Raw genomic sequence first — 57,671 nt, 5'->3', positions numbered from 1 at the left:
CGGGGAGTGAAGAGCGATCGTCCAGCCAGCGTGAGATGTCCTGCCACGGGCCTGACAGGTTGCTTCGTGCACTGTCAGTCAGCAGCCAGTGTGCCGAAGCGTCGTCAAGGATCAGTTGCAACTTGGCCGGTGGAAGATCCGGCGCCAGCGGCACGTAAGTTAGGCCGCTGGCAAGGCAGGCCCATATCGCGCACAGCGTTTGCTGATTGCGATCACCCAGGATGGCCACCCGGTCACCCTGTCTTGCGCCCAGGCTGCTGAGGCTTGCAGCAACAGCGCCAGCCCCCTGAAGCATCTGTGTGAAGGTGAAGGTCGAGCCGTCTTCTGTGTCCAATGCAATGTCTGTGGGCCTTAGCATCGCGTGCTTGAGTAGTGTCTGCCACAGCGAGGACCGGTCATCAGGTCGCAGGGAGGGGCCTTCCAGTCGGGCCAGGAATACGTTGTCTGGCGCAAGCTGGCCGCTGAGCGCTGCCGGATGTTCAAGCGCCCCGCACAGTTGCACCAGCAGGCTGCGAAAGCCCTCGGCGAAAGAGGTTATGACCTCCTCGCGATACAGGGCCGTGTCATGCTCGATCCACACCTGCAGATCATCATGACCTTCGGCCAGGTAAACGCTGAGATCGAACTTGGTGACACCGGTTTCCAGGTCCAGCATCGCCATTTCCACTTCGCCAAGTTGAAGCGGTGGGATCGGGTTGTTCTGTAGCGCGAACAGGATGGACGGTGGTTCGCTGAAGAGGTGCGCCACTTCATGCGCGATGCTGTAAAGCGAAACGTCGCCATGGCGCATCAGGTCGCGCAGGGTGGTTGACAGGCCTGAAACAAAGGTCGGTATTGAATCGTCTGGCGCGCAGTGATGACGCACGATCACGGTATTGGCCAGGTAACCGATCAGGTGTTGGCGCTGGCGTTCATGCCGGTTGGCCGACAAGGTGGCGATGGCCACGTCGTTGTTGCCGGTGCGGTAGGCCAGAAAACGCAGAAATGCACCCAGCAGCAGTTGGTAGCGCGTTACGCGTAGCGCCCGTGCCGAGCCATCGAGCATCGCCATGAGGCCATCGAAGCGATACTTGAGTGTGCGCCCGCGTCGCTGTTGTGGCTTAAGGTGCGCTGTCTGAACGCTGGGCGACAGTCGTGTCCAGCGCGCGCCCTCCAGATGCTGCTTCCAGTAGGATAACGAAGCGAGGTAGGCCGGCTTGCCGGATGCCGCGAGTACATCGGTGACATAATCGTCGATACGGTAGCGGATCTGCGTCGTTTCAGAGCGGGGCGCTGCGGGTTTGCCTGAGTGATAGGCCCTGTAATGGGTCGCGACTTCCTCGACCAGAAGGCCCAGCGACCAGCCATCCATCACCATGTGATGAATGCTGAGTAGCAGAACGGCCTGCCCTGGTTCCAGGATGAGCAGGCAGGCTCGCATGAGTGGGCCGTGCTCTAGATCGAAAGAGCGTCGCGCCTCCAGGCGTGCCCTCTTTGCAACGGCGTACTCTCGCGAGCGTGGGGTGAGGGTGCTCAGGTCGTAGCGTTGCCATGGCAGTTCGGCGCTGGGCTCGATGCGAGCGACTGGTTGGCCATCCACACAGGGAAAACGCATGCGCAGACTGTCGTGCCGAGCCATGGCCAGTCGCAGGCACAGCGCGAGTGCTGTCTCATCGAGTGTTCCCGAAAGCTGCAGCGCGCTCAGGTGATGGTAGGCAGGGTCACCTGCGTGCCGTTGCGCCAACCCCCAGAGGCGCCGCTGCCCCAGAGTCAGGGGCAGTGTCCTCGCAGTGAGCGCTTGCGACGCCTCGACCTCCATGTCCGGTGTCGCCATACCTAGTGAAAGCGGTCGTGGCCGGCGCGGGACGCGCTGCGTGTCAGTGGGGCATGTCCGAGCATGTCAGTCGAACTGCATCACTTGGAAGACATTGCCCTCAGGATCGACGCCGTCGTACATCGTGTAGGCGAAGCCATCGTAGCGCTTGAGCGCGTGCACGGTGACGCCGGCGCCGGCGAGCGTATCGTGATGGGTTTGCAGATCCGAGGAAACCGTAAAGACGATTTTCGTGTTGTGGCCACCGCCTTCTCGCGAGGCTGTTGCTGTCGTGCCTCGAAAAGCCGGGCCGACCAGGTGCAATGCCAACTCAACGGTACCCACATCGAAGACAACCCACTCGTTTTCGATTTCCTCGGTAACGGGCAGGCCAAAGTGCTGTTGGTAGAACGCCTTGAGCAACGCGACGTCCCGTACGTAGATGATCAGCCGAGCCATTTGGGTTGTCATGAGATTTTCCATAATCGTAGAGAAGACCGTGTGCACCTTCAGGCAACGAAAAGGGTGCCTGACCGAATGCGGGTCCTCTGAATGAATCGTTCCATTTGCTCCAGGCACTCAACGTCGTAAGTTACTTGGAGCCGACTCCCATGGGGAGACATGCAGTAAAGCATGGAGCATCATGCCAACTGACACAAGAGGTGTGATCAGAATATCTTTGATGGTGCAAGTTCATACAATTATCATTATTATTTCATGAGATTGCGGTCATGCTCGGCTAAAAAGTGTGGCACCTGCTGTTCTATATGAGCAGGAAAAAAGGATTTTAGAAAGGATAGGGAATGCCGAACGTCCAGGAGGACAACTCGCTCGACAACGAGGGAGCCGTAGCGATCGTAGGTATGGCCTGCCGCTTTGCCGGTGCGACCGACCTTCAGGCTTTCTGGAACTTGTTGCTTGAGCAATCTTGCGGTGTGCGTCAGCTGTCCGATGAGGCATTGCTGTCGGCCGGAGTGCCTCCTGAGGTTTTGCGTGATCCGGCGTATGTGAAGGCCAACGGCAGTCTTGAGGACGCATTGTGCTTTGATGCCGGCTTCTTCGGTTACAGCCCGCAGGAAGCCGCCCTGATCGATCCGCAGCATCGAGTCTTTCTCGAAGCCTGTTGGCAGGCGCGTGAAAATGCGATCGGTGCTCGCTCTCCTGAAGAGCGCATCGGTGTCTATGCCGGTGTGGGCTTCAATACCTACCTCCTGACTCACGTACACGCGGGCTCCAAATCATGGCAGGGTCCTGATCGTTGGCGTGCCGGCATCGCCAACGATAAAGACACCCTGACCTCCAGAGTCGCTTACAAGCTCGGCTTGACGGGGCCTGCTGTTACGGTGCAAACCGCCTGTTCGACGTCACTGGTGGCAGTACACCTGGCGTGTCAGGCGATTCTGGACGGTGACTGCGAGATGGCGCTGGCCGGCGGGGCCAGTGTGCATTTTCCGTTAGGTCACGGTTATCGTTATTACGATCAAGGTGTTGAAGCGACCGATGGTGTCTGTCGCCCCTTCAGCCCCAATGCAACGGGCACCGTATTCACCGACGGTGTAGGGGTTGTCGTATTACGCCGGTATGAGGAGGCGCTGCGTGCCGGGGACCGTATCTATGCGGTGATTCGCGGTTCGGCGATCAACAACGATGCTGCCGACAAGGTCGGCTTCACTGCTCCCGGCCTGCGCGGTCAGGTTGAAGTGATTCGTATGGCCCATGCTGTCGCCGGGGTCAGCAGTGATGCCATCGATTATGTCGAGGCGCATGGCACCGGCACCACCGTTGGCGACAGCATTGAGCTGCAGGCTCTGGAGCGGGCCTTCGGCGCAGGCAAGACGTCCGGCTCGCCCTGTCTGCTCGGCGCAGTCAAAGGCAATATCGGGCATGCCGACAGTGCAGCCGGGATTGCGGGGCTGATCAAGGTCGCACTCAGTTTGTTCCATCGTCAATGGCCATCGACCTTGCACGTACCGGAGCACGCAGAGAGGAGCGACGGCTCCAGGTTTTCCGTCTGCCGCCAGCTCACGTCATGGCAGGACGATACTCGGTTGCGGATGGCAGGAATTAGCTCGTTCGGTATTGGCGGCACCAACGCCCATGTGATTGTTCAGCAGGCACCCGAGCAAGCGCTGGGTGGGCAGGCTTATAGCGCAGGCTCACCCGATAGCGGGTGGACGGCAGGCTACTGCTTCAAACGCACGCACCTTGAGTATCAACCGTCACCGACGACCAGCCCGGCAAGCGAGCCTGGTGTCCATCTGACCCAGATGCAGTGGGTCGCGGATTTCGAGCGCCGTCCGGTCGGACAAGGCGCTCTGGGGCATGTCCTGCTGGTTGCAGCCGTGCCCCCACCGATGGCGTTGCTGAGTCACTTGCAGGCGCAGGGAACATTTGATCTTTGGTTGCATGCGGGGTGTGATCCTGAGCAGGGCTGGGATTGCCCTGTGGACCGCCGTTTTGATTTCACAGACAGCGCCCAGTGGGATCAGGCCTGGGTGACTCGAACCCAGGTTCAGCCCCCTTCGGTAATCATCTACCTGGGGGGGCTGGAGAGCACTCAGGTTTCTTTCAATAGCACGCTCGCTTGCGCGCTCGGCTTGGGCCGTTGGATTGCCCGTACACGCAACAGCGATTGGCCTTCTATGGGCGTTCATTGGGTTTCGGCGGGTTTGTTCGTGGCTGATGGCGCGGCGCTGCTGCCAGAGCATGTGGCTATCTGGGGGCCGGCACGTGTCCTGACCCAGGAAGTGGCAGGTGTGTATTGCCGCCTTTATGACGTGCGTGCAGGTCGACATCAGCGCGCCACCCAGGTGTGGTCGACGTTAACGGCCTTGATTTGCGCTGAACAGGCCAGTCCCCAGGCTCACGAGCAGAAGGGGGGATTTGTCCCCTACGCACTGCGCGGTCAACGGGTGTTCGTGCCAAGCCCTATTTCCATACCTCCGGTATCGGCGCCCCCCTCGGGCAGCTCGGTGTTGCGTGAAGGCGGTACCTATCTGATCACCGGTGGTGCCGGTGGCATCGGTCGTGAACTTGCGACCTGGTTGAGTGCGCATTACAGGGCACGGGTCATTGCCTGTGGGCGTCGCCCCATCGAGATGGTAGAAGGGTGGGACGCTTTCCAGGCGCAATACCCCACGGTGCTCTACGTACAGGCTGATGTGCAAAGCGACGCCCAGTTGACGGCGATTGTGCAGCAGACCGGTATTGCCCTGCACGAGATTCAGGGGGTCTTTCATTGTGCCGGTCTTGCCGGCGAAGGTGGACTGGGCACGAAGGATATCGGCGCGGCCTGGCAGCGGTGTGTGGCCAAGGTGGCCGGCGCGCAGACGTTGGGCCGTGTCTTTGCCGACGTTCCGCTGGATTTCATGGTGTTTTTCAGCTCGATCAATGGTTGGGTGGGAGGGCCTGGACAGGCCGAATACTGCTCGGCAAACGCCTACCTGGATGCACTTGCCCAGTCTGGCGACACGCCCTGGCGCACGCTGTCGATTGCTTGGGACACCTGGCTGAACACGGGTATGGCGCGCCGTTCGGCGGTGCCCTCCGGGAGGCTGCCAGCACAGGGCCAGCCCAGTTGGGCGTTGACACTGCCCGCTCACTGCTGGTTATTGCATGAGCATCGCGTTGATGAGGTAGCCCTGTTACCCGCAACGGCCCATGTTGCCTTTTTGCTGCAGGCCAGCCAGGGGGGCGAGCTCGTTGATCTCAAGCTGCTGAATCCGGCTTTGGTGCGCGAAGGTGCACCGATGCATTTGGCTGTATCGGGCCAGGCCGGTTCGGGTGTGCCCCTTCAGGTGGCTGACAGCAGCGGTCTGGTGTTAAGCACGGCCAGAACGGGTGAGTGGCATAGCGGTTCGAAAAACGCTGACTCTGCCTTGAGCGTTCCACCATTTTCAATGACAGCGGCCCAGCACTGTGAGATCCATCTGCCTGCGCGACTGCAAGTCGGCGAACGTTGGCATTGTGTCGAGGGGGTGAGTCGCTGCGCCAGTGTCTACCGGGTGGAGCTGAGCACTGAGTCGCTCATGCAGGACTTTGACGAATGGCCTTGGCATCCTGCTGTGATGGATGTGGCGCTGTTGCCGATCCAAATGGAGGCAGGCTCGTTTTCAGTGCCTGTAGCCTTTGAGCGAGTGCAGGCAACTGAATCATTGGCCACGGCACGCTTTAGCTACGTCAGCTTGCGAGAATCGTCCTCCGTGCAGCAGGTTGCAGATATCTGCATCACGGATGCAGGCAATGCCGTGTTGATGTCGATGTCCGGTGTGACGTTCGTTGCGCTTGAGGCTCGGGTGCTGCGCGAAAAAACGGTGACCGATGAGGCCTTCTCGCGTGGGCTGACTGTGCCGACGGCGCTTGAGCAGCTCCAGCATCTGCTCGACCACTGCGCGCTGGATACCATCATGCTCACGGCAGCGAGTGTGCCTGAGCTGCAACGCTTGAGTGAAGAACGCGCCAGCCGCTATCGCCGTATCACGGTGCAGTCGGCCGACATGACTGAGCCGGTGGTGCAGCAGATCCTGTTTCGTGAACGGCTGCTGTGCCAACTGGTTGCCAGCAGCCTTGGGCATGACGCGGTGACACCCGAGGACAACTTCTTCACGCTTGGTGGCGACTCACTCAGCGGCCTGTTACTGATTGAGAACGCCCGCAAGGAGGGTTTCCAGTTTTCCCTGAACGCGCTTTATGAAGCCAAGACCCTGGCAGACCTTGCACGTAAGGGCAACTGGGGGCGCCAGCTGAATGATACTGTTTCGCGCGTAGAGCCTTTCTCCTTGCTGCACGATGACGATCGCGCCCGTCTTGAAGGGCATGTCGTTGATGCGTTCCCGTTGACTGAGCTGCAAAAAGGGGTGGCTTACTACCGCGCTCGCTACGACGGGCCGTCCCTGTATCGCGACCTGCTTTGGGCAGATCTAGAAGGAGTTTTGGACGAAACGCTGTTGAGACAGGCCTGGGCCCATTGTATTCAGCGCCATCCGGTGCTGCGTTCACAGGTTGACCTCAAGGAGTTCCATGAGCCACTGCAGATCGTTCACGCCCACAGCGAGGCACCCCTGCTGGTCGGTGATCTGGCCGGCCGCAGTGTGCGCGAGTGGGCCATGCAGACTGATCTTGAATCGATCTGTCCGGTGGGGCCGGCGGTCTATGTGTTCGCCTTGCCTGACGGTGATCTGTTGCATGTAGTGTTGCTGCTCGATGATGCCTTGCTCGATGGCTGGAGTTCGACCTCACTGTTGTCGCAATTGCTGATCGGCTACGGGCGGTTGCTGGATGGGCAGGTGCTGTCTGCTCAGCCAGCACTGCCATTGTCATTTCATGATCATGTCCGTCACGAGCGCGACATCATCGCCGCGGGTCAGGAACGTGAGTTCTGGCGTGGGCGTTTGGCCGGTTGTGTACCGTCGTCACTGGCACGCAGCCTCGTGCCGGAGCCGGACCAGACACCTCGGATCACAGTGTGCGAGATGCCGTTTGCCGCCGCGCGACACCTGGATGCGCTGGCCAGGAGCTGTGCAACCACACCCAAAGTGGTGCTGCTGGCGAGTTACCTGCGAGCCCTGTCGCTCTGGTGCAGTACCAGTGAGGTCACCACAGGTCTTGAAACCCACACCCGTCTGGATACCGATGGGGGGGGCGAGGTGCTGGGGCTGCATTTGAACATGCTGCCTTTTCGGCATGTTTTCTCGAGCATGCCAGTTAAACAATACCTGGGTGCAGTGGCAGAGGCGGAAGCATTGACCATTGTTCACCGGCATCTACCGCTCAGCGAGATCCAGCGCGACTGGTCCGTTGCGCTATTCGACAACTGCTTTAACTTCACCCAGTTTCGCAAGCTGCATGAGCTTGCGGGAACAGGCAGCCTAGGCCAGAACTTGCATTTCAAGGGCTATGGAGGGGAGGAAAAGACGCACTATCCGTTCAAGCTCTGGGTTGATTGCAGCCGTGCTGGCGTGTACCAGTTGTATATCGCCTTCGACCGTGGGCGACTCACCGAGGAGCAGGCGCAAAAGATCGCCTCACTGTTCGACCAGGTGCTCGAAGCCTTTGCGCGCAGGCCCGAAGCCGATGTGATGTCGATCACCGTTGAGACCGACAAGGCAGGTATGCCACGTAGCACGCAGGCGATCCCGAGCCTGGGCGATTTGTTCCAGCATGCCTGGCAGGTCCACGCAGATCGTATTGCGGTGCGCGAAGGACAGCAGGTATTCACCTATCGCGATCTGTCGATGGCGGTGCAATGCACCGCGACTGAACTACGCCGGCAGGGTTGTCAGCCCGGTATGACAGTGGCGCTGGCGATGCCGCGCACTTTCGGTTGGGTGGTGTCGATGCTTGGGGCGCTGAAGGCGGGTGCCACGATTCTTCTTATCGACCCTTATCTTCCGCAGGCTCGTATTGATCTGATGTTACGCCAAGGCCGACCCGGGCTCATCGTGGCTGATCCAGGTGTACGGCAAGATCGACTGGCCAACTGGCGTGGCCCGGTTATCGCACCGGTGCAGGAGGCTGCCTGGCGCCTTGAACAGCCGATCGAACCTTGGACTTGCTGCCTCGATCTGCCTGCCTACGTGATTTTCACCTCGGGCAGCATGGGCGTTCCCAAGGGGGTGCTGGGGACCTGCGCAGGATTGGCCAACCGTATCGCTTGGCAATTGCACCGGTATCCGCTTGAACCGGGAGACCTCTTGCTGTCACGTACACCGGCCAGTTTCGTCGATGTATTCTGGGAAAATCTTGGGCCCTTGTGTGCAGGCGCCACGCTACTGATAGCCAATGATGAGCAAAGTCGGGACCCGGCCTGCATCGTCCAACTGCTACAACGCTGGCCGGTAACGCATTTGGTGATTGTGCCCACCTTGCTGGACCCTGTCTTGACAGAGATTGCCAAGAGCCCGCCGCGTGCCGAGTTGGACTTGCGTCAGGTGTCGGTCAGTGGCGAGCCGCTAAAGGCCGCACTAATGGCGCGCGCGCACGCGCTTTTGCCTCGCGTTCGCTGGCTGAACCTATATGGCTCCTCAGAGGTATCGGCAGACGTCAGTGCCTTTGAGCTGGATCAGTGGCAGACCCGATCGAACGCATCCTTGAACGTTCCCGTCGGCTCTGCGCTAAGCAATGTGGGCTTGCACCTGCTCGATGACAACCTGCAGCCGGTACCACCGGGTTGTACAGGAGCGCTTTATGTCAGTGGTCGGGCGCTGGCTCATGGCTACCTGCACCAGCCTGCGTTGACCGCCGCGCGCTTTATACCCAATCCCTGGTCTGAGGGTGAGGACGACACCCGCCTGTTTCGTACAGGTGACATGGGCCGAGAAGGGCCGGATGGGCTGGAGATCGTCGGGCGCTCCGATCGGCAGGTCAAGGTACGAGGTGTACGGATTGACCTGGATGACCTTGAAGGACGTCTGGAACGTCTGGCGCCGGTACTGCGAGCGGCGGTAGTTGATAGCTCAGGTCGGCTGACGGCCTATGTCCAGTGTCAGCCGCAGGTCGATCCAGAGCAGCTTTGGCCGGCTTTACGCGAGCAACTGCTGCCTGAGGAGCGGCCTGCACAGCTGAGGTTGGTCACAGGTATGCCATTGACGGGCGCAGGAAAAATCGATCGTCTTGCGCTGGTCGGTACGGGGACGCTGCACTCGGACAGGGCGCAGGTTCCATTGCAGGGAGACGCTGAAATTCGCCTGGCCGTCCTGTGGCGTGAGTTGCTGCCGCATGCGAGTGTTCATGCTGACAGCCACTTTGATGAGCTGGGTGGGCATTCACTGCTGGTATTACAACTGGCAGGCGCGATTGAGAGAACGTTTGGCTTGCGACTGGGTATCGCCACGTTGCAGGCGACCACCCAGTTGCGGGCGCAGGCGCTATTGCTGCAGGTACGCGGGAGCACGCCTCTGGCTCAAGAGCGGCACCTTGAGTCCGACCTGGCTACGCAGCTGTTGCCTTTTGCACCAACGTCTTTGCAGCAAGCTTATTGGGTCGCACGTCACCGCGAGGGGCAGGACGGCGGCAGTAGCCACGTGTACCAGGAGTGGCAGATCCCGACGCTTGACGTGCCGCGTCTGGAGGCCGCATGGAACCGGCTGATCGAACGACATGGCATGCTGCGCGCGCATATCGAATCGGATGGCTTGCTGACGGTGCGCGAGACACATACGTACCGTATCGAGCACGACGATCTGTCTGCCTTGTCGCCCCAGGCGTGTGAGGCGCAACTGTTACGTTGGCGTGAGCAGCATGCCCTCGAGCCTTTGACAGACCGTGACGAGCCGTTCCAACTACGGGTATTCCAACTGCCCGGCGGCCAGTGTGTGCTGGTGGTGAAGTTCGATCTCTTGTTTGCCGATGCATGGAGTATGGGCATCATTGCACGTGAGCTGTGGGCGCTCTACGCGGCCCCGGCGATTGAGCTGCCCGTCCTGAAGATCTCTTTCCGTGATGTACTTGAACACGCGCGCATGCACGATCACCACGCAACCCGTGAGGCTGCCCGACGCTATTGGAGCGAGCGTATGGCAGGCTTCTCGGGCGTACCTCACTTGCCGGTTCGTGCACAAACACCTGAAAGGCTCACCGTACGAAGGCTTGATCTGGTACTGGAGTCTCCCCAGAAGCAGGCCTTGGAGTCGCTGGCTGCACGCGCCGGTTTGAGTCTGAGCAGTCTGCTGCTGGCTGCATACGCGGCGGTGCTCCAGCGTTGGTCCGTGAAAAAGGCGTTTGCGCTGACGCTGACCCTGTTTGATCGTCCGTTTGTGCACCCTCAAGTCAACCACGTGGTGGGGGATTTTACCTCGGTGCTCTGGTTGGCCATCCAGGGTGAACGCCCTGACGCCTTTCTGGACTTTGCCCGATCGCTGCACGGTCAGTTGCTCGAAGGGTTGGAGCACCGAGCGTTCAATGGCATTGACCTGGCGCGTGCGGTCCAGTCGCAATGGCGTGAGGTGGATGCGATGCGCTATGTCTTCACCTACATCGCCGAGGTAGACGGCGGTTCGGCGGTATTTCCTGCCGATTGCGTGGAGCGCTATCGCATTACCCGAACCGCGGGTGTGTGGATCGACAATCAGGTCGTCGGCGAAGCAGGAAAGCTACGTCTGCACTGGGATGTGGTCGATGAGCGCTTTGCCGAGGGTGTGGTCGACGACATGTTTGTCGCTTACCGCGCGCTGGTCGAAGCCTTGCTGGCGGCTGCAGACGGTGCGAGTCACGCCGAGGGAATCGAATTGAGGCTGCCACCTGCTCAGCAGGCGCGTCGACAGACTGACCATCAGGCGGATCCGCTTTGGCAAGATTATCTGGCGACTATCGAGGCGCACTGTGTCGAGACCCCTGACGCCATCGCCGTGATTGCGGGCGACACCAGGCTGACCTATGCGCAACTTTGGGCCCAGGCCCAGCATCTGGCTTGCTACTTGAAGGCCGTTGCGCCGGAGGCCGAGAGCGTGGCCATCCATTTGGAGCCTGGCTGGCGCTACGTTGTGGTCGTGCTCGCGACTCAGATGGCGGGTGTGGCCTATGTTCCGCTGTCGGTGCGCTGGCCGCGGGTACGTGTGATCGATGTCATGCAAGCCTATGGCATCGCCCATGTCTTCTCGGATGAAGAGGTCGCCACCTGGAGCCCGGAACTTTCCCGGACGCAGGTGTTGTCGGTATCAGGGCCAGGCAATACACATGAGGTGCTTGCTCCGCTGAAGATGGCTTCGGATCCTTCGTTGCTGGCTTATGTGATCTTCACCTCAGGCAGCAGTGGTGAACCCAAAGGCGTCATGATGCGCCGAGGGGCAGTCGCCAACACGTTGCGCGACATCTGCACTCGTCTGCGCATGAACCGTAGTAGCCGCGTGTTCGGGTTATCCGATCCAGGCTTCGATCTATCGGTCTTCGACATGCTCGGCACGCTGATGGTGGGGGGCGCCTTGGTGTTGCCTGAGGCTGAGGATCGAATGAACCCTCAGGCCTGGTGGTCGCTGTGCCGTCGGCATGCCGTGACGATCTGGAATACGGCGCCAGCGTTGTTCGAGATGCTCGCTGACTACGGTATCGGCAAAACCGATCGGCTCGGTACGCTTGGGCTGCGCTGGGTGATGCTCAGTGGTGACTGGATACCGTTGAGCCTGCCTGAGCAGTTGCGCGAGCTGGCCCCCGGCGCCCGTTTGCTTTCTTTGGGCGGTGCCACTGAAGCGGGCATCTGGTCGGTCTCCTTTCCCGTCACCACCGTCCAGTCCAGTTGGATCAGCATTCCCTACGGGCTGCCACTTCGCGGGCAGCGCTGCGACATCGTGGATGAGTTCGGTGAGTCTTGTCCCGACGGCGTGGTGGGGGAGTTGACCATCGCCGGTGCGAGCCTTAGTGACGGTTACTGGCAACGTCCAGTACTCACCGAGCGAGCTTTTTACATTGATGAGCGCACGGGTGAGCGACGTTATCGCACTGGAGATTTGGCCCGCTATCGCACCGATGGGGTGATCGAGTTGCTGGGCCGTATGGATTCGCAGATCAAGATTGCCGGGCATCGGATCGAATGCATGGAAGTTGAGCATGCCGTGCTGACGCATCCTGGTGTCACGCGTGCCATCGTGGTGCCTATCAAGGGTCACGGTGCGTTGGTCCTGCACGCTGTGCTTGAGCACGAGGACGGTGTTTCGATCGAGTCCATTCGTCAGCACTGTGCGCAGCGTTTGCCCGAACCCATGGTGCCGCGGCATTGGCACCGTTACCCGCGTATACCCCTGAGCGACAACGGCAAGGTCGATCGCCGTGCGTTGCAAGAACAGGTCAAAGCAACATTACAAGAGCAAGAGAAGGTCTAGGATGGCGTGGGCAATGATGAGGATTCATAGGCGTCGGCACCTGGCATGGGCGGCAGGCCTGTTGCTGGGATTGGCCATGCAGGGGGCTGCTGCACAGGAGGGCGTTTATCTGTCGAAGGACTGTGCTGCCTGCCACGATACGGAGCAGGGGCGAAACCAAGGCATTCCCACCCTCATGGGGCAAAAGCGCGAATTTCTACGTAACCGGCTGGAAAGTTTCCGTCACCCAGGGTCGGACGCCAAGATGATGCTGCGACTGATACCTGGCTACTCCCCCGCAGAGGTTGAGCAGATAGCGGACTATCTGTCGACGCGGCCTTCGTCGTTGAGCAAGGCCCCCGATGCCCCTGCACAGGGGGCCTCTGCGGGTCTTGTTCAGTACCTGGAACATTGTGCGAGCTGCCACGAGCAGCTCGACGCCAGCCCGCTGCTGCTGGGCCAGAACCGCACCTATCTGGTCAACGCATTGCGCGACTTTATCTTTGGTGTCCGGCAGATGCCGGACGGCATGCGTCAGAGCATGGCCGCGCTGACTTCCGAGAACCTGGCGGCAGTGCTTGATTTCATGGCGACATCCAAGAAAGGAAAAGAGTAAAGCGTATGACTCCAGGATTTCTCTTAACCGTTGCGAGCAAGAGTCGGTGCCACACTGTCTGGGTGATGGCCATGTTGCTTGGTACTTCGTTTTCGGTCGTGGCGGCCGATGAAGCGCCCAAGCCGCTTGAACCGAGTCCGTTCTTTATCGGCGCCTCGGCCTATTCGAAGATTATGTGCTCAGGCGTGTTTGTTTCGGGGCTGAGCGAGAATCAGATCCGCATGGAAGACCTGGCAACCTTGCCTGCCTTTCAAGTCGAGATCGACCGCGAGCATCGTACCGTTTCGGCGCTGATGCGCTCCGGTAAGCGAGTGGCTCGTTATCGAGACGGGCTTGGCTGTACGCTCGATAATCAGCCATCAGCGTTGCTCGAACGCGCCGACTCGCCCAAGTCCTACCCTCAGGTGAGTGAGTCCAACGTCGCCCACCCGTCGGCATTACCCGTTCAGGCACGAGCAGAGCTGGGTCCGATCCTGGAACGTGCTTTCGAGGAAGATGATTCGGCCTTGCTCAAGAGCACTCGTGCGATTGTGGTGATCCACCGAGGCAAGGTCATTGGCGAGAAGTACGCCGATGGCGTGACGCCTGATACGCCGCTGCCGGGGTATTCGATGGTCAAGGGTGTCGCGAACCTCATGACAGGGCTCTTGATCCAGAAAGGCTGGCTGACGACACAGAGCATGGGGCTACGTCCAGAATGGGGTGTTGTTGCCTCAGATGCACGCAACAGTATCTCGGTCGATCAGTTGCTACGCATGACCTCGGGTCTGGACTGGTCGGAGCGCTATCTGGGGGAGATGTCTGACCTGATGGTCATGCTCACCTCGGCTCCTGACCCGGCGGCCTATGCGGCTGCCAAGCCCCTGGCCAAACCGGTCAGCCAAACGGACACGGCAAAAGCCTTGCCTAATGCCGATGCGTTGGCCTCGGTGCTTGGCACATCCAGTGTGTCGCGTTCACTGGAGGCGCCCAAGACTGTGCTGCCGGGGCAGGCGTGGCGCTATTCAGGCGGCTCGTATGAACTGCTGTCCGACACCCTCGCCAGGACCCTGCGTGCCCATGATCAGGACCCACTGGTCTTTCCGTATCGCCATTTGTTCCAGCCGCTGGGCATGACCAGTGCCACCTTGGAGGCGGCGCCCAACGGCAACTACATGCTGTCCTCGTTCATGTTGGCCAGTCCCAGGGACTGGGGGCGCCTTGGCCTGTTCCTGTTGGATGAGCATCAAGGCAAGCAGCGCTCCGGGGTGGCCTTGCCTGCCAACTGGCTCAAGGACAGCTTGAACCCGACTGTTGCACAGGACATGCCGGTCGGTACGGAGATGGGTTCAGGCTATTGGCTCAACTCGCTGGGCGAGCGAGTGCCGCACGGCACCTTTTACCTGGGAGGCTTTCAGGGGCAGTTCCTGGTGGTTGTTCCTGAGCGCGACCTGGTCGTGGTTCGGCTCGGTACGACTTCATCGGATGGCAACTGGGTCATGCGCAAACTGATGGACGACCTGATGCAGGTCATCAACTGAAAACAACAACCGTACCTGTTGTGCAAGCGACAACCTCTACCTGATGGAGCATAACTAGATGAAGAAACTGATTCCTGCGACTTTGTGGTTCGTCACTGCCATGGCCTGCTCGCAGGTGTGGGCCCAAGGGGAGTTGACCGGCACCCAGACTGGCGCTTCGGAGGAACCCTCCGGACCGGTGGCATCGATCGTCAGCGTTTACGTGAATCCGACCAAGCAGCAGGAGTTTCAGAACTTCTATAAGCAGCAATACGCGGCCCAATCTCGCCATCACGACGGCTTGATCGAGTCCTACTTGCTGTTTCCAGCCACCGGCGACACTTCGTCACCGATCAAGCACGTCACCGTGTGGCGAGACCGTTCGGCTTACGACGCCTTCATGAAACAGGTGACCAGCGGCGAGCATCCGGTAGGTGCCAAGACCAGCTATGGCTACGGCGAGGGCATGTACTCCCGGCGCCCGATCTATGAGCTGTATTCGGTCGCCCAGCACAAGGTGGATGTTTCGGCTGCACCTGATGCTGCGAAGAAGAACTAACCGCCTATGAGCTCTCCTGAACCTTTCGAAAGTGCAACGCTGTCGACCCTTGATCAGGTTCGACGCATTGTCGAGTCTGTGCTCGGGCTGGTGGTCCCTGATGCTGATGACAACCTTATCGGCCTGGGCGCCAACTCGATGGAGCTGGTGCGCATCATCAACCTCATCGAGGATGGCATGGGGCTGCGCCTGAGGTTCGAAGAGGTCAGCTTCGAACCTTCGATCACGGCATTGGTTAAGAATGTCCAGGCCGCGCGTGAGCATCAGGCCCAGCCGATGTCTGAGTCTGGACCGGAGACTCACCGGCCGGTTGTCCCTGATCAGGCTGTGCACCAGGACCCTGTGACCGTCACTGGCGTACGCAATGACAATGATTGGCCGGCGGTCAGTCTGGCCGTCAGCACACCTTCCGACGACGCGAAAGGTGCCAGTGTGCGTACCTTCGGCCCTCAAGTGCTCGAACTGAGCGCTATCGCGCATTTGCTGGATGCCCTTGGGCATCCTACGCGTGGAGCGTCTGGGCAGGTCGGTTACGCCTCGGCAGGTGGGCTGTATCCCGTGCAAACCTACCTGTATGTAAAGGCAGGCAGGGTACAGGGGTTGCAGTGCGGTCTCTACTACTTCCATCCGGGACGCCGTGAGCTCTGGCTACTGGTGCCAGACCTGGTGCTCGGAGAATCGCTTTACGAACCGGTGCTCAATGCGCCGCTTTACCGCGCGGCGGCGTTCGCGCTGTTTCTGGTGTCCCGACCGGCGTCCATCGAGCCTTCTTATGCGGGCCGTTCGCATGATTATTGCCTGTTGGAAGCCGGCGCCATGGCGCAGTTGCTGCGCATGCGCGCGCCCTCTTGCGGCATTGGGTTGTGTGCCATCGGTGATGTTGCGTTCGAATCGGTTCGCAACTGGTTTGAGCTGGACGATGACCAAGCGTGCCTGCACTCGTTGGTCGGGGGCGGTGCGCCGTGAGCAGGGCGTCGGTGGGGCAGCCACTCTCGAGCAATCAGCAGTCGCTGTGGCGGTATCAGCGGTTGTTCCCCCAGGCTCAGACCTACGGGATGCTGGGGCTGGCGCGTACGTCAGGGGTGCCGGACATCAAGGTCCTGCAGCGTGCCTACCGACGCTTGCTGGATCGTCACGAAATTCTTCGTTGTCAGATCATCGAGTCCGAAGGGGGAGAGGCGCTGGCCCATCCGGTACCTCTCCAGACGCTGGTTGATGACGAGTTGTTGGCGTTCGTGGACGCTAGCGAATGGTCGTCTGGCCAACTGGCTGCCTTTGTCGACGAACGTTTTGACCGTGCGCATCAGATCTCCGGCAAAATGTTGTTTCACTGTGTCGCGCTGGCCGCTCGGCGAGCCACGGTCGAGGCTCTGACGGCTGCACAAGCCGAAGATGAGCCAGTCTGCGGTCATGGCGGGTCAGAAATCGTGGGATTGCTGGTGTTTACCGGACACCATCTGGTAATCGACTTCCTGTCGTTTCCCATGGTGTTGAAGGAACTGCAGTCTCTTCTTGACGAGCAGCAGGGGTTACCTGTTTATGCTCGGGATCGTTATTTGGCCGACGCCAACGCCTTTGCTCTTGCCCAGTCTGAAAAGACGCTGATCGCCAAGCAGGAGGCCGCGATCTCGGCGTTCGCCAGGCACATGGCCTCGCCGCCACAACCTCTGCGTTTTGGTGATCAAAGCCTGAGCTCGTCTGCCCCTGTTCATGTAGCCCGTGAACGGCGTTTTGCGATACCCGACGCCGTTCGTGAATGGGTGCGGCAGTGTGCTCACGAGCATGCGGTCACCCCTTACGTGGTCATGCTATCGCTGTTCCAGGTGCTTCTGTCTGTGCAGTGCAGCGCCTCAGACATCAGCGTGGCCACGCCCATGCACGGTCGTCAGCGCCGCCTGTTCAGCCGCACCATTGGCTATTTCGCCAATGTCCTGCCCATACGCCAACAGATTGCGGCCACTGACTGTTTTGGCGATTTGCTGCATCGTAACCAACTCGCTGTCCGTGAGACCCTGAGGCTGGCGTGCATTCCCTTTCAGGTGCTGTGCGAGCGCGCCCAGGTGCATGAACTGCGTCCAGGACTGACCGCACTGACCCAGGTCGCCCTCATTTGGGATGTGATGTCTGCATCGGACGGTGCCACAGGCCTGCAGCCGCTGTTGATTGAACAGCGTGGTTCGCCCTACGAGCTTGCCCTCACAGTCTATGCCCAGCAACAGACCTGGACTTGCGGGCTCAAGCACGATGCGGCTTTCGTATCGGCGCATTTTGTCGAGCGCTTTATCGAGGCGCTGCCTGTGTTCGCGCAACGACTTGCCCAGGGCCCAGGTGTGGCGTTGGGTAACCTGGGCTTTGTCCAGCCGCCAGACTGGCACTGCCCAGCGCAAATCGTGCCGTCGCCTGCATCGGATCTGATTGAGCAAGCCTTTGTCCGCAATGCCAGAGTGAGAGCCGATGAGATCGCCATACGCGAGGCAGGCCGAACGCTGACTCATACCGAACTTGAGCGGATGACCCGGGGCATGGCATCGGCGCTCCTGCAATGCACCGCTGGCGGGCTTATCGGCATCCTCATGGAACGAGGTACTGAGGCGGTGCTGGCGATGCTGTCGGCGTTTCGTGCAGGTATTGCCTTTGTCCCGTTACACCCGGAACAGGCCCCGTTATGGTTGGCGCAGGCCTGCGAAGATGCCGGTTTGAACACGTTGATCTTTTCCAGCGCTCAGCAAGCGCTCGCGCAAGGGCTACCTGTGCCTGGCCTTGCCTATGCGCATTGGCAGGAGATGGCGCAAAAGGCGCCGCTGGCTGATCTGCCCTGCGTGCATTCGCTTGAGATGGCCTATCTGATCTACACCTCCGGCTCCACTGGGGCGCCCAAGGGGGTGACTGTCTCGCGCTCAAGCTTGCAGCATCTGATGGCGGCCACCCGTTTTCTGTTCGCTGGCGAAGATCAGCGCTGGGTTCTTGCCCATCACGCCAGTTTCGACTTTGCCCTTTGGGAACTGTTTGGACCGTTGGTACACGGACACAGCCTGACGGTGCTCGACGAGCGATGTGTAACGTTGCCTGAAGCGTTGTTCGAGACGATTTTGCGTGATGGCATTACCCACATGGGGCTAACGCCGGCGGCCTGTCGTCTCTTGCTACCGCTGTTGGAGCGACGGGGCATTGGTCGCCTTCGCTGCATCTGTGCCGGTGGCAGCGCCGTAGATGCTGCACTGGCGAACGCCATCACAACGCTCGGCCTTGAGGCCTGGAGTTTATATGGCCCCACCGAAGTCACCGTTTGGGCCAGCAGTGCGCGTATTGGCGAAGGTCGTGCGGGGACACGTATCGGCCGGCCCTTTGCAGGTTTGCGCGCCTATGTGCTGGACGAGGCATTGCAATGGGTCCCCGAGCACTGTGTGGGGGAACTGTACCTGGCAGGGCCACAAGTTGCGGGTTATCTAAGGCCGGCCGCCACAGCAACAAGTTTTGTCCCCGACCCCTGGCAGGCGGGTCAGCGTATGTATCGCACCGGTGATCGGGTTCGCTACACGCAGTCTGAAGGCCTGGAGTTCGTCGGGCGTGTGGACCGGCAGACGAAGCTCAACGGTTATCGTGTCGAGCTGGATGCCATCGCTCATCTGCTGTCTGGGTGTGAGGGGGTCGCGCAATTGACCTGTCTGCATCTGCCTGCACAAGGCCTCTGTGTGCCCTACACAACGGCTGATGGGCAACCGCTACCGCTTCTGAAGCTGGCGGCGTTTGCCCGTGAAGTGCTGCCCAAATACATGCTGCCGGTGCGTTTTCTTCACATCCGCGACTTTCCACTCACACGCAATAGCAAACCCGACCTGACGACACTGGCCGAGCAACTGTCGGCGAGCCTTGCGCAGCAGCAGCGGCCTCAAGTCCTCAATGAGGCCCGATGGCTGGAAGAAATTCTTGCCATGCTGCGTCAGGAACTGGGGGCATCGTCGGTACAAGCCGACAGAAATTTTCATGAGTTGGGCGCCACTTCGATCATTCTGGCGCGGTTGCAGGCCCATCTTGTAGCGCTAGCGGCCTTGGCGCCTGAACTGGTGGACCTCTACACCTTCACGACCCCACGAAGCCTCGCGCGCTGGTTGGCTGAGGGGACGGGCGCCCAAGTATTGTCGCCGGTGCACGCACCAGCTGGATGGCAGGGGCGTCGGCCGCGGGCACTGCGTCTGAGCCAGCACTTGTCAAGGAAGACATGACCCATGTGTGGATTCGTTGTTGCCTGCCACCACAACACCCCTGTTCGGATGAGTGCGCTGGAATCTGCGCTTGATTCGCTACGTCATCGTGGCCCCGATGGACGTTCGTTATGGTTGTCTCAGGACGGCCACTGCGCGATGGGGTTTCACCGCCTGGCCTTGGTAGGTGCTCGAGAGCAAGCGCAGCCTTTCCATGCCGGTGATGTGCATGTCGTCGTCAATGGCGAGATCTACGGTCATGCAGCGTTGCGTCGTGAGTTGGTGGCCGGGATCGCGCGTTTTGCCACTGATTCCGATTGTGAAGTTCTGTTGCACGGCTACCTACGTGACGGCATTGAGTACGTGCGCGAGCTCAATGGTGAGTTTGCCAGCGTTGTCTGGGATGCGCGGCGGCGCAGGCTGTTTGCGATCCGTGACCGTTGGGGTGTCAAACCCCTGTTCTACAGGCTTTCGGAGCAGGGGATCCACCTGGCTTCCGAGGTCAAGGCGCTCATCGCGCTGGGAGCATCGCCTCGCTGGAATCATGCTGCACTGTTCCAGCATTTCTTCGCCTCGGTCGGACCTGCCCAGACGCTGTTCGATGGCATCTATCAGGTGCCGCCGGGCCACGTGCTTGAATGGAGCGCGCAAGGCTGTTCGGTGAAGCCATTGCTGGACCTTGCACATGAAGTGGATCAAGCGGCCCGCGAGCACTTGACGGCGGCTCCGCATGAATGGATGCCTCGTCTGGTTGAGGGGCTGCGTCGGTCTGTACAAGACCGTTTTCAGGGGGATGCACCGGTTGCCTGTTACCTCAGTGGCGGTGTCGATTCGGCGACAGTCGCCGCGCTAGCGGCTGATCATGACAGGACAGGGTTGACTGCCTTCACCGTTGACTTTGGGGCAGGGGCTGACGATGCCCGTCAGGCTGCCTGCATTGCAGCCAGTCTTGGAATTCGGCACGAAGTGGTACCGGTCAGCGAGGGGCAACTGGCCGATCACTTTGCCGACGCGGTACGCCATGCCGAGACCATTGGCTTCAATTCTATCGGTTCGGCACGCTGGATACTCGGACGTGCACTTGCTGGCAGTGGATACAAGGCTGTCCTGGCAGGAGATGGCGCGGATGAGCTGTTCGCAGGGTATGGTTTCTCAAGCGTTGAGCGACTGAGTGCGCGCTCGCCCAACCACGCGCGCCTGATGGAGCAGGTGTTGGAAGACGGACGTTCGGCACTCGCTGCCCAGATGGGGCAGGCGCTGCCTCTTTTTGACATGAATCCCGATCGCTATGGTGGCCAGGTTCCCTATCTGCTGGCGAGCTGGAACCACCAGCGCAGCGGGCTGCACCACCTTCTGCACCCCCAGTTTCTGGAAGCATTTCAAGGCCGCAACCCCTACGACGTGCTGGTGCAGCAAACAGGGGCATTGGCGGTCTCTGGCCTGCGTCGCTCGCTCCGATTATGGCAACAGTCGCTGTTCGTCAATCACATCCTGGTATCCGAACGCTTCGATATGGCCCATGGCGTGGAGACACGCTATCCGTTCCTGGACAACCGTGTTGCAGCCATTGCTGCGATGTTGCCGGATCACTGGTTGGTCGAGGGGGCTCAAGAGAAACGCTTTTTGCGTGAGGCCGTTGCTGCTGTGACGCCCGAGTCGGCGCGTTGCGCGATCAAGCGGCCTTTTGAGGCGCCTGCGGTTTTCGCAGGTCCAGATGAAGGCCCGATGCGGCGGTACTTGCGCGAGGTGCTGCACGACAAGCAGGTGCAGCAGTCCGCAATCTTCGATACGCAACAGCTTCTGCGCTTGCACGCGCGCTTGCCATCGCTGTCCGGCAAGGCTGCCAGGTACGTGGACAGCCTGTTGACGATGGCCTTGAGTTTTTTCGTATTGCAACAGGGTTTTGGGTTGAGCGAATGAATACCGAACGCCCGGTTTTCGCCGTTCTTTTTCGCTTTTCTCGTTCTGCGGACGAGAAACATTCAAAAAAAACAGGCGCTTGAGCGCGACATGATGGGGATCAGATCTTGAGTACGCTAGACACATTGCTTTTGTCGGACGAGCAACTGCAGCGCTATCGTGCGCTGCTGGCTGAAAAGGGCCTGACGACCAGGCAGTCGCTCCATATCCCGGCCCGTGACCCTCAGGCCCGGCTGCCTCTGTGCAGTTATCAGGAACCGTTGTGGTTTATTGACCACTACGCGGGTGGTGATACCGCGCACAACGTGGTCTATCCCATGGGGCTGCCCGAAGGGGAAATTGACGAGGCGGTGCTGGTGCAGGCCATCGGCCGGATGATCGAGCGCCACGAAATTCTGCGTACGACTTTTCGGCAAGAAGCCGATGCAGTGGAGCACGTGGTGCATGATCAATGGCCGCCGGTACTCGAGCGTGTGGATTTGCGACCCTTGCCTGAAACGCTTCGCGAGGCAAGCGGATGGAAACTGGTCGACAAGGAAGCCTGTCATCAGTTCGATCTTGAGCAGGGGCCTCTGATCCGCTTCACACTACTAACGGTTGCCCCCACCAAGCATGTGCTGATCGTGTCACTGCACCACATCATTTGTGACACCTGGTCCGTGGCGATCATTGACCGTGAAGTGCGCACGCATTATGACGACATCTTGCACGGTCGGCCTTGCTCGCTGGCACCTGTGCCGGTGCAGTTCCCCGACTACGCAATATGGCAGCGTAATCAGGCCGAGAGTGGTCTGTACGCTCGCGAGCTTGCCTATTGGACCGACCGGCTCGAGGATGCCCCCCAGTTACAATTGCCGACGGACTTTGCGATTCCGCAACAGCGTAGCCACCGGGCCAGCAACTGTCTGGTACTGGTGCCTGCGCCTCTGCTGGAAAAAGTGAAAGCTTTCGCCCAACGCGAAGGCGTGACCCTCTACATGGTGCTGCTGACCGCCTACAAGGTCATGCTCTCACGCCACACGGCTCAAACCGATATCGTGGTCGGCACCCCCCATGCGAACCGCGAGCGTGAAGAGCTGCGCGACGTTATCGGTTTCACGATCAACTCCCTGGTACTTCGCACCGAGTTGGGTGCCAACACACCGTTTCGCGAAGCCGTTCAGCGGGTCAAGACCTCGGCATTGGAGGCCTACGAACACCAGGACGTACCGTTTCAGTCGGTGGTTGAGGCGCTGGGGACTCGCGGTAAGGGCCAACAGTTGAGCCGTTATTCACTGTTTCGCGCTTTCTTTTCGGTTCAGAACATCCAGTGGGCGGATATTCAATTGCCCCAGCTCAACACCGGTACGCTGCATCAGAAACCGCGCTTCACCGTTCCGCACCCAACGACCAAATATGACATCTACATGTACCTGCGTGAACGCGATGGGATGGTGCTCGGTGGGTTGGAATATGACGTCGAACTGTTCTCCGAGACTCGTATTGAGCGCATGATCCGCGATTTCCTGCGCGTGCTGGAGCAGGGCATTACTGATCCAGAGGTAGGTGTCCATGAATTGGCCCTGCTCACGCCCAAAGAGATTGTGCAACTACAGGCATCTCAGCGTGGCGAAGAGCGGATGATGGCACCGTTGGCGGACATCTACAGTTGCTTTGAACAAGCTGCTCGGCGTTTCGCCGATTTTCCGGCGTTGATCGATCAAGGCATGACCCTCAGCTATCGCGACTTGGCCAGCGCTTGCGCTGCATTCTGCGAGCTACCCCCGCCGCAGGCGGGCCAGGCGCAGCGCCGAATTGGCGTGTTGGCCGATCGCTCTGCCTCCATGATCGTCAGTGTGCTGGCTACCCTGCGCGCCGGAGATCTGTGCATGCTGCTGGATCCTTCAGCGCCAGCTGCCCGAATTGAGGAGACGGTGCGCGCTCATCGGATCGAGATGTTGTTGTGTGATGCCAAGGTGGACATCTCTTACCCCGTGCAGCAGCGCGTGATTGCCCCTCAGGTCAAGATTGGACAAGGTGATGCGGCCGATCGGCCTCAGGTGCCGGTCCAGGCCCCGGCGTTTGTCTTTATGACTTCGGGCTCGACAGGCGTGCCCAATGCCGTGGTGCTATCGCATGAGGGGGTACTGACTGGGCAGTTGCCTCAGACCTGTCCCCATCCGATCGGACCGGGTGACCGGCTGTTGTTGAGTGCCCCCACCAGCTCGGCTCGCCTGGTGGGTGAGCTGCTCTGGCCACTGCTCAATGGGGCCAGCGTTGTCCTGTGCCGGCCAGGTGGGCACCAGGATCCGACTTACCTGGGTGAAATGCTGCGCACGCATCGAATCACACATTTCAGTGTGGTTCCCCAGGTGCTCTCAGTGTTGCTTGATGAACGAGCATTGGCCCAGTGCCCTGAGCTGAAGCTTGTGTATTGCGTTGGGCAGAACCTGGATTCCCAACTGACCTCGCGTTTTGTGCAGGCATGCGGTGCGAACCTCTACAACAGCTACGCGCAAACCGAAGCCTGCCCTGTGAGTTTCCATGCTTGCGATGGCCATGAGAGAGAAGGAATGGTGCCTGTAGGACGCTCTGCGCCCAATACGATCGTGCATGTGCTCGATGCCTACCTGCAACCTGCGCCGATCGGTGTGACCGGTGAGATTGCGGTGGGTGGTACATGCCTGGCACAAGGCTACCTTGGTAACCCGCGACTGACTGCCGAGAAGTTCATGCCGGATCCATTTGGTGAGCCGGGAGCAAGGCTATACCGCACTGGCGACCTGGGCATCTGGACTGATGGGGATGAACTGGTGCTTCAGGGGCGTAGTGATCAGCGGGTAAAAATTCGTGGTTACCGAATCGACCTGGCGGAGATCGAGTATGCATTGATGAATATCGAGGGCGTGGAGGAGGCGGCAGTGGTCGTTTCGGCTGGCCCTCGTAACGAGCCTTCCATTATGGCTTTCGTGAAGGCACAACCTATTTCGGTGGACAAACCCGGTCGGTTGGCGCAGTTGCTGAGGGCACGCTTCCCGGTGCAGCGCAAGAAAGTGCAGGCAACACTGCCTGAGCAATTGCGCACTATCCTGCAGGCGCGGCTGCCGTTCTACATGGTCCCGGCGCATATCGTGCAGCTCGACGCGTTGCCACGTGGCCGTACCGGCAAGGTCGATCGAGTTGCGCTCGCCGAGAGCGGCCTATTGCAGCAGAGCGCGGGCGCCAAGCACGACGGTGCGCCGCGCAACGATCTGGAGCGCCAATTGGTTGCCATTTGGCGTGAGGTGTTGGACGTACCTGCCAGTCAGGCCATCGGCATCTATGACAGTTTCTTCGAACTGGGTGGGCACTCTTTGAGTGCTGTCAAAATCGTCAAGCGCATCCAATCTGAGCTTGAGGTGAAGTTGGAGGTTCGGTACGTGTTTGAAGCGGTCACGATCGCCGGTTTGGGTGAGTTAATTGCCTGGAGTTTGAACGAGGACAGCTTTGAGGATATCGAGCTCTAAATGGCCGACAACGATAACCTGATGGCACCGGCCCGCAATCCCGGCAGAGATGGCCTGAAGCCCTATATCCGCCTGTTTGAGTCCATTGCTCGCACGCATGCTGCGTTGCCTGCGGTGGAGGAGGGCGATGTTGGCTTGAGCTATGCGCAACTCGACGGCTTGGCCAATCGCTTTGCTACTGAGCTGCGCAGATTGGGCGTGGCGCGTGGTGCGTTCGTGGCCATCTCCCTTGAGCGGGGCGTGCTCACCCTCGCGGCTATCCTGGCGTTGTTCAAGCTTGGGGCAGCGTATGTGCCACTTGATCCCCAACTGCCCATAGCGCGTCGGCAGCGGATGCTGGCGTTATGCGGATGCACGTGGGTGCTGGCAGACTCCTCCAGTGACGACCCCCTTGATGAGCTGCAAGCGCAGGGGAACGTCGTCAATCTCAGGCAGTGGGTGACCCTCGGCCCTTCAAGTGAGGGCGATTTCGAAGGTGGGTCTGATGAGGATCCGGCCTATGTGATCTTCACCTCCGGGTCGAGCGGTGAGCCCAAGGGTGCTGTGCTTTCGCAAGCGAACCTGCTGAACCATCTCTGGGCCAAGGTCGAGGATCTGGGGTTGAGCGCGGGCGATCGGATTGCTCAGACGGCGCCGTTCGGTTTCGATCTCTCGGTCTGGCAGTTTTTGGCAGCCGGTCTGGTGGGCGCTTGCGTGAGTGTCATGGGGCGAGAGACTGTCGCCTATCCACCCGCTCTGCTGGACGCCATGGTGGACCGCGGTGTCACGGTCTTTCAGGTCGTACCCAGTTACCTGTCGGTATTAATCGACGTGATCCGGCAACGGCCGGGAGGGACGGGCGAGGCCATTCGAGCGTTGGTCACGGCGGGTGAAACGCTACCGGTGGCGCTGGTTCGCCGCTGGTTTGATAGTTGCCGGATCCCTTTGATGAATGCCTATGGCCCGACGGAATGCGGAGTCGACGTGACTCACCACGTCATGCGAAGCGCCCCGCAGGGGAATAGCGTGCCCATTGGGCGGGCGATAGTGGGGGCTACGCTGCACGTCGTCGACGATAATCTAAGACCCGTGCCTGACGGGGAAAGTGGCGAGCTGCTGATCGGGGGTATTGCCACCGGTCTTGGCTACATCAACGCGCCAGAGGCCAGCGCTGCAGCTTTTGTGGAACTGCCTGAAGTAGGGGGACGCTTCTATCGCAGCGGTGATCGTGTACAACGGCGTGAGGGCCACTACGAGTTTCTGGGACGCCTGGATCTGCAGATCAAGTTGCGTGGATACAGAATCGAGCCCGAGGAGATCGAGGCGGCGTTGCTGCAAGTGCCCGGTGTACGCGCGGCGGCGGTCGTGTTGTACCGGGAGGGTGAGCGCGCCGAGCTGGTTGCACTTGTGCAGCCGGATGAGCAGGGCGCAATCAGCCTACTGGCACAGACCCTCAGAGAGCGGCTATCGGTCATGCTACCAAGTTACATGGTCCCGCATTTGATCGAGTTTGTGTACGAGATGCCTCGCAATGAACGGGGCAAGACGGACCGGCGCAAGGTCGCAGAATTATTGGACAAGTTGAAACCTTTTGAAGGCTAGGAGCCACACACTTGCGTATCACCAATCGACTGCTCCACAGGGTCGCTGAATGTGACTATCTGTACCGTAACCTGCTCAACCGGCGTGCCACGCGCGAATACCGTGATTATCAAGGCGTGCTGTGCGACGAAGGTCGGCGGGTATTGCAGGCGCTCAATCAAAGCGGTCTGGCGATGACCCGTGTTGACCGTTTCGCAGGGATGGAGTCGCTTTTTGCCCAGTTGCGCGAGCGCGCGCTGTATGTCGAAACCAGACGTCAAAGCAGTGTACCGGCAGGTTCTGACCAAGCCAGGACCTACGCCTTCATGTCCAATGTGCTGGGCTCGTACCCCCGCTTTGACCCTCAGAGCATCTTTGCCCGCTTTGCCTGTCAGGCACCCATTCTAGAAATTGTGAACGCCTATTTCGGGATGTTCGCCCAACTGCGCAAATACGCTGTCTTCAGGAATGAGTACTCCAATCGTTCGGAAAACGGAAACTGGCATCGTGACGGCGTCTGCGACGCCATGGTCTTGCGCGTCTTCGTCTATTTCGAGGATGTGGGAGAACGCAACGGAGCCATGCGCTACGCCCGTGGGACGCATTATCGAAGTGAACGCGGCAGCCGTGGGGTTATCGACAATACGCAGTTGGAGACGATGTCGACTTCCTGTTGCGGACCTTCTGGCACGCTTGTTTTCGCCGACACGCGTGGTTACCACCGGGCCGGTGAATTCACGGAGGGCCAGCGTTGGTTGTACTACGGCATGTTTACCTCACCGGGGTTTGGTGCTGATTACTTTCGTCGTCAGGAGCGCCGTCTGGCGCAGCGAGGTGACCCCGTGTCCTGGGCGCTGTCGAGCCCGCAAACCCTAGCCGACAACTTCCGGTCTATCCCATGAGCGCGAATGATCAAGCAGTGGTGGTGTTGCCTGATGCCTCTTTCCAGGCGAACGGTTCATGGCAGGGGGGGCTCACTTGGGGGCAACGGCAGATGTATCGCGCGATGCAGGTCGATCCTCAGCCCTGGCACTTTCATATGACCGATGTGTTGGTGCTGCGTGGCACGGTAGATCTGGAGCGCCTCTCGCACAGTTTGGCGCAGACTTTGGCCGCACATCCGGCGTTGCATGTCCGATTGGTGCCGTTTGCCGATAGCGCAGAGGGCGTGGCCCAGCGGATTGAGCGTGTCATGCACAGTGATTGCCCGGTGCATGATTGGTCTGCACTGCCATTGGCCGAGGTTCAGGCCCAGCTGTCTGAAATGCGTACCCGCTTCGCCCGGGCGCCGTTTGACTTGACCACGGGGCCGTTGTTTCGTGTGGCATTGGTGCGTACGCGCCCTGATGAAACTTATCTGCTGATGACTCTGCATCACCTGGTGGCTGATGACTGGTCAATGGGGCTGCTGCAGCAGGATGTGATGGCGCGCTACACAGGGCTGGGTTCACCAATCGAGCGGCCTGCCCCTTACTTTGAATTTATCCGGCGCCAGCAAGCGTGGCTGCAGTCTCAGGAGGGGCAAAAGGCAGTTGCCTACTGGACCGAGTTGCTTCAGGCGTTGCCCGTACGATTCCCCATCGCCACTGATCGGCCGCGCCCCACCGTGCCGCTACAGAAGCGTGCCACCGTCAGTGGCAGGCTCGCCGCCGAACTTGTGCCGCTGCTCAAACAGATGGGGCGAGAGGCGCGTAGTACCGTGTTCCCGGTGATGCTGGCCGCCTACAAGGTGCTGTTGTGGCGACTTTCCCTATGTTCTCGCGTGCCGGTGGCGACACTGGTTGCCAATCGCGATGACGGTTTTTTTGATCAGACGGTGGGGCTTTTTTTCAATACCATTGTTCTGGTTTCTGATATCCAGCACGACCAACCGTTCAGCGATTTCGTTGCCCGGGTGATGAAGACGACACTCGATGGTATGCAGCGTCAGGCGGTTCCGTTTCAGTACCTGGTTGATCGCCTGTGTCCGGTGAGGGACCCTGCGCGTGTTCCTTTCACTCAGGTGATGTTCTCATTCATGGCTGCTTCGGGCCGACGTTTGCGCATCGGTGATGCCGAGCTTGAGCAGTTTGGAGGTCTCGACACCGGGTCGGCCTATGACCTCAAGGTCACTGCCTTTGAGAAAGAGGAGGGGGTGGAGGTTCTGTTCGAGTACGACGCCAACCTCTTCGATGCCGAAACCGTTGAGGTCTGGCACAGCACGTACCTGCAAATCCTGGCTGATGCAGTCGCGCAGCCTGGAGCACCTGTACACAAGCTTGGGTTTGTTCAGGCCAGCCGTACCTTATCCGAGCTTTGCATCAGAGATGCATGGGGGGCCTGCGTACCGACTGGCTTTGTGGGCCAACTGTGGCGTCTTCAGGACGCTGAACTGATAAGCACTGGAACGCTGGCCCGCCAAAAAGCTGATGGGCGTATCCAGCCGTTGCAGGCAAGAACTGCATTCCATGAGGTGGATCAGCCGATCGATGTGTCGGCGGTCGAAGGATGCGCGCAAGCGTTGCCGACCGTTCACCAGGCTCTGCTGACCTCTGATGATGCGCGGGGTTTGGTCATGCACCTGGTCGTGGACACGGAGCAGTTCCGGCTCCCTGCCTTGCGTCGGCATCTGTTTGCATCGGTGCCTGAGCATTGCGTGCCGGCCAGGTTCCGTATCGTGCCCTGGGTATGCGAGCTTGTGGCGGGTGTTCCTGATCTTGAGGAGCTATGGCGCATTGGTCGGGACTTGCAATCGCCTGCCAACACGGAGGTGCCCAGCAACCCGCAGCAGGTCGATATGCTAGCCATCTGGGCGAAGGCCATGGGGGTTTCAAACCTGGGTCTCCATGATGACTTTTTCGCAGCTGGCGGCAATTCGCTGACGGCGGCACTGGTTGTGGCCCAAACCAACCTACGCTTTGGGAGCCGCTTTACACTGGGCCAGTTGTTTGAGGCCCGTACCGCAGCCCGGTTTGCCGCATTGGTCGCCCAAGGACCGGCCTTTGAGGTCGTTCGACCCTGGTATGAACAGCCGCAGGCACACAGCGCCCATCAGGCCTTGGTCGAGGCTAACGGACGGGTGTCTTATCCTGTTTCCGATGCGCAGGCGCGTATGTGGATATTGGACCGCCTGCTTGGCCCGTCAGATCGCTATGTGTTGAAAAACGCCTACCGGGTGGTCGGTCCGTTGGATGCAACAGCGCTGGGCCGTGCGTTTGAGGCTCTCGTTCGTCGACATGAACAGCTTAGGGCGTTCTTTCTGGAGACCGGTGACGGAGTTCGACAGTGCATTGGGCCTGCCGATGGCGGGATGCTGAATGAGATATTCTGGGACGTTTTGCCGGGGCCCCAATCGTCTCCTCCTGAATCGATCACGTACGCACTCGATGAACCCTTTGATCTGTGCAAGGGAGCGCTGACACGTGCTCTGCTGGTGCGCACGCGCGATCCTGCCATTCATTTTCTGTATTTGACGCTTCACCATATCGTGGCGGATGGATGGTCCCTGGGTGTGCTCTTTGACGACTGGATGCGCCTGTACAAAGGTGAGCAGGCGCTGCCTGCGTTGATAGGCCAGTACCGTGATTATTGCTCTTGGAGAGCCTCGGATGCGCTCAAAACAGCTGTCGAGAGTGATGTGAACTACTGGCGTGAGCAACTGGTCGGTGCCAACCCTGCGCTGTTGCTACCTGAGCGTGAGTGCAGAACAGGTGTTTCGCGCCAGGGGGGGCAATGCACCTTTCAGCTACCAGCCCCGTTATGCAAGCAGTTGGGAGCTATCGCCGCCTCTCACAATGCAACGCTTTACACGATTCTGCTGGCAGGTTTTGCCACGGTACTTTCGCGCTATACCGGGCAATGTGACCTGAGCATTGGTGTACCGGTGGCGAACCGTGACCAGGTGGGCACTGATCGGATCGTGGGACTGTTCGTGAATACGGTGGTGATGCGCTTGAGCATCGAGTCATCCGCTTCGCTGCAGTCTGTGCTGCTAGCGACCAAAGAGACGGTGAACCAGGCGCTCTCGCATGCGAAGGCACCGTTCGAAGCTGTGGTTCAGGCCTTGCAACCGCAGAGGCATCTGGACGCTTCACCGCTGTTTGAGACGATGTTTGGGTTCCAGGACTTGCCAGGGGTGTCATCGGTTCCAGGTGACCTTGTTTTGCAGGGCGTTCGACAGCGTAGCCGGCAGGCGAAATTCAAGCTGGGTTGTACATTGACGCTGGCAGAAGGCGTGGCCTATGGCGAGTTGGAATTTCGTGAAGACCTGCTTGATTCGACATTGATAGAGCACCTGGGCGCTGATTATCGCGCAGTCCTGGAGCAATGGGCGCAGCGTCCGCAGGCGGCCTGGCACACCTTGCAGGTGCGCAGCATGCGTCCCCGCCCCACGGCTGCGCTGTCTGACTCTAGCTTGGCTGGCGTGCAGGCGCTTTGGGAGATCGTACACCGACAGGCACAGTACAGCCCCGACAAGCCTGCACTCCTGGATGGCCTGACGACGCTGTCCTATACGCAGCTTGATGCGACTGCTGCACGTGTTGCTGCTGCGCTACGCAACCTGGGGCTGGGCCCGGGGGCTCGGATTGGCCTGTGCCTGCCCCGTTCGTCTCAAGCCATTGTCTGTCTATTGGGAATTCTGCGCGCAGGGGCCGCCTATTGTCCGATGCAGGCCGATATGAGTCTTGAGGTTTGGCGCGAGCAGGCTCAGCAGGCCCGGCTTGATGCGCTTGTGGTGGGTTCCGATCCGGTGGGGATGCGGCCCTACGCGTTACGCGTGTTGTCTGTCCAATCGCTGTTGGCATCGGATGATACGGATCAGACCAGCCCAGCCCTTCATCCTCAGTCACCGGCAGTCATCTTTCGAACCTCAGGCTCAACGGGGCAGCCCAAGTATGTGACCGTACCGCACGAGGGCATCGTTGCACTCGTCGCCTGGGCCTGTGAGACCTACGATGCTCAGACCTACCAATACAGCACGTTGGCCACCTCGCTGGGATTTGACGTCTCTCTGTTCGAGATGTTCGTACCCTGGGCCTTGGGCGGATGTGCAGTGCTCATGGACCATCTGCTTGCCCCCCATGAGGGGCAACCTCCACTCACTTGCGTCAGTGGCACCCCTTCGCAGGCGCGGGCTCTGTTAGAACAGGGGAGATTTCCGTTGGGGGCGATCACGTTGAACGTGGCGGGCGAAGCCTTGCCGCCTGAACTGGTTCAACGCATTTTTGATCAGACACAAACGCGTCGGATCATGAATCTCTACGGGCCGACAGAGTGCTCGATCTACGCCAGCTACGAGGATATCCGACGTGACGGGGGCGCAGTCGCAACAGTCCGTATCGGACGCCCTCAGCCTCATGTGTCCATGTATGTGCTGGATGCCATGGGAGGTGAAACCCCTGAGCAGGTGGTCGGTGAAATATGCATTGGAGGCAGTGGACTTGCACACGGCTACAGTGGGAGAGCAGCGCTGACAGCCGAACACTTCGTGCCTGATCCGTTCTCGGATGTGCCGGGCGCACGTATGTACCGTACGCGAGACACTGGGCGAGTGGATGCCGAAGGTGGGGTGACTTACCTGGGGCGCGTTGATGGGGTGCAGAAGCTGCGAGGCATCTGGGTGAACTTCCACGAGCTTGCGACCGATATCCGTGCCTGCCAGGGGGTACGTGATGCAGTTGTGCTGCCCATCACGCCGGGAGACGCCGAGGGTGATACCTGCGTTGTGGCGTTCTGCGTGCCTGAGGGCGGGGCATCTTTTGATGAGTCCAGCCTGCGGCGTCTGTTCCGTTCTCGTGTAGCCCGTACACGGCCCTTGGCCTATGGTCGAATCATCAATCGTTTTGTCAGACTCGATGCGCTTCCACTGACCCCAAACGGCAAGGTCGATCTGCAGTTGCTTGCCTCGATGGCGCCAGAACGAGCCACGCACGAGCACGGATCGGCTGTGTCCACGGATCTGCTTTGGCATGCATTGCGTGAGGCCTGGTGTACGGCATTGGATGTGGAGGAGCTGGGCCAGAGCGATGATTTCTTTGTCCTGGGTGGGCATTCGCTATTGGCCCTGCGCATGCTTGCGTCCATTGAAGCGTCTACCGGCCTCGCACTGCCATTAGCGTGTATCTTCGAGTTTCCTGTTTTTGCGGAGTTTGCTGATGAGGCTATCAGGCTAGTGCGTGTTCAGGCACTGCCTGATGCTGCGGGGCCTATTGAGCGTGTGGCGCGCAGAGACGGTTGTGACCTGCCTGTTTCAAGGGCGCAGCGGCGGCTATGGTTTCTGGAGCAGTTTGAGCCCGGTACCCACCACAACGTGTCCATCATGCTGCACGTGCAGGGGGCGACGGATGCCCAACGTCTTTTGCAGGCGGTGCAGGGGTGTCTGGATAACCATGAGGTTTTTCGTACCTCGTTCCACTTTCGAGACGGCGACGTTGTTGCTTGCATCGCAGACAGAGCGTGCATTGAGGTGGCGCTGGACGACTGGTCCATGCTGACGCCACAGCAGCAACACGAGCGGCAAGCCACATGTCGACAGGTTCAGGCTGCCCATCACTTCGACCTGTCTCAGCCAGGGCTCGGGCAGGTCCGTTTGGTTCGTCTGACCCAGGATAAGTGGCTGCTTGCGGTCGTTCTTCACCACATCGTGACGGATGCAGAGTCGATTGAATTACTGACACGTGAAATCAGCCAGCGATATGCGCAGCCTGGGCGTTTGGCTGAACCGCAACTGCAGTATGTCGACTATGCCGCCTCAGACCGACACTGCAGTTCTCAATCGGCCTACCAGAAACACCTGGCCTATTGGCAAACGCAACTGGCCAACGCGCCAGCGCGCTTGTCACTGCCCACCGATCAGCCGCGGCCAGTTTTGGCCAGCCACTCAGGTGCTGCGTATGCCCTGCTGATTGCCAGGCAGGAGTGGGATGACATCAGCCATGCGCTGGCTCAGCTTGGGGTCTCGCGCTTTACAGGGCTGTTGGCGTTGTTCAAATTGGCGGTGTACCACTACACCGGCAGTCGCGACCTGTGCATCGGTACGCCGGTGACCAATCGCCGGGCGCTGTCTACGCTCACGATGCAGGGGTATTTCCTCGACATGCTGGTCATCCGCACGCGATTTGCAGCTACCGATACGCTGGCCGATTTTATTGTCAACGTGAGTGCGCTGTGCGGCGCAGCCTTTCGCCATCAGCCACCCGGTTTTGATGCAATCGTCGAAAGGCTGCAGCCTGAGCGTGTGCCGGGTTACCACCCGCTGTTCCAACTGGCTTTCGTTTATACGGATGATTCGGTACCGGCCACCGAGACAACGGGCCTGCATTGGGTCGCATCGCAGGGCGGAAACCGTGGGGCTCAATTTGATTTGACCTGCCACTGCAACGAGACGCAGGACGGATTATGGGTGACGTTCGACTACAAGAGTGAGTTGTATGCACCTGCCTCCATCGCTCGTTTTGGTGCTCACTTGCGCCATTGCCTGGCGTTGATGCGCCTACAGCTGCAGGCTCCTATTGCCGCCTTTCCGACTGCTCAAACGCAGCAATGCATGCGTCAGGTCAGCGTTCGACCTGCGGTGCAAGATGAGCGGCTTGCCGATGGTTTTGAACGTCAGGCATTGCTGGCGCCTGCTGCCATTGCCGTCATGACCACGGCTGGAACGTTCAGCTATGGGGTACTTGAAGCACAGGCTAATCAGCTGGCGCGGCGTTTGTTGCGAGATGGCCTGCAATGGGGTGAACAGGTTGCCGTATGCCTGGAACGCAATGAGACCCTGATTGTTGCGCTGCTGGCTGTGAGCAAGGCTGGAGGGTGCCTTGTGCCATTCGACAGCCAGGTTCCGCCATTGCGGTTACACGCAATTGTGAAGCGTCATGGGATTGAGCGGTTGATTTCAACCCAGGCGATTCTCGCTCCATTGCTGTCGGGTGCGGCACAACCGTTGGAGCTTTCGCACCTGTACGACTTCAGCGTGCGCGCGGCATCCCTGAACCGCCCAGGTGTGGGGCTGGTGGTTGCCCGACAGGATTGGGCCGCCGAAAGCGTCGAGCGGGTGAATTCATTGCACAGTGCTGCAGGTGCAGCCTATGTCATCTTTACCAGCGGCTCCACCGGGGTTCCCAAGGGGGTGGTGATGGGGCACGCGGCGGCTTGCTCTACGATCGAGTGGATCAATACCCGCTTTGGTGTGACCGCCAGTGATCGATTGCTGTGGTGTGCTTCCGTCGGTTTCGATCTATCGATTTACGACATCTATGGCACCTTGGCTACCGGGGCCACGGTGTGTATTGCTGATCAAGGCATGCTGACCGATCCTGTCATTCTTGCGTCCTACTTGACCTATTGGGGCGTGACGATCTGGGACTCTGCTCCTGCGGCGTTGCAGTTCGCCTTATCAGGGGGCGAGGGGATCGGCTCGGATTACCGCTGCGAATCATTGCGGCTGATCATGCTCAGTGGTGATCGGATCCCGGTCAAACTGCCTGCAGCTGGCTGCGTATCTTTTCCCAATGCGCACTGGCATGCGTTGGGTGGTGCGACTGAAGCAGCGATCTGGTCGAACCATCACCCTATCGGTGATGCACAGGGCGCACTTGAGATGGGCCGTGCGCAGGCAGTTGCTTATGGCCGAGCCTTTGGGACGGCCACCTACTATGTCATGAACGATGATTTCCAGGTTTGCCCGGATGCCGTGGAAGGGGAGTTGTTCATTGGCGGAGGTTGCCTGGCGAATGCCTACCTCGGTGCACCGGCCCTCACGGCTGAGCGCTTTGTGCCACATCCATTCGAGGCGGGCGCCAGGCTTTACCGTACGGGGGACCGCGTCAAGCGTGACGCCGACGGCACGCTATGGATTCTTGGGCGACAGGACAGTCAGGTCAAGCTGCGCGGTCATCGTATTGAACTCGGTGAGGTGGAACAGGCGCTCCAGGGGTTGGAGCAGGTCAAGTCTGCTGTTGTGCTCAAGCATGAGGGGCATGATGCCATTCATGCTTATGTCGAGCTGTCCGCTTCAGCAGTGCTGGAGTTGGCGGTGATCCACCAATATTTGGTTGAACGCCTGCCTTACTACATGGTGCCGAGTGCAATCCACTTCATCGACACCTGGCCCATGACGGCCAATGGCAAGCTGGATCGTACTCAGCTCCTGCTCTGCCAAGCGATGGCAGAGGCGGTACCTGATCGTTTACTGCGACCATTAGCCGGTACCGTGGCTCATCAGTTGGCTGGGATCTGGGCGTCGGTGTTGCAGGTGCCTATCGAAGATACAGAACGTAGCTTCTTCGATTACGGTGGTTCATCGCTCAAGGCCGTGGAGATGCTGCGCCGCGTCAACGAGCATTTCGGTACGACCTTGAGGGTGAAGGACATCTTTCATCACCAGACGCTGTCGCTGTTCGCCGCACGCATTGAGCGGCCAGAGACAACGACGGACGATCCGGCCGATGGCGATGCCGTGACGCTCTGGAACGCCGGCAACAGCGCCGTACCTGCGCTTGTTTTCATTGCTCCCCCCGGCGCCGACGGCACTTGTTATGCCGCTCTGATGCAGGAGCTGTCATCGTGGCCCGGCGCGCTCTATACGGTGGCGCTGACACTGCCCGTGTTGCAACGCTGGAATCAAGGACAGGACCACACGATCGAGGCGCTGTGCCGGGTGTTGGTCCATGACATCGTGCAGGCCGGTATTACCACCTTTGTGCCCTGCGGCTGGTCTTTTGGCGGCACGCTTGCTGCGTGTCTACCGGACGTTGATCGAGAGCAAAGACCCTCTGCGCTCAACCTTTCATTGCTGATTGACAGTTCTGAGGCGGGCGTCATCGCACGCAGCCTGCAAGGCGCAGCAGACAAAGAATGGAACGCCTTTGAGTTCAAGATGGGGGGCGGGCTGTTGCCAGGCAATGGCGATGACGCAGCGAGATCTGAACTGTTCTCACTATCGATGGCTGCCTTGCAGGCCGCTGCGCACGGAACGATGCCCGCCTCGCAGTCGCGTATCGCTCTGATTGAGAGTGCACGACCGACCAACCACCGAGCTTCTGCCGGTTGGCCCGAACAACGGCTGGCGCACCTTGCAGTACTCGATGCGCATCACTACGAGATGCTGGTTCAACCCTGGGCGAAGGACGTGGCTGCCTGGATCCTGCGAACTCTGGACCCTGTCCTGGAGTACCAATTTTTGACGATACAAAAGGATAAGTAAGCATGCACAGTGGAGTTCTATTCATATCCCGTGAGCGCGCCTTGTGGCTGATTTTTTGCGTAATCGCCGGGCTCGCGTCTTCCTGTGCAGTGATTGTAGCCATTCGAGAAATTGCTCTGGTCCTGGCGCAGGGAGGGACGGGGCCCGACTTTTCTTGGCGCATTTTCCTGGCTGCATTGGCAATCAGTATTTTGGGGGGGTTGAGTTCTCAGCTGGCGCTTGGGCATTTGGGTGTCCGCGTCGTACACGAAATGCGGCTCCATGTGGCGCAGCGCATTCTTCAATTGCCTTACCGGGAGTACGAGCAACACGGCATTTCGCGTATTTATGCCATGCTCTCGGATGACGTGACCAAAGCCTCAACGGCGCTGGGTACGTTGCCGATGTGTGTGGTTTGCATCGGTCTGGTGGTATTTGGACTTGGATACTTGCTCTTGCTGTCGCCCGGGCATTTTGCATTGGTGGCTCTGGTGTTGTTTGTGGGGATCGCCATCGCCCGCTACGCATCGTCTCATACCGGTCGTGCGCTACGAGAGGTGCGTGCGCTGGAGGATCAGATGCAGGACCTGTACCGTGCCATGGTTGAGGGGGCCAAGGAGTTCCGGCTCAACACACCCCGTCGGCAGCACTTTGTTTCCAGTGTGCTTGCACCGCTCAGTTCGCAGTTGGCCTCACGCAAGCGGGCGAGTGGGGCGCTGTGGAGCGTAACGGTACAATGGAATAATCTGGTGTTCTTCCTGCTGCTGGCGGTGGTGGCGGTCCTTCCGCATTACGTGCCGATTGAAGGGGCAAGCACCATGACGACCTACGCACTCGTGCTGCTGCTGTTGCGCGCCCCTATCATGGCGTTGATGGAGCTGGTGCCCACGGTGCTGGCTGGCAAGGTTGCGCTCGGTCGGCTCGCCCAATTGGAGGTGAACTCTTCAGCGGGTGTGGGTAGCGACCTGCCAGTGCCCCGCAACCACACGTTGGCGCTGCGTGGGGTATGCTTTGATTATCCGGCAGAACCGGGAGAGGCGGGCATTCGCCTGGGCCCGATCGACCTGCTGCTCAGGCCCGGTAAAGTCGTCTTCATCACCGGCGGTAACGGTTCGGGGAAGACGACCCTGGCGAAGCTGTTATCGGGGTTGTACGCCCCCAGCGAGGGCCGTGTTCTGCTCGACGGTGTTGAGGTTGAATCCGATATGACAGCAGCGCTGCGGCACCGTACCAGTGCGATCTTCAGTGATTTTTTTGTATTGCCGTATGACGGCCATGACAGCGCAGTTGATCTGGATCTCGCATCGTGGGCGCTACGCTTGGGGCTCGATGACAAGTTGTCAGCGGCAAGCGGATGGCGTTCGGCCCCACGTCTGTCCCAAGGCCAGCGCAAGCGCCTTGCGCTCCTTAATCTAGTCGCGCAAGACAAGCCTGTATGCCTTTTTGACGAGTGGGCCGCTGATCAGGACAAAGGCTATCGTGATCTCTTCTACCGGCAATTTCTGCCGGAGTTGGCCGCGAGAGGGAAAATCGTCATTGTGGTCTCGCACGACACCGATTATTTTTTTGCCGCCGATGTTGTTATTCACATGAAGGACCTGAAGGTCACTCAAATCGAGGAGAAGCTGCAATGAGCTGGGATCAGGAAGATGCGGAGTTCACTGTTGTCGTCAATCACGAAGAGCAGTATTCCATCTGGCCATACTATAAGGAACTGCCGGCAGGCTGGAGGGCGGTCGGTGTACAGGGAAAGAAGGCTGAATGCCTCGATTACATCGAGAAAACCTGGACTGATATGCGCCCACTGAGCTTGCGCAAGGCCCTGGAGAATGCCACGAGCAGCGCCTCGTGAGTAGCGGCGATGGCGCATTGGCAGCGTCGGGGATGACTGCGCTGGCGTCTTCTGTCTTTCGTGTTCAGCCCTCTAAGGTGACGTCGACCAAGTACTGCAGCTTTTTTGTCGTGCACCCTGAGGGCAATCTGTTGTTTCCTTGTTTCGCCAAGGGAGCGGGCATTGATCGTGCTTTCGAGGCGATAGGGGAGAGGGGGGGCATCAGTGCGCAGTTGTTGGGCGATATGCACCTGAAAAGCAACCATTGCGATGTGCTTCACGAACATTTTGGCGCCTGGACGTATTGCAGTGCGCCTGAGCTGGATGATGTGAGCAAAAGTGTGCAGCACGTGAAGGCATTTCCTTTTCGCGAACACCCACTGTTCGCCCATGTCCAGGTGATTCCTACACCTGGCCATCGTCCTGGAGGCACCTGTTTTCTTGTCGAGGTGGATGGCCAACGCGCTTTGTTCGCAGGGGATATCGTAGGCTACGACGGGGAGCAATGGACCGCTTTCCCCATGAAGTCAGGGAAGTCGCAATTGCTTCAGTCGTTGTCGATGCTCGCAAGCTACGACTTTGACGTGCTATATGCGACCACACTTGCAGTGGAACCTGCATGTTCAGTCAGCTTTGCGAATGCTGGCGCACGCCAGCGCTTCTTCAGCGATGTGGCCGCACGTGCCGGCCTCGTCTGATGACAATTCCTTGATCATGCCTTTGTTCTCCGAGTTCAAGCAGACGTTTATCCGGCGAGCAACACGGAATTTTCGGCCGGGACATCGCGGCGGAATCGTTCAGTTCATCGTGGGCGATCAGGCTGAAGGGCGCTTTCATGCAGTATTAAACGATGCCATTGAGTTTCACCCTGGCGTACACAATAAGCCGGATGCCCGTATTGGGATGACTGAGGAGATGTTCCTGGCTTTTGTGGAGCATCCAGAACAACCGCTGCGTTGTGGCGCACAGATGTCAGGTGATCGGGCATTACTGTCGTTGGTCGCACTGGCCGCGCACGGGGAGGGGGCTACCGGGCCCGCGCGGTTGTGTGAAGTTGAGCGGCATGCGCAGAGTCGGCTGCGCCTGGAACCGCAGATTTGTCGTCGTGCGACGATAGACTCGTCGGGGTTGCTCTGGGCGCTGCATTTCGGCGTGCCTCTGGTTCTGACCTCCATGCTAGGCGAAGGTGGCTGGCAGATGTCGCTGGAGCCGTTGCGTGAGCAGTTTGGTCCATTGCCTCTGGTGGGGCTGGATGCGGACGTTCTGGGGGCGTCACTGAATATATCGACCATCGATTCGCTGATTCAGGACGCACTTGGGGGGGAGGGCATTTCGATCTACAGTGGCGGGTGCGCGTTGCCTGGGCCGATGTCCGAGGCATTTACGCTTCCGCTACTCAAGCCAGCCTGCTTCAGTCGTGCGCAGTTATGGATGGGGCGTCGAGATGAGGCGGCGTGCACCCGTTTGCATCGGGATTTTCTGCATGCTTTCATAGGGCAGGTCGTCGGCGCAAAGACCTTTCTGTTAGCGCCGCCTGAGGCGGCGGAGTCTCTGTATCCTGGAGCATGCTTCAACATGTTCCAATTGGCCTGCTTCGATCCGTTCCAGCCAGACTTTGTCAAGTTCCCGCTGGCCCGGCAGGCAACACTGTTATCGGTCACCCTTGAGCCTGGCGAGTTGCTTGTCCTCCCCGCCGGATGGTTTCACACAGTACACAGCAATGGCCTGGTGATGTCAGTCAATCGTTTCATGCGGGAGGAGGTGTGGGCCTCTTTTTCCCAACGCATTGAAGCCGCTTCAATCGACAGGGTATTGCAGCGTATAGCGGAAATTTCCAACAGTGAGGAGGGGTAGGCTGTAGTGGTCAACTAATCCCGGACACCTCGATTGGTCTGTCCCGGAGCTGGTGGACAGGTAGTTAAGAGCTACTGCTCGCATTTCGCCGCTCAAACTCCATCGGACTGAGATAGCCCAACGTCGAGTGGCGACGGCGGTGATTGTAAAAGCGGATGTAGTCGAACAGGTCGGTTTTCGCCTCCTGGTAGCTGGCGTAGCGAGTTAGGTACACCCGCTCAGCTTTAAGCGAACGGAAGAAGCTCTCCATCGCGGCGTTGTCCCAGCAGTTCCCCGGACGTGAATGGCTGGGCACGATTCGATGTCGCCGAAGCAAGGCCTGGTAGTCGTACGCGCAGTATTGGCTGCCACGATCGAAGCCGGTGTGGCCGAAGGCTCGCTGAGCATTGCCGGGGAGCCCTACGCGGTGGCTCAGAGTCTCTACCAGCTTTGGGTCGGCGCCAGTGTCATGGTCAAGATCGCCCGCAACACCCGGCCTTTCGACACTGCCCTGGCCGTCACGCGGCAAATCCTCAACCTGAAGTGACCGGGCCGGCACGCGTTTGCGTGCCGCGTGGTGCAACTTGCCTGCTCACCCTCATTCCCTGATCTGAATCCTGCGGTCGGCGCGCAAAAAAATGACAGCCACTACTAGACGACCGGTCTATTCGATTGTCGCTGTACTGAACATTCCACTCTCCAAGAAACAGGACACGCAAATGAAAATCCTCATGGTACTGACCTCCCACGACACCCTTGGCGACACCGGTCGTAAAACCGGTTTCTGGCTCGAAGAACTGGCCGCGCCGTACTACGCGTTTCTCGACGCCCATGCCGAAGTGGTGCTGGCTTCGCCGAAAGGTGGCCAGCCGCCGCTGGACCCGAAAAGCAACGAGCCGGCGTTCCAGACCGAGCTGACCCGCCGTTTCGAAGCCGATGCCGCGGCCACCGCTCAACTGGCTCGCACCGTACGGCTGGACAGCGTGTCGCCGGCCGACTTCGATGCCGTGTTCTACCCAGGTGGCCATGGTCCGCTGTGGGACCTGGCCGAAGACGCGGACTCGATCCGCCTGATCGAGGCGTTCCTGGCCGAGGGCAAGCCTGCCGCGCTGGTGTGCCATGCGCCCGGCGTGTTGCGCCATGTGAAAAAGCCCGACGGCACGCCGCTGGTTCAAGGCAAACAGGTCGCCGGCTTTACCAACAGTGAAGAAGAGGCGGTCGGCCTGACCGAGGTAGTGCCTTTCCTCGTTGAGGACATGCTCAAGGAACATGGCGGCCTGTATTCCCGAGGGGACGACTGGGCTTCCTACGTGGTCAGCGATGGCCTGTTGATCACCGGGCAGAACCCGGCATCGTCGAGCGAAGCCGCGCAGGTGCTGATTGCCCAACTGAACGGCTGACGAGAAGTCCGCGCCGTTGGGCGGCGTGCAAGCCACGCCGCCCCTGAACTACCCATTTGAAGGATGCCAAGCATGCACCACCCGTCTCTGTTCCAACCGCTTACCCTGGGGCCGCTGGTCCTGCAGAACCGTATCGTCATGCCGCCCCTGACGCGCCAGCGCAGTGGCCAGTCTGGCGATGTACCGACGTCGCTGATGGCTCGTTACTACCAGCAGCGCGCCAGCGCCGGGCTGATCATCAGCGAAGGGACCCAGATCGAACCCCAGGGCCAAGGCTATGCCTGGACCCCCGGAATCTACAGCCAGGCGCAGATCGATGGCTGGCGCACGGTGACGGACGCCGTGCATGCCGAGGGCGGCGTGATCTTCGCCCAGTTGTGGCACGTTGGCCGGGTGTCCCACCACGCCCTGCAACCTGGTGGCGCAGCACCGGTCGCGCCATCGGCAATCCAGGCGCAGAACGTCAAGGCCTTCATCGAAACTGCACCGGGTACCGGTGAACTGGTCCAGCCTTCGTTGCCGCGAGAGCTGAGCGTTGCCGAGATCCAGGCACTGGTCGAATCTTATGCCCAGGCCGCACGCAACGCCCTGGAGGCAGGCTTCGACGGCGTCGAGATCCATGCGGCCAATGGGTACCTGGTCAACCAGTTCATTTCCACCCACGCCAACCAGCGCACTGACGCCTATGGCGGTTCCCTCGACAACCGCCTGCGCTTCCTGCGCGAAGTGGTGCAGGCCGTCAGCGCCGTGACCGGGCCGGAGCGGGTGGGGGTGCGCTTCGCACCGCTGTTCACCAGCACCGAAGAGGATCGTGTCTATATCGGTTTCGTTGAAGACGATCCGCACCAGACCTACCTGGCCGCCGTGAAGGTCCTCGAAGACATCGGCATTGCCTATCTGTCGATCGCCGAGGCCGATTGGGCCAATGCCCCCGACTTGCCGGAAACCTTCCGCCGCGCCGTGCGCAGTGCGTTCAGTGGCCGCATCCTCTATGCCGGCCTGTACACCGCGGAACGTGCTGCGCGCATGGTCGAGGCGGGCCTGGCCGACTTCATCGCCTTCGGCCGGCCGTTCATCGCCAACCCCGACCTGCCGCAACGTATCGCCCACGGCTGGCCGCTCAACCCGCTGCAGTCCGCCGGCCTCTATGGTGGCAGCGAACAAGGCTTTATCGACTACCCGCGCTACAGCGCCATTGAAACCCAGGCCCGGAACGAGGCACTCGCATGAATACAGGTATCGAAGGAAAAGTGGTCTTGATCACCGGCGCCTACGAGCAAGCGATCCCGGCCGCCTCACCAAACCTTCTGAGTACAGCCGCCGGTTCGCCTGGAACCCGCCACGGGGCATGGGCAGGACGTCGAGATGCGACGTTGCGCCCAGGCCCCGTGGCGGTTGCGGCTCAACTGTTTCTCACTGCCTGCAACACACCCGCCGAGCGCTGGCGCAGCAGGCCGGTGATCAGCATCGCCCCCGCGACCGCCGCGGTCATCAGGGTCTCGTAGCGATACGATTCGCTGAACAGCATGTAGCCCAAGACCAGCGTGATCAGCCCGATCACCAGCCAGGTGAGCCACGGGAACAGCCACATGCGCAGTTCCAGCTGGCGGCCTTCGCGGTCGGCGCGGCGGCGCATGCGCAGTTGCGAGACGGCGATCACCAGGTACACCAGTAGGGCAATGGCGCCAGTGGTAGACAGCAGGAAGCCGAACACCTGGCCGGGGAACAGGAAGTTGATGCCGCAGCCGACGAAACCGGCCAGGGTCGAGATGCTCACGGCCACCACCGGCACGCCACGGCGCGAGATATAGCGCACGGCGGCAGGGCCGTCGCCACGGCTGGCCAGTGAGTAGACCATGCGCGAGGCGGTGTAGAGGCCGGAGTTCATGCAACTGGTCACGGCGACGAACACCACGATGTCGACCATCAGCTTGGCGCCTGGCACATTCAGCACCTCCAGTGCGCGCTGGAACGAGCCCACTTCCACCAGGCGCGGATCATTCCAGGCCACCAGGGCGACCACGAAGAAGATCGAGCACAGGTAGAACAGGGCGATGCGGTACACCACCAGGTTGGTGGCGCGACGGATCTTCGCCTGCGGGTTCTCGGTTTCGTCGGCGGCGATGGTGACGATCTCCGCGCCGAAGAACGAGAAGATGGTGATCAGTACGCCGCCCAGCACGGCACCAAAGCCATGGGGCATGAAGCCGCCGTTGGAGAAGATCTGGCCGATGCCCGACACCTGCGGCGCCAGCGGGAACACCCCGCACACCGCCAGTGTGGCAACCACGATGAAGCCGACGATGCCGATGATCTTGACCAGCGCGAACCAGTACTCGAAGGCACCGAAGTTGCTGACGCTGACCAGGTTGGTACCGGCCAGCACCACCATGATCAACAGCGCATAGGCCCACGACGGCAGCAGAGGAAACCAGGCATGGAGAATGTCGGCGCCGGCAATCGCTTCCACCGGAATGATCAGCACCCAGAACCACCAGTACAGCCAGCCGATGGTGAAGCCGGCCCAGGGACCGATGGCTTCGCTGGCGTAGGTGGAGAACGAGCCGCTGTCGGGATTGGAGATGGCCATTTCGGCGAGCATGCGCATCACCAGCAGCACCAGCAGGCCGGTCATCGCGTAGGACAGCAGAATGGCCGGCCCCGCCGTGGCGATGGCCTTGGACGAACCGATGAACAGGCCGGCGCCAATGATGCCGGCAATCGAGATCATCGAAACCTGCCGCGCGGACAGGCCTTTTTTGAGCGAGCGCTCAGGAGTATGGGAAGCCATTGCAGACCCTCAGGTACAAGAAGTAGGCGTGCGGCAGATCCGGTTTGCGGTCCTGCCGAGGGAGTGGAGCGTCAGGCGTTGCCTGGCCTGTGCCCGATCCGTCTGCGTGTTCGAGGGGTGAGCGCAAGCAGCGCTACGAAAGTGAGTTGAGTCATGGTGATCGTGTCCTGTTTTAGCGAGTACTTTCGGCAGAAAGTGCAGTAATGGTTTTGTTGTTGTCTGGCAGGGACGACGTAAGGGTTTACAGTACGACGCGCAGGCACTGGCCCGCGTGGTACAGGCCGAAGCCGGTGTCGTAGGCGGTGCTGCGCAGTCCTCGGGCGCTGACCGGGTTGGCGTTGGAAAAAGGCACGGGCAAAGCTTCTTTGTCTTCGCCCAGCAGGTATTCGGCCAGGGATTTGCCCACCAGTGTTCCGGTGGTCACGCCACGGCCGTTGTAGCCGGTGGCCGCGACCAGCCCCGGTGCCGGCTCGAACAGTCGCAGCAGGTGGTCGGGGGTGAAACCGATGCGGCCGGTCCAGGTGCACTGCCAGTCGAGCTTGCCCAGTTGCGGGAAGTAGTGGCCGGCGATGCGGTCGGCCCAGCGGCGGATGAACCACAGCGGGTAGTTCGCGGCATTGCCCAGGCTGCCCAACAGCAGGCGGCCCTCGGCGTCACGACGGATGCTCGATAGCACGGTGCGCGTGTCCCAACTGCCCTGACCGCCCTTGAGCACCTGGTCGGCTTCGGGACCGGACAGCGGTCTCGAGGCCACCTGATAGTAGTAGCCGGCGTAGATATGCTTGCTCACCTCGGCCCATTCGCCTTCGGTGTAGGCGTTGGAGGCGATGATGACCTTCCCGGCGCGCACCGAGCCCATGGCCGTGCTGACGCGCCAGCCGTCCTCGGTGCGGGCCAGGCCGGTCACCGCCGAGTCTCCGTACAGTTGCGCGCCGCGTTGCGTTGCTGCCAGTGCCAGGCCCGAGGCATAGGCCATCGGGTTGACAGTACCGGCGCGATAGTCGAGAAGGGCACCGGAAACCTTGTCGGTGCCGCAGGCGTCGGCGCACTCGAGGCCGGTCAGCAGTTCCAGCTTCGCCCCACGGCGTTGCCATTGTTCGACACGGCTGCGCAGGTCGGCGAGCCCGGTGGCGTTGTGCGCCATGTGCAGGGTGCCGGTGCGGGTGTCCTGGCAATCGATCCCGTAGCGGTCGATATGCTCGAACACCAGCGCCGGAGCCCCTCCCAGGGCGCGATTGAGGGTGTCGCCCGCAGCTTTGCCGAGGACTTTTTCCACGTCATCCGGTGGCACCCAGGTGCCGGCGTTGACCAGCCCGACGTTACGCCCGGAGCCGCCGTGCCCGACTTGGTGGGCTTCGACGATACACACCGTGCGACCTTCCTCGAGCAGTCTCAGCGCCGCCGATAGCCCGGTGAAGCCGGCGCCGATGATGCAGACATCGGCGACATGCTCGCCGATCAGCGGGGCATGGGCGGGGCGTTGGGGAGTGGCCAGTTCCCACAGACAGGCCTTTTGCAGTTGCGGCATCGAAGTGACTCCTGGTTTCAACGCCATGAAAGAAGCGGGGCCAGCGACTGGCGATGGCCCCGGATAACGGTCAGTCGAACACGATGCCCTGGGCCAGTGGCAGCTCAAGGGAATAGTTCACCGTGTTGGTCTGGCGTCGCATGTAGCCTTTCCAGGCATCGGAGCCGGATTCACGACCGCCGCCGGTTTCCTTCTCGCCGCCGAACGCGCCGCCGATTTCCGCACCGCTGGTGCCGATGTTGACGTTGGCGATGCCGCAGTCGCTGCCGCTGGCGCTCTGGAAGGCTTCGGCCTCACGCACGTCGGTGGTGAAAATGCACGACGACAGGCCCTGGGGCACTTCGTTGTTCAGGCGCAACGCCTCTTCGAAGTCGTCGTAGCCGATGACGTAGAGAATCGGTGCGAAGGTTTCATGGCGCACCACGGCGGACTGGCCCGGCATCTCCACCAGCGCGGGGCTGACGTAGTAGGCGTTCGGGTACTGCTCGGCGAGCTGACGTTCGCCGCCGAACACCTGGCCGCCTTCGTCACGGGCCTGGGTCAGGGCGTTCTGCATGGCGGCGAAGCTCTGCTGGTCGATCAGCGGGCCGATCAGGTTGCCTTCCCGTGGGTCGCCGATCCGCACCTTGCCGTAGGCGGACTTGACCCGCGACACCACCTCGGCCTTGACCGAGTTGTGCACGAACAGGCGGCGCAGGGTGGTGCAACGCTGGCCGGCAGTGCCGACGGCGCTGAACAGCACGGCGCGTACGGCCAGGTTCAGGTCGGCGCTGGGGGCCAGGATCATCGCGTTGTTGCCGCCCAGTTCGAGGATGCTGCGGCCGAAACGCGCGGCGACCCGCGGACCGACTTCGCGACCCATGCGGGTGCTGCCGGTGGCGCTGACCAGGGCGACGCGGGCGTCGTCCACCAGCGCTTCGCCAGCCTGGCGATCGCCGATGATCAGCTGCGCCAGGCCTTCAGGCGCTTCGCCGAAACGGGCCAGGGCCTTCTCGAACAGCGCCTGGCTGGCCAGGGCGGTCAGCGGGGTCTTTTCCGACGGTTTCCAGATCACCGCATTGCCGCACACCAGTGCCAGGGCGGTGTTCCAGGCCCAGACCGCGACCGGGAAGTTGAACGCGCTGATTACCCCGACGACGCCCAGTGGATGCCAGGTCTCACGCATGTGGTGGCCTGGACGCTCGGAGGCGATGGTCAGGCCGTACAACTGGCGGGACAGGCCGACGGCGAAGTCGCAGATGTCGATCATTTCCTGGACTTCACCCAGGCCTTCCTGGGTGATCTTGCCGGCTTCGATGGACACCAGCTCGCCGAGGTCGGCCTTGTGTTCACGCAGTACTTCGCCGAAGACCCGTACCAGTTCGCCACGGCGCGGAGCCGGCACCTTGCGCCAGGCTTCGAAAGCGTTCTGGGCGGTGGCGATGCGCGACAGCACCTGCTCGCGATCTTCCAGCTTGACCGAGCCGATACGGCTGCCGTCGATAGGGGTGTGTACGGCGTAGTTGCCTTCGCTATAAGCGTGGGCGGGAACCCCCAGGCGTTGCAGCAGTTGACTGATCATGATTCGACTCCTTTGGCGTGACGACAGGAACAATTGACGTGGGTCAGTATCCGTGCCGAAAGCGTGGCCGAACAAACGAGCAAAATTCCAAATATCATTCTTTTTTGGAATTCAAATGGGTGAGGGGCTTTGGGTTAAGGCTGATTTATCCCAGCTTTAATCTCTAGAAAAGGGGCTGTCGACAGGGTTTTGCTTTTGAAATTTAGACTTCATGACTGAAAGGAATGAATCCGCGACTATTTATCGTTTGTCTTGCCCACGTCTGCTCGCTTGAATGGAGACACTTTCACCAGCAACGGCAGCAGGCCATGAATCAGGATTGCATCAGCCAATCGATCAACATCGTCCACCCCGTGGAACTGACCCACGGGTTTAACGCCGAAGTCTGGGACAGCGCCGGCAAGCGCTACATCGACTTCATCGGCGGTATCGGCGTACTCAACCTCGGGCACTGCAACGAGGCGGTGGTCGCCGCCATTCGCGAGCAGGCCGGGCGCATGACCCACGCCGCGTTCAACGCCGTGCCCCATGACCAGTACGGTGCCTACCTGCGGGCGTTGGCCGCGTTCGTGCCGGTCAGCTATCCGCTCTCCGGCATGCTCACCAACAGCGGTGCGGAAGCGGCGGAAAACGCGCTGAAGATCGTCCGCGGCGCCACCGGGCGCAGCGGCGTGGTCGCCTTCGATGGCGGCTTTCATGGCCGGACCCTGGCGACCCTGAACCTCAACGGCAAGGTGGCGCCGTACAAGCAGAAGGTCGGCAGCCTGCCGGGGCCGGTGTTTCACCTGCCGTACCCCAGCGTCGATACCGGCGTCACTGTCGAGCAGGGCCTCAAGGCATTGGAACGCCTGATCAGCGTGGAAATCGCGGTCGAGGAAATCGGCGCGATCTTCATCGAGCCGGTGCAGGGCGAGGGCGGTTTTTTGGCCCTGGATGCGGGCTTTGCCAAGTCGCTGCGGGCCTTCTGTGACAGCCACGGCATCGTGCTGGTGATCGACGAAGTGCAGTCGGGCTTTGGCCGCACCGGCGAGCGCTTTGCCTTTACCCGGCTGGGCATCGAGCCCGACCTGCTGTTGCTCGGCAAGAGCATGGCCGGTGGCGTGCCGCTGGGGGCCGTGGTCGGGCGCCGGGAGCTGCTCGACGTCCTGCCCAGGGGCGGGTTGGGTGGCACCTATTCCGGTAACCCGCTGGCCTGCGCCGCAGGCCTGGCCACGCTCGGGCAGATGACCGATGCGAACCTGTCGCGTTGGGGAGAAGTGCAGGGCGCGACGATTGCCCGCTATCACGCGGCCTGGAAGGAACGTTTTGCCTGCGTCGGGCGCCTGACCGGTGTCGGTGCGATGCGCGGCCTGGAACTGGTCAATGCCGATGGCAGCCCGGCGCCGCAGCATCTGGCCGCGGTGTTGGCCAGTGCCCGCGAAGCCGGCCTATTGTTGATGCCCAGTGGCAAGGCTCGGCATATCATCCGCTTGCTGCCACCGTTGACCACCGAACCGGCCATTCTGGAAGCCGGCCTGAACATCCTCGAACAATGCCTGGCGCAACTGGCCTGAGCGGAGACCTGCCTGATGAGCACTTTTGTTTCCCCCGATCGTATTCGTGCCGACTTTTCCCGGGCCATGAGCGCCATGTACCAGCAAGAGGTGCCGCTGTATGGCGACCTGATGCAACTGGTGGCCGAAACCAACAGCCGCACCCTGGCGGCGCAGCCGGCGGTGGCGCAGGCGCTGGCCCATACCGGCGAGCTGGAGCGGCTGGACCTGGAGCGCCACGGCGCGATCCGCGTCGGCACCGCCGTGGAGTTGGCGACCCTGGGCCGTCTGTTCGCGGTCATGGGCATGCAGCCGGTGGGGTATTACGACCTGACTGCGGCGGGTGTGCCGGTGCATTCGACGGCCTTTCGCGCGGTGGGCGAGAGCGCCTTGCGCGCCAGCCCGTTCCGGGTGTTCACCTCGTTGTTGCGCCTGGAGCTGATCAAGGACGTCGAACTGCGGGCCTTTGCCGAGCGCACCCTGGCAGCGCGGCAGATCTTCACCCCGCGGGTGCTGGAACTGATCGCCCAGGCCGAGCGTGATGGCGGCCTTGATGAATCGGCGGCCAGCGAGTTCGTCGCCCAGGCCCTGGAAACCTTCCGCTGGCATGGTCAGGCCACCGTCAGCCTGGCCGACTACCAGCGCCTGGATGGCGCCCATCGCCTGATTGCCGACATCGTCGCGTTCAAGGGACCGCACATCAACCACCTGACACCGCGTACGCTGGACATCGACCAGGTGCAGGCCGACATGCCGCGCCGTGGCATCACGCCCAAGGCCGTGATCGAAGGTCCGCCACGGCGCAACTGCCCGATCCTGTTGCGCCAGACCAGCTTCAAGGCGCTCAACGAGGCCATCGATTTCGTCGGCACCCAGGGCGTGGAGCAGGGCAGCCACTCGGCGCGTTTTGGCGAGATTGAACAGCGTGGCGTGGCGCTGACCCCGAAAGGCCGGGCGCTGTACGATGCCCTGTTGGCCGAGGCCCGCGAGGCGTTGGGCGGGTTCCCGTCGGAAGCCAATGCCCCGCGCTATAGCGAACTGCTGGCCGAGGCGTTCAAGGCCTTCCCGGATGACTACGAGACCCTGCGTCGCGAGCAACTGGCGTTCTTCCGTTACCGCGCGACTGACCAGGGCCGGGCGGCCGGCAACTTGTCCGGGGAGGTCGAGGCGCTGCTGGCCAGCGGTGACCTGGCCTATGAACCCCTGGTGTACGAGGACTTCCTGCCGGTCAGTGCCGCAGGGATCTTCCAGTCCAACCTCGGCGACAATGCCCAGGCGCACTATGCGGAACTGGCCAACCGTGATGCCTTCCAGAGCGCGTTGGGGCGGGAGACCCTGGATGAGTTGCAGATTTACCAGCGCACTGAGCAGGCGTCGTTGCACAGCGCTCTCGACACATTGGGGGTGGGTGCGCCGAGCGCATAGGCAAAGGCCCTCCGGGGCCTTTCTTCATGACCCTCGACCTTGAACGGCATCGGGAAACACAAGGCGCATGGATGTGGCGGCACTGCCCGCCTTCTGGGCCATGGATCTGTTGGGGCGGGAATCGCTGCATCTCGGTTTCATGAGCCTGCCCGTGCTGGTGCCGGGAGTTTGGCTGGGCTCACGGATTGCACAACGGGTAGAGGAAGCAGTGGCTCGCAAGGTGATCATCGCACTGCTGCCGTTGCTCGCCCTGGGCAGCTTCATTTGATGGCTCGCAGCGGTTTCTCTTCCGATCCCGGAAAATAGGTGAGAAGCAGCCCGGCGGGCTGCTTCACTCAGCGTCAGATCTGTGCCTGGCCGCCGTCGACGAACAGTTCGGTGCCGTTGACGAAGCTGGAATCGCTGGAAGCGAGGAACAGCGCGGCACTGGCGATCTCTTCCGGTTCACCCACACGTCCTTGCGGAATCTGCGACGCCAGGTAGTCCAGCAGGCCTTGCTGCTGCGCCGCGTCCGGGCCGGCCAGGTCGACCAGGCCAGGTGTACGGGTGGCACCGGGGCTGATGGTGTTGACGCGGACGTTGCGGTCCTTCAAGTCCAGAATCCAGTTGCGGGCGAACGAGCGGACGGCGGCCTTGGACGCGGCGTACACGCTGAAGGCAGCAGTGCCGGAGCTGGCGGCGGTGGAGCCGGTGAGGATCACCGAAGCGTTGTTGGCCAGCAGTGGCAGGGCTTTCTGCACGGTGAACAGCACACCCTTGACGTTGCGGTTGAAGGTGTCGTCGTAGTGCTCTTCGGTGATCTGTCCCAGTGGCAGCATCGAACCGCCGCCGGCGTTGGCGAACAGCACGTCGATCTGGCCGCGCTCGGCCTGGATGCGCTGGTAGAGGGCGTCGAGCTGGTCGAGGCGGGTCGAGTCGACCTGCACGCCGGTGGCGTTGCCGACCAGGGCCACGGCGGCGTCCAGTTCGGCCTGGCGGCGGCCGGTGATGTAGACGTGGGCGCCTTCCTGGGCGAAGCGTTTGGCGGTGGCCAGGCCGATGCCGGTAGTGCCGCCGGTGACAACTGCGATTTTGCCTTCAAGTTTGCCGATCATGATGTTTCTCCAAGTGGTTGATTGCTGCGATGGGAGAATCGTATCGGTGACTCGAATAAATCAAAATAGAAGTGTCGGAAAGTCATCGTTTCATAAATGAAATGATGCGCCGCCGAAGCCGGTTGACACGCAAACCTCGATTTCCTATTTTGTATCCAGTGCTGCATGCATTTGCGTTCATGCTCGGCTGAAAGCGGCTGGACTGCGCACAAATGCCTACCCCGACACCGTTGCGATCCGTCCATAACAAAACAAAAGCGAGGAGCTGTCGTGCCCCCAATCGTCGTCGTAGGTGCTGGAATCATCGGTACCACCATTGCTTACAAACTCCAGCGGCACGGCCAGCCTGTAGTCCTGGTGGACAAGGATGAGCCAGGCAAGGGGGCGTCCTTTGGCAACATGGCGAGCATCGCCGTCACCGAGTTCATGCCGGCCTCACGTCCTGGCATCTGGTCGCAGATGCCCAAGTGGCTGCTCGACCCGGAGGGCCCGATTGCCATTCGGCCCAGTTACCTGCTCAGGCTCATGCCCTGGTTCCTGCGCTTTCTGTCGGCCAGCCGGCCGTCCAAGGTACGGGAGTTGGAGGCAGCGGGTGCCAAGCTGTGTTCGCGGGTGCATGAGGACCTTGCTGAGCTTCTCAAGGAAACGGGGCTCGAACACATGATGAGCCACGAAGGTTGCCTGAGCCTCTACACCGACGAAGCCGAATTTCGCGCCGATCGTGAGCATATCGAAGTTCTCGAGCGCTTCGGTTTTGCCCACGAACTGCTCGACCGTGACGCGCTCCAGGCACTCGAGCCGGCCCTGGGTTCGCAGATCGGCAAGGCCGTGCTCTTTCCGGAAAACCGTTCGATCGCCGACCCCTACCAGTTGGTCGTGCAACTGGTCGAACAGTTCAAGGCCCTGGGCGGAACCGTGGTGAAGGGCGAGGTGGTGCAGTTCGACCATGCCGGCAGTGCGGTCGCCGCCGTGCGCCTCAAGGATGGGCGTGCGCTGGAGGCGCGGGACGTGGTGCTCGCGGCCGGCGCCTATACCGCGCGGCTGTCGGCGCTGCTGGGCGAGCCGATTCCGCTGGAGACGGAGCGTGGTTATCACACCCAGGTCATGGCGCCGGGCATTGCCATGAAGCACTCGATTATCTGGCCCGCCAAGGCCTTCATGGTCACCCCCACCGCAGGGGGTATCCGCATTGGCGGAACAGTGGAAATGGCCGGGCTGGATGCGGCGCCCAACTATCGTCGTGCCGAGATCCTGGTCAAGCGCGCGCAGGAGGCGTTACCCGGTCTGAAGGTGGAAGGCACGTCGCAGTGGATGGGGCACCGCCCGGCACTGCCGGACACCGTCCCGGTGATGGGACGTTCCGCCGTGCGCGGCAATGTCTGGTACGCCTGCGGTCACGGGCACCTGGGCCTGACCTATGCCGCCACCACGGGCCGGCTCATGCTGGACCTGATGACCGGCCAGCAACCACCGATCGACATGTCGCCCTATCGCGTCGATCGCTTCTGAATGGGCGACGAGTTCCGTGTGGTTTTTTCGCCGATGGTTCGTCACTCTTCTACAGGCGCGGTGACAGTGTAATCGCCGGCGCCTTGTCATAAGCCGCAATCAAGGTATAACCACGAGCGGCCCGGGTTCGGCACGACACCGACCCGGGCCGTTTTTTTCCTCGGACTCAAGTTTCAAGAAGCCTCGCATGCCTCAACCCCGTTTCCTTTTACCGACATGCATACGGACAGTGACCCTGTTGGTGAGCGCCGGCACCAGTGCGCTGAGCCACGCCGAGCCGACGGCTCCTGGTGTCGTGATTGTCGAGCCCACGGTGATCACCGGTTCGTACGCGCCGACCGCCAGCTTCGACCTGCCATTCTCGATCGACACCGTGGACCTGTCCCAGGGCACCGACGGCCAACTGGGTGTCAACCTCTCTGAAGTGCTGACCAAGGTCCCAGGGCTGGTGGTGCAGAATCGCCAGAACTACGCCCAGGACCTGCAGATATCCTCGCGGGGCTACGGCGCCCGTTCAGCCTTCGGCATTCGTGGCTTGAAGCTGTTGAGCGATGGCATTCCCGCCAGCACGCCGGACGGGCAGGGTCAGGCCGCTTCGCTCAACCTGGATGTGGCCGATCGCATCGAAGTGCTGCGCGGCCCGGCAGCGACCATCTACGGCAGCAACGCCGGCGGTGTCATCCAGATGTTCACGCGCGACGGCCAGGGCCCGGCCAGGATCGGAGCGGAAACTACCTTTGGCAGCGACGGCTTCAACAAGAATCATCTGTCGGCCGAGGGTGGCAATGACACGGCGGGTTTCGTCCTCGATGCCTCGCGCATGGACACCGACGGTTATCGCGACCACAGCGCCGCCAGGCGCGACCAGACCTTCGCCAAGTTTACCTTCCAGCCTGACGAAGACTCGCGCCTGGCGCTGATCTACAGCAGCCTGGAGCAGAACAACACCCAGGACCCGCTGGGGCAGACGTGGGCGGCGTACAAGCACGACCCTCGTTCGACCGCCGCCATTGCCGAAACCTACAACACCCGCAAGAGCATCGACCACCAGCAGTTGGGGATGAACTACGAGCGTTATTTCGATGACGCCACCCTGCAATTCAACCTCTACGCAGGGCAACGAAGCGTGATCCAGTACCTGTCCATTCCCCGGACGGTGGTCTCCAACAGCCAGCGTGGCGGCGGTGTCGTCGACTTCGATCGCGAATTCCATGGCGGAACCTTGCGCTGGATCCAGCCGGTTGCCGCCGCGCCGGGCAACCTCAGCGTCACGGTGGGCGCCGATTACGACCAGAGCCGGGATGACCGCCGCGGCTACCAGAACTTCAGCGGCAGCGAATTGGGGGTCAAGGGCGCGCTGCGTCGTGACGAGCAGGACATCGCCACCAGCCTGGACCCCTACATCCAGGCGCACTGGGAGCTGGGCAACTGGACCACGGAAATGGGCCTGCGGCACAGCACGATGCAAATGCGCGTCGATGACCACTACCTGGCCAACGGCGACTCCAGCGGCTCGAAAACATATCAGCAGAACAACCCGTCGCTGTCGGTGATGTACGCGTTTTCCCCAGACCTGCGGGGCTATGTGAGCGTCGGCAAGGGCTTCGAAACCCCGACCCAGGCCGAAATGGCGTATGCACCGGGTGTGTCGGAGAGTTTCAATTTCGGCCTGAAGCCGGCGACCAGCACCCAGTACGAGCTGGGCATCAAGTACCGGCTCAATGAGCGCACGCGCCTGAATGCCGCCCTCTATGAAATTCACACCGACGATGAAATCGTTGTCGCCAGCTCCACCGATGGCCGCACCAGCTACCGCAACGCCGGGCGGACCCTGCGCCGCGGCTTCGAGGCGAGCCTGCACAGCGACCTGACGGACCAGTGGCAAACCACCCTGGTGTACACCCGCACCGACGCCCGGTACGCCGAAGATTTGTAAGCGATCCATCGTCCCCACATTCAAACCAAGAATCTGAGGCGTGATGCTGGGCTCCCGAATAGTTTCCGGAGTCTTTGCCATGATGCGTCCCAACGCCGGCGTTGAAAAAGTGTACCTCTACCCCAAGCCCGTGGACTTCCGAAAATCCATCGACGGCCTGGCTGCCCTGGTCGAGTTGGATATCAAAGTCGCCGTGTTCGATCCTGTGTTGTTCGTCTTCCTCAACAAGGCGCGTAACCGGATCAAGGTGTTGTATTGGGAGCGCAACGGTTTCTGCCTTTGGCTCAAGCGTCTCGAAGCCGAACGTTTCAAAACCACGCCCGAACTTACCGACGACGTCATCGTGCTGACGGTTCAGGAACTCAACTGGCTACTCGACGGTTTTGACCTCTGGCGCAACCGTCCCCACCAAGTTCTGACGCCACGATACGTCGCCTGACTCGGTATAATCCGCAGCATGATTTCCATGCCCGACGACCTTCCCGATGATCCTGTTCTGCTCAAGCAGCTACTGCTTGAGAGCTACGCTGCGCGTTCGCGTGAGCAGGAAGTCAACCAGGCCCATGTGAGCCACATCGACGATCTCAAAGAGCAAGTCAAGTTGTGGCGTGACCGGTTCTTTGGCCGCAAGTCCGAGCAGACCGTCGACCCCAATACGCCGCAACTGGAAATGTTCAACGAGGCCGAGGGCGAGGGCGAGCCGCTGCTGACCGTCGAAGATCCGGAAGAAGACGTGGTTGCGCCGCCCCCTCGCCGGGGGAAACGCAAACCGCTGGCGGCGAGCCTGCCGCGTGTCGTGGTCGAGTACGATTTGCCCGATGAGGAACAAATCTGCGCCTGCGGTTGCCGCAAACATGTCATGGGCGAAGAAGCCAGCGAACAGCTGGACATCGTGCCGATGCAAATTCGGGTTATCAAACATGTTCGTAAAGTCTACGGTTGCCGTGGCTGCGAAGCCGCGCCCGTCACCGCCGACAAACCAGCGCAACTGATCGAGAAGAGCCTGGCCAGCCCCGGCGTCCTGGCGATGTTGCTGACCACCAAATACGTCGATGGCTTGCCGCTGTATCGCTTCGAAAGTGTGCTGAACCGGCACGGTATCGAAATCCCGCGCCAGACCCTGGCGCGCTGGGTGATCCAGTGCAGTGAACACTTCCAGCCACTGCTGAACCTGATGCGCGAGCGATTACTGGAAAGCCCGGTGATCCACTGTGACGAAACCCGAGTCCAGGTATTGAAAGAACCGGATCGAGACCCGACCAGCCAGTCCTGGATGTGGGTGCAAGCGAGCGGCCCGCCGGATCGTAAAGTCGTGTTGTTCGACTACACCAGCAGCCGTGCGCAGGACGTGCCGTTGCGGCTGCTGGAAAGTTATCGCGGCTATGTCATGACCGATGATTTCGCGACTAAACGATATTGGGTGGCGGCTGTACGCAGGTTAGTCGACCGGAAGATTGGAGAAACCGGCGCACCCGAGGGTGCCCTGCGCACAGCCACCATAAAACTGCAGGCAATGAAAAACACCTGAGCTCAGGGGAGCGCTGTGCGCCAATCTATCGCGGGCGACTAAACCCGATCACTGATGAGCAGTGATGGGCTGAAGATAGTCATCGAGATTGACTGACACAAGCGATCCGAATTTTCTAGGAAATTTCACGCGAGTTAAAGCGATATGTCCTGCTCGCGTGAAGAGGTCTTCGAAAAAAGTGAAAGTGTTTGTTGAAAGCACGTTCTGATAACGCGGGTTGTGCCTGTTCGCTGCATCAGGCTCGTTCAGTTAAATCAGCTGCCGGGAGCTGCTCCTCCATATCGCGGTTACCGCTACCGGCCCACCATTCACCGCCGCCGTCTACGTAGCGTTTGCGCATGTTGGCGGCCAGGGTCTGTAGGTCCTTGGGCATGCATTCGTCTGGGTCGTGGGCGGGTAGGGGCATCCGAATCTTCCAGAGGTTGGCGCCTTCGATCAGGGCGAAGGCTTGGCCTTTAGGGAGGCTGACGACGTGGGCGGGTTCGATCAGGGGGACGCTGGTGGAGCTGACCCGGTCTTGGGTGTTGCTGGTGAAGTCGGTATTGTCTGAGATATCGGAGCTGTCTGTGGCGCCGCTGACCAGGGTGGTGGAGTAGACGTCGACCTTGGGGAGTTGGCGGGTGAGGAGTTCGGCGGTTGCGGTTTCTCGCACGCGCAGCATGAAGAGGTTGTTGAAGTTGCCGACCACTTGGCCGGCCTTGGCGCGGTTGCCGATCCGGGCTTCGATGTCGCTGATGGTTTGGGTGTAGGCAGTGACCTGAATGCCGGCGCCACCGCCCTTGTTGATCATCGGAATGAACTCGTTGCCCATCAGTTCGTTGAATTCGTCGGCGTGCAGGTTGATGGGGACTTTCTGCTCTTGGTCGGCGTTGTGCAGCCCACCGTCCAGACCAAATTTGTAGATATGCCCGGCCACTGACACGAGGTCTGCGAACATCGAATTGCCCACGGCTGCGGCGACCTCAGGGTCGGAGAGGGCGTCCAGGCCTACATACACGATGCCTCGCTTACGAATGACCTGCATCCAGTCGAAGATGGGGCGGGGGTCGTCCAGGGCGCTGTAGTTGGGGGAGATCAGTTCGGCCATGCGCCCTGTGGTGAGTTTCTCCAGTAGGGGCAGG

General features: G+C 60.6%; 30 protein-coding genes and 3 pseudogenes (2 of these 33 cut by a window edge). 25 read left to right on the top strand and 8 right to left on the bottom strand.

Translation table 11 applies throughout. From position 1 onward, the window contains the following. Together AC6I6U_RS24075 and AC6I6U_RS24070 are read right to left on the bottom strand one after the other, a co-directional pair. Window positions 1-1,798: the start of a MupA/Atu3671 family FMN-dependent luciferase-like monooxygenase gene (locus AC6I6U_RS24075; protein ID WP_497878511.1), read on the bottom strand. Its footprint begins 4,811 nt before the window's first position; the window shows 1,798 of its 6,609 coding nt (coding positions 1-1,798); the start codon lies at window positions 1,796-1,798; the stop codon falls past the left edge of the window. A gap of 81 nt (window positions 1,799-1,879) precedes the next feature. After that, window positions 1,880-2,263 (bottom strand): VOC family protein, encoded by a 384-nt coding sequence (locus AC6I6U_RS24070; RefSeq protein WP_497878510.1) that lies wholly within the window; start codon window positions 2,261-2,263, stop codon window positions 1,880-1,882. A 332-nt stretch (window positions 2,264-2,595) separates the two neighbouring features. Between AC6I6U_RS24070 and AC6I6U_RS24065 the strand changes: the two genes are divergently transcribed. The 15 genes from AC6I6U_RS24065 to AC6I6U_RS23995 all read left to right on the top strand — a co-directional run bounded on the left by AC6I6U_RS24065 (window position 2,596) and on the right by AC6I6U_RS23995 (window position 40,267). Beyond that, window positions 2,596-12,603: an amino acid adenylation domain-containing protein gene (locus AC6I6U_RS24065; RefSeq protein WP_497878509.1), complete on the top strand. Its 10,008-nt coding sequence runs from the start codon at window positions 2,596-2,598 to the stop codon at window positions 12,601-12,603. Between the two features lie 13 nt (window positions 12,604-12,616). After that, window positions 12,617-13,198, top strand: coding sequence for a c-type cytochrome (locus AC6I6U_RS24060; protein ID WP_497878508.1), 582 nt, complete (start codon window positions 12,617-12,619; stop codon window positions 13,196-13,198). A 71-nt stretch (window positions 13,199-13,269) separates the two neighbouring features. Continuing rightward, window positions 13,270-14,718: a serine hydrolase domain-containing protein gene (locus AC6I6U_RS24055; RefSeq protein WP_497878507.1), complete on the top strand. Its 1,449-nt coding sequence runs from the start codon at window positions 13,270-13,272 to the stop codon at window positions 14,716-14,718. Window positions 14,719-14,776: 58 nt separating this feature from the next. Then, a complete protein-coding gene (locus AC6I6U_RS24050; RefSeq protein WP_497878506.1) occupies window positions 14,777-15,256 on the top strand; it encodes an antibiotic biosynthesis monooxygenase family protein in 480 nt (159 codons plus the stop codon). Window positions 15,257-15,262: 6 nt separating this feature from the next. Continuing rightward, window positions 15,263-16,222 (top strand): nitroreductase family protein, encoded by a 960-nt coding sequence (locus AC6I6U_RS24045; protein ID WP_497878505.1) that lies wholly within the window; start codon window positions 15,263-15,265, stop codon window positions 16,220-16,222. An 11-nt stretch (window positions 16,223-16,233) separates the two neighbouring features. Beyond that, window positions 16,234-19,479, top strand: coding sequence for an AMP-binding protein (locus AC6I6U_RS24040; RefSeq protein ID WP_497878504.1), 3,246 nt, complete (start codon window positions 16,234-16,236; stop codon window positions 19,477-19,479). A 3-nt stretch (window positions 19,480-19,482) separates the two neighbouring features. Next, complete coding sequence (asnB, locus tag AC6I6U_RS24035; protein ID WP_497878503.1) at window positions 19,483-21,378, top strand: asparagine synthase (glutamine-hydrolyzing); 1,896 nt, start codon at window positions 19,483-19,485, stop codon at window positions 21,376-21,378. A 107-nt stretch (window positions 21,379-21,485) separates the two neighbouring features. Then, the gene (locus tag AC6I6U_RS24030) at window positions 21,486-24,863 is read left to right on the top strand and encodes a non-ribosomal peptide synthetase (protein WP_497878502.1); all 3,378 of its coding nucleotides are present in this window, start codon (window positions 21,486-21,488) and stop codon (window positions 24,861-24,863) included. Next, complete coding sequence (locus tag AC6I6U_RS24025) at window positions 24,864-26,444, top strand: amino acid adenylation domain-containing protein (protein ID WP_497878501.1); 1,581 nt, start codon at window positions 24,864-24,866, stop codon at window positions 26,442-26,444. Between the two features lie 11 nt (window positions 26,445-26,455). Next, a complete protein-coding gene (locus AC6I6U_RS24020; RefSeq protein WP_497878500.1) occupies window positions 26,456-27,325 on the top strand; it encodes a phytanoyl-CoA dioxygenase family protein in 870 nt (289 codons plus the stop codon). Continuing rightward, entirely contained in the window at window positions 27,322-36,603 is a 9,282-nt protein-coding gene (locus tag AC6I6U_RS24015) for an amino acid adenylation domain-containing protein (RefSeq protein ID WP_497878499.1), read from the top strand. Before AC6I6U_RS24020 ends, AC6I6U_RS24015 begins: the two co-directional genes overlap by 4 nt. A gap of 2 nt (window positions 36,604-36,605) precedes the next feature. Beyond that, on the top strand, window positions 36,606-38,216 hold the full coding sequence (locus AC6I6U_RS24010; RefSeq protein WP_497878498.1) for a cyclic peptide export ABC transporter: 1,611 nt from the start codon (window positions 36,606-36,608) through the stop codon (window positions 38,214-38,216). Continuing rightward, window positions 38,213-38,434: an MbtH family protein gene (locus tag AC6I6U_RS24005; protein ID WP_497878497.1), complete on the top strand. Its 222-nt coding sequence runs from the start codon at window positions 38,213-38,215 to the stop codon at window positions 38,432-38,434. Before AC6I6U_RS24010 ends, AC6I6U_RS24005 begins: the two co-directional genes overlap by 4 nt. Further along, a complete protein-coding gene (locus AC6I6U_RS24000; protein WP_497878496.1) occupies window positions 38,431-39,111 on the top strand; it encodes an MBL fold metallo-hydrolase in 681 nt (226 codons plus the stop codon). Before AC6I6U_RS24005 ends, AC6I6U_RS24000 begins: the two co-directional genes overlap by 4 nt. Then, window positions 39,053-40,267, top strand: a complete 1,215-nt coding sequence (locus AC6I6U_RS23995) for a cupin-like domain-containing protein (RefSeq protein ID WP_497878495.1) — start codon at window positions 39,053-39,055, stop codon at window positions 40,265-40,267. Before AC6I6U_RS24000 ends, AC6I6U_RS23995 begins: the two co-directional genes overlap by 59 nt. Window positions 40,268-40,331: 64 nt before the next feature. Here AC6I6U_RS23995 and AC6I6U_RS23990 read toward each other — a convergent pair. Beyond that, window positions 40,332-40,622: pseudogene (locus AC6I6U_RS23990) on the bottom strand (integrase core domain-containing protein); the annotation flags it as partial. On the opposite strand from AC6I6U_RS23990, the gene AC6I6U_RS23985 reads away from it, so the two are divergent. The 3 genes from AC6I6U_RS23985 to AC6I6U_RS23975 all read left to right on the top strand — a co-directional run bounded on the left by AC6I6U_RS23985 (window position 40,569) and on the right by AC6I6U_RS23975 (window position 42,876). Further along, window positions 40,569-40,793, top strand: a complete 225-nt coding sequence (locus tag AC6I6U_RS23985) for a hypothetical protein (protein ID WP_497883162.1) — start codon at window positions 40,569-40,571, stop codon at window positions 40,791-40,793. The pseudogene AC6I6U_RS23990 and the gene AC6I6U_RS23985 sit on opposite strands and share 54 nt — an antisense overlap. A gap of 172 nt (window positions 40,794-40,965) precedes the next feature. Beyond that, a complete protein-coding gene (locus AC6I6U_RS23980) occupies window positions 40,966-41,646 on the top strand; it encodes a type 1 glutamine amidotransferase domain-containing protein (RefSeq protein WP_497878494.1) in 681 nt (226 codons plus the stop codon). Between the two features lie 72 nt (window positions 41,647-41,718). Next, window positions 41,719-42,876: an alkene reductase gene (locus AC6I6U_RS23975; RefSeq protein ID WP_497878493.1), complete on the top strand. Its 1,158-nt coding sequence runs from the start codon at window positions 41,719-41,721 to the stop codon at window positions 42,874-42,876. A 172-nt stretch (window positions 42,877-43,048) separates the two neighbouring features. On the opposite strand, the gene AC6I6U_RS23970 is transcribed toward AC6I6U_RS23975, so the two are convergent. The 3 genes from AC6I6U_RS23970 to amaB form a co-directional block, all read right to left on the bottom strand. Beyond that, a complete protein-coding gene (locus AC6I6U_RS23970) occupies window positions 43,049-44,437 on the bottom strand; it encodes an amino acid permease (protein WP_497878492.1) in 1,389 nt (462 codons plus the stop codon). Between the two features lie 241 nt (window positions 44,438-44,678). Continuing rightward, window positions 44,679-45,965 carry an L-pipecolate oxidase gene (gene amaA, locus AC6I6U_RS23965; RefSeq protein ID WP_497878491.1) on the bottom strand — a complete coding sequence of 429 codons (1,287 nt, stop codon included), beginning with the start codon at window positions 45,963-45,965 and terminating at the stop codon, window positions 44,679-44,681. Window positions 45,966-46,035: 70 nt separating this feature from the next. After that, window positions 46,036-47,526, bottom strand: coding sequence for an L-piperidine-6-carboxylate dehydrogenase (gene amaB, locus AC6I6U_RS23960; RefSeq protein WP_497878490.1), 1,491 nt, complete (start codon window positions 47,524-47,526; stop codon window positions 46,036-46,038). Between the two features lie 308 nt (window positions 47,527-47,834). On the opposite strand from amaB, the gene AC6I6U_RS23955 reads away from it, so the two are divergent. From AC6I6U_RS23955 to AC6I6U_RS23945, 3 genes are all read left to right on the top strand, one after another. Next, entirely contained in the window at window positions 47,835-49,079 is a 1,245-nt protein-coding gene (locus tag AC6I6U_RS23955) for a 2-aminoadipate transaminase (RefSeq protein WP_497878489.1), read from the top strand. A 15-nt stretch (window positions 49,080-49,094) separates the two neighbouring features. After that, window positions 49,095-50,483 carry a 2-oxoadipate dioxygenase/decarboxylase HglS gene (gene hglS / locus AC6I6U_RS23950; RefSeq protein ID WP_497878488.1) on the top strand — a complete coding sequence of 463 codons (1,389 nt, stop codon included), beginning with the start codon at window positions 49,095-49,097 and terminating at the stop codon, window positions 50,481-50,483. Between the two features lie 67 nt (window positions 50,484-50,550). Further along, window positions 50,551-50,751, top strand: a complete 201-nt coding sequence (locus AC6I6U_RS23945) for a hypothetical protein (protein WP_497878487.1) — start codon at window positions 50,551-50,553, stop codon at window positions 50,749-50,751. Window positions 50,752-50,824: 73 nt separating this feature from the next. Here AC6I6U_RS23945 and AC6I6U_RS23940 read toward each other — a convergent pair whose 3' ends face one another. Beyond that, on the bottom strand, window positions 50,825-51,577 hold the full coding sequence (locus AC6I6U_RS23940; RefSeq protein ID WP_497878486.1) for an SDR family NAD(P)-dependent oxidoreductase: 753 nt from the start codon (window positions 51,575-51,577) through the stop codon (window positions 50,825-50,827). Window positions 51,578-51,847: 270 nt separating this feature from the next. On the opposite strand from AC6I6U_RS23940, the gene AC6I6U_RS23935 reads away from it, so the two are divergent. The 4 genes and pseudogenes from AC6I6U_RS23935 to tnpC all read left to right on the top strand — a co-directional run. Next, complete coding sequence (locus AC6I6U_RS23935; RefSeq protein WP_497878485.1) at window positions 51,848-53,086, top strand: NAD(P)/FAD-dependent oxidoreductase; 1,239 nt, start codon at window positions 51,848-51,850, stop codon at window positions 53,084-53,086. Window positions 53,087-53,273: 187 nt separating this feature from the next. Further along, window positions 53,274-55,016 (top strand): annotated as a pseudogene (locus AC6I6U_RS23930) (TonB-dependent receptor family protein); the annotation flags it as partial. 85 nt (window positions 55,017-55,101) lie between these two features. Then, window positions 55,102-55,461 carry an IS66 family insertion sequence element accessory protein TnpB gene (gene tnpB / locus AC6I6U_RS23925; RefSeq protein ID WP_497878484.1) on the top strand — a complete coding sequence of 120 codons (360 nt, stop codon included), beginning with the start codon at window positions 55,102-55,104 and terminating at the stop codon, window positions 55,459-55,461. Window positions 55,462-55,479: 18 nt separating this feature from the next. Continuing rightward, window positions 55,480-56,427 (top strand): annotated as a pseudogene (gene tnpC / locus AC6I6U_RS23920) (IS66 family transposase); the annotation flags it as partial. Window positions 56,428-56,785: 358 nt separating this feature from the next. Here the strand turns inward: tnpC and traD are convergent. Beyond that, on the bottom strand, window positions 56,786-57,671 hold the 3' portion of the coding sequence (gene traD, locus AC6I6U_RS23915) for a type IV conjugative transfer system coupling protein TraD (protein ID WP_497878483.1). The gene runs 1,253 nt beyond the window's last position; only the last 886 of its 2,139 coding nucleotides appear in the window; the start codon falls outside the window, past its right edge; its stop codon occupies window positions 56,786-56,788.

It is taken from the genome of Pseudomonas sp. UTLPPB19802 (assembly GCF_059730225.1).
This window is presented reverse-complemented; position numbering and strand designations above follow the sequence as displayed.

Coding starts and splice junctions, on each gene's coding strand:
- AC6I6U_RS24070 (WP_497878510.1), bottom strand. CDS start 2,263: ATGACAACCCAAATGGCTCGGCTGATCATCTACGTACGGGACGTCGCG.
- AC6I6U_RS24065 (WP_497878509.1), top strand. CDS start 2,596: ATGCCGAACGTCCAGGAGGACAACTCGCTCGACAACGAGGGAGCCGTA.
- AC6I6U_RS24060 (WP_497878508.1), top strand. CDS start 12,617: ATGATGAGGATTCATAGGCGTCGGCACCTGGCATGGGCGGCAGGCCTG.
- AC6I6U_RS24055 (WP_497878507.1), top strand. CDS start 13,270: ATGTTGCTTGGTACTTCGTTTTCGGTCGTGGCGGCCGATGAAGCGCCC.
- AC6I6U_RS24050 (WP_497878506.1), top strand. CDS start 14,777: ATGAAGAAACTGATTCCTGCGACTTTGTGGTTCGTCACTGCCATGGCC.
- AC6I6U_RS24045 (WP_497878505.1), top strand. CDS start 15,263: ATGAGCTCTCCTGAACCTTTCGAAAGTGCAACGCTGTCGACCCTTGAT.
- asnB (WP_497878503.1), top strand. CDS start 19,483: ATGTGTGGATTCGTTGTTGCCTGCCACCACAACACCCCTGTTCGGATG.
- AC6I6U_RS24025 (WP_497878501.1), top strand. CDS start 24,864: ATGGCCGACAACGATAACCTGATGGCACCGGCCCGCAATCCCGGCAGA.
- AC6I6U_RS24015 (WP_497878499.1), top strand. CDS start 27,322: ATGAGCGCGAATGATCAAGCAGTGGTGGTGTTGCCTGATGCCTCTTTC.
- AC6I6U_RS24010 (WP_497878498.1), top strand. CDS start 36,606: ATGCACAGTGGAGTTCTATTCATATCCCGTGAGCGCGCCTTGTGGCTG.
- AC6I6U_RS24005 (WP_497878497.1), top strand. CDS start 38,213: ATGAGCTGGGATCAGGAAGATGCGGAGTTCACTGTTGTCGTCAATCAC.
- AC6I6U_RS23995 (WP_497878495.1), top strand. CDS start 39,053: ATGCTGGCGCACGCCAGCGCTTCTTCAGCGATGTGGCCGCACGTGCCG.
- AC6I6U_RS23985 (WP_497883162.1), top strand. CDS start 40,569: ATGTCGCCGAAGCAAGGCCTGGTAGTCGTACGCGCAGTATTGGCTGCC.
- AC6I6U_RS23980 (WP_497878494.1), top strand. CDS start 40,966: ATGAAAATCCTCATGGTACTGACCTCCCACGACACCCTTGGCGACACC.
- AC6I6U_RS23975 (WP_497878493.1), top strand. CDS start 41,719: ATGCACCACCCGTCTCTGTTCCAACCGCTTACCCTGGGGCCGCTGGTC.
- AC6I6U_RS23970 (WP_497878492.1), bottom strand. CDS start 44,437: ATGGCTTCCCATACTCCTGAGCGCTCGCTCAAAAAAGGCCTGTCCGCG.
- amaA (WP_497878491.1), bottom strand. CDS start 45,965: ATGCCGCAACTGCAAAAGGCCTGTCTGTGGGAACTGGCCACTCCCCAA.
- amaB (WP_497878490.1), bottom strand. CDS start 47,526: ATGATCAGTCAACTGCTGCAACGCCTGGGGGTTCCCGCCCACGCTTAT.
- AC6I6U_RS23955 (WP_497878489.1), top strand. CDS start 47,835: ATGAATCAGGATTGCATCAGCCAATCGATCAACATCGTCCACCCCGTG.
- hglS (WP_497878488.1), top strand. CDS start 49,095: ATGAGCACTTTTGTTTCCCCCGATCGTATTCGTGCCGACTTTTCCCGG.
- AC6I6U_RS23945 (WP_497878487.1), top strand. CDS start 50,551: ATGGATGTGGCGGCACTGCCCGCCTTCTGGGCCATGGATCTGTTGGGG.
- AC6I6U_RS23940 (WP_497878486.1), bottom strand. CDS start 51,577: ATGATCGGCAAACTTGAAGGCAAAATCGCAGTTGTCACCGGCGGCACT.
- tnpB (WP_497878484.1), top strand. CDS start 55,102: ATGATGCGTCCCAACGCCGGCGTTGAAAAAGTGTACCTCTACCCCAAG.